This window comes from Pseudomonas kielensis (assembly GCF_014236655.1).
GTDB classification, from domain to species: Bacteria; Pseudomonadota; Gammaproteobacteria; order Pseudomonadales; family Pseudomonadaceae; genus Aquipseudomonas; species Aquipseudomonas kielensis.
On the sequence record NZ_JACMYG010000021.1, the window covers coordinates 56,650 to 104,469 of the forward strand.

At 61.4% G+C, this 47,820-nt stretch carries 43 protein-coding genes and 1 pseudogene (1 of these 44 only partly in view); 22 read left to right on the top strand and 22 right to left on the bottom strand.

What is annotated here, in order from left to right:
- The 4 genes from H7995_RS18855 to H7995_RS18870 form a co-directional block, all read left to right on the top strand.
- Positions 1-986, top strand: the 3' portion of a protein-coding gene (locus tag H7995_RS18855) for an ABC transporter substrate-binding protein (RefSeq protein ID WP_185818726.1). 118 nt of this gene lie to the left of the window's left edge; only the last 986 of its 1,104 coding nucleotides appear in the window; its start codon lies beyond the left edge, outside the window; it ends in the stop codon at positions 984-986.
- A gap of 193 nt (positions 987-1,179) precedes the next feature.
- The gene (locus tag H7995_RS18860; RefSeq protein ID WP_166590730.1) at positions 1,180-2,088 is read left to right on the top strand and encodes an ABC transporter permease; all 909 of its coding nucleotides are present in this window, start codon (positions 1,180-1,182) and stop codon (positions 2,086-2,088) included.
- Positions 2,085-2,933 (top strand): ABC transporter permease, encoded by an 849-nt coding sequence (locus tag H7995_RS18865; RefSeq protein ID WP_166590729.1) that lies wholly within the window; start codon positions 2,085-2,087, stop codon positions 2,931-2,933. The genes H7995_RS18860 and H7995_RS18865 overlap by 4 nt, the downstream gene beginning before the upstream one ends.
- 18 nt (positions 2,934-2,951) lie before the next feature.
- On the top strand, positions 2,952-4,007 hold the full coding sequence (locus tag H7995_RS18870; protein WP_185818727.1) for an ABC transporter ATP-binding protein: 1,056 nt from the start codon (positions 2,952-2,954) through the stop codon (positions 4,005-4,007).
- A 61-nt stretch (positions 4,008-4,068) separates the two neighbouring features.
- Here H7995_RS18870 and H7995_RS18875 read toward each other — a convergent pair whose 3' ends face one another.
- Positions 4,069-4,998 (bottom strand): AraC family transcriptional regulator, encoded by a 930-nt coding sequence (locus tag H7995_RS18875; RefSeq protein ID WP_166590727.1) that lies wholly within the window; start codon positions 4,996-4,998, stop codon positions 4,069-4,071.
- Positions 4,999-5,334: 336 nt separating this feature from the next.
- On the opposite strand from H7995_RS18875, the gene H7995_RS18880 reads away from it, so the two are divergent.
- Entirely contained in the window at positions 5,335-5,700 is a 366-nt protein-coding gene (locus tag H7995_RS18880; protein WP_166590726.1) for a putative quinol monooxygenase, read from the top strand.
- 9 nt (positions 5,701-5,709) lie between these two features.
- Entirely contained in the window at positions 5,710-5,973 is a 264-nt protein-coding gene (locus tag H7995_RS18885; protein WP_166590725.1) for a hypothetical protein, read from the top strand.
- 9 nt (positions 5,974-5,982) lie between these two features.
- Here H7995_RS18885 and H7995_RS18890 read toward each other — a convergent pair whose 3' ends face one another.
- The 6 genes from H7995_RS18890 to H7995_RS18915 all read right to left on the bottom strand — a co-directional run bounded on the left by H7995_RS18890 (position 5,983) and on the right by H7995_RS18915 (position 13,520).
- The gene (locus H7995_RS18890) at positions 5,983-6,615 is read right to left on the bottom strand and encodes a flavin reductase family protein (RefSeq protein WP_166590724.1); all 633 of its coding nucleotides are present in this window, start codon (positions 6,613-6,615) and stop codon (positions 5,983-5,985) included.
- Between the two features lie 123 nt (positions 6,616-6,738).
- Positions 6,739-6,954: a hypothetical protein gene (locus H7995_RS18895; RefSeq protein ID WP_166590723.1), complete on the bottom strand. Its 216-nt coding sequence runs from the start codon at positions 6,952-6,954 to the stop codon at positions 6,739-6,741.
- Between the two features lie 315 nt (positions 6,955-7,269).
- Positions 7,270-8,589 carry an MFS transporter gene (locus H7995_RS18900; protein ID WP_166590722.1) on the bottom strand — a complete coding sequence of 440 codons (1,320 nt, stop codon included), beginning with the start codon at positions 8,587-8,589 and terminating at the stop codon, positions 7,270-7,272.
- 172 nt (positions 8,590-8,761) lie between these two features.
- The gene (locus tag H7995_RS18905; protein WP_166590721.1) at positions 8,762-10,090 is read right to left on the bottom strand and encodes a sigma-54-dependent transcriptional regulator; all 1,329 of its coding nucleotides are present in this window, start codon (positions 10,088-10,090) and stop codon (positions 8,762-8,764) included.
- Positions 10,090-11,850 carry an ATP-binding protein gene (locus H7995_RS18910; protein WP_166590720.1) on the bottom strand — a complete coding sequence of 587 codons (1,761 nt, stop codon included), beginning with the start codon at positions 11,848-11,850 and terminating at the stop codon, positions 10,090-10,092. The genes H7995_RS18905 and H7995_RS18910 overlap by 1 nt, the downstream gene beginning before the upstream one ends.
- Positions 11,851-11,996: 146 nt before the next feature.
- On the bottom strand, positions 11,997-13,520 hold the full coding sequence (locus H7995_RS18915) for a fumarate hydratase (protein WP_166590719.1): 1,524 nt from the start codon (positions 13,518-13,520) through the stop codon (positions 11,997-11,999).
- A gap of 312 nt (positions 13,521-13,832) precedes the next feature.
- Between H7995_RS18915 and H7995_RS18920 the strand changes: the two genes are divergently transcribed.
- The 3 genes from H7995_RS18920 to H7995_RS18930 are packed head-to-tail and all read left to right on the top strand — an operon-like array spanning position 13,833 to position 16,641.
- The gene (locus H7995_RS18920; RefSeq protein WP_166590718.1) at positions 13,833-14,939 is read left to right on the top strand and encodes a GGDEF domain-containing protein; all 1,107 of its coding nucleotides are present in this window, start codon (positions 13,833-13,835) and stop codon (positions 14,937-14,939) included.
- Entirely contained in the window at positions 14,932-15,867 is a 936-nt protein-coding gene (locus H7995_RS18925) for an iron-sulfur-binding ferredoxin reductase (RefSeq protein ID WP_182342036.1), read from the top strand. Before H7995_RS18920 ends, H7995_RS18925 begins: the two co-directional genes overlap by 8 nt.
- 27 nt (positions 15,868-15,894) lie before the next feature.
- Positions 15,895-16,641, top strand: a complete 747-nt coding sequence (locus H7995_RS18930) for an enoyl-CoA hydratase-related protein (protein WP_166590716.1) — start codon at positions 15,895-15,897, stop codon at positions 16,639-16,641.
- A gap of 180 nt (positions 16,642-16,821) precedes the next feature.
- Here the strand turns inward: H7995_RS18930 and pyk are convergent, their stop codons facing one another.
- Entirely contained in the window at positions 16,822-18,273 is a 1,452-nt protein-coding gene (gene pyk / locus H7995_RS18935) for a pyruvate kinase (protein ID WP_185818728.1), read from the bottom strand.
- A 156-nt stretch (positions 18,274-18,429) separates the two neighbouring features.
- On the opposite strand from pyk, the gene H7995_RS18940 reads away from it, so the two are divergent.
- From H7995_RS18940 to H7995_RS18950, 3 genes are all read left to right on the top strand, one after another.
- Positions 18,430-18,801: a tetratricopeptide repeat protein gene (locus tag H7995_RS18940; RefSeq protein ID WP_185818729.1), complete on the top strand. Its 372-nt coding sequence runs from the start codon at positions 18,430-18,432 to the stop codon at positions 18,799-18,801.
- 231 nt (positions 18,802-19,032) lie between these two features.
- Positions 19,033-19,392: a PilZ domain-containing protein gene (locus H7995_RS18945; protein WP_166590714.1), complete on the top strand. Its 360-nt coding sequence runs from the start codon at positions 19,033-19,035 to the stop codon at positions 19,390-19,392.
- Between the two features lie 193 nt (positions 19,393-19,585).
- A complete protein-coding gene (locus tag H7995_RS18950) occupies positions 19,586-20,167 on the top strand; it encodes a hypothetical protein (RefSeq protein WP_166590713.1) in 582 nt (193 codons plus the stop codon).
- A gap of 290 nt (positions 20,168-20,457) precedes the next feature.
- Here H7995_RS18950 and H7995_RS18955 read toward each other — a convergent pair whose 3' ends face one another.
- Genes H7995_RS18955 through H7995_RS18980 form a run of 6 tightly spaced genes read right to left on the bottom strand, consistent with a single transcriptional unit; the run spans position 20,458 to position 27,185 of the window.
- Positions 20,458-21,789 (bottom strand): DUF58 domain-containing protein, encoded by a 1,332-nt coding sequence (locus tag H7995_RS18955; RefSeq protein WP_166590712.1) that lies wholly within the window; start codon positions 21,787-21,789, stop codon positions 20,458-20,460.
- Positions 21,790-21,805: 16 nt separating this feature from the next.
- Positions 21,806-22,807, bottom strand: coding sequence for an AAA family ATPase (locus tag H7995_RS18960; RefSeq protein ID WP_182342025.1), 1,002 nt, complete (start codon positions 22,805-22,807; stop codon positions 21,806-21,808).
- Positions 22,804-23,964 (bottom strand): DUF4350 domain-containing protein, encoded by a 1,161-nt coding sequence (locus H7995_RS18965; protein WP_166591742.1) that lies wholly within the window; start codon positions 23,962-23,964, stop codon positions 22,804-22,806. Before H7995_RS18965 ends, H7995_RS18960 begins: the two co-directional genes overlap by 4 nt.
- Positions 23,961-25,496 carry a DUF4129 domain-containing protein gene (locus tag H7995_RS18970; RefSeq protein WP_166591743.1) on the bottom strand — a complete coding sequence of 512 codons (1,536 nt, stop codon included), beginning with the start codon at positions 25,494-25,496 and terminating at the stop codon, positions 23,961-23,963. The genes H7995_RS18965 and H7995_RS18970 overlap by 4 nt, the downstream gene beginning before the upstream one ends.
- Positions 25,483-26,463 carry a stage II sporulation protein M gene (locus tag H7995_RS18975; RefSeq protein ID WP_166591744.1) on the bottom strand — a complete coding sequence of 327 codons (981 nt, stop codon included), beginning with the start codon at positions 26,461-26,463 and terminating at the stop codon, positions 25,483-25,485. Before H7995_RS18975 ends, H7995_RS18970 begins: the two co-directional genes overlap by 14 nt.
- Complete coding sequence (locus tag H7995_RS18980) at positions 26,460-27,185, bottom strand: RDD family protein (protein ID WP_182342019.1); 726 nt, start codon at positions 27,183-27,185, stop codon at positions 26,460-26,462. The genes H7995_RS18975 and H7995_RS18980 overlap by 4 nt, the downstream gene beginning before the upstream one ends.
- 183 nt (positions 27,186-27,368) lie before the next feature.
- On the opposite strand from H7995_RS18980, the gene sbcB reads away from it, so the two are divergent.
- Positions 27,369-28,796 carry an exodeoxyribonuclease I gene (gene sbcB / locus H7995_RS18985; protein WP_185818730.1) on the top strand — a complete coding sequence of 476 codons (1,428 nt, stop codon included), beginning with the start codon at positions 27,369-27,371 and terminating at the stop codon, positions 28,794-28,796.
- Between the two features lie 99 nt (positions 28,797-28,895).
- On the opposite strand, the gene mvaT is transcribed toward sbcB, so the two are convergent.
- The gene (gene mvaT, locus H7995_RS18990; RefSeq protein ID WP_083356977.1) at positions 28,896-29,270 is read right to left on the bottom strand and encodes a histone-like nucleoid-structuring protein MvaT; all 375 of its coding nucleotides are present in this window, start codon (positions 29,268-29,270) and stop codon (positions 28,896-28,898) included.
- Between the two features lie 347 nt (positions 29,271-29,617).
- Between mvaT and purU the strand changes: the two genes are divergently transcribed.
- Together purU and H7995_RS19000 are read left to right on the top strand one after the other, a co-directional pair.
- Positions 29,618-30,466 carry a formyltetrahydrofolate deformylase gene (gene purU / locus H7995_RS18995; RefSeq protein ID WP_095165714.1) on the top strand — a complete coding sequence of 283 codons (849 nt, stop codon included), beginning with the start codon at positions 29,618-29,620 and terminating at the stop codon, positions 30,464-30,466.
- Positions 30,467-30,538: 72 nt separating this feature from the next.
- Entirely contained in the window at positions 30,539-30,712 is a 174-nt protein-coding gene (locus H7995_RS19000; RefSeq protein WP_166591747.1) for a hypothetical protein, read from the top strand.
- Positions 30,713-30,730: 18 nt separating this feature from the next.
- On the opposite strand, the gene H7995_RS28875 is transcribed toward H7995_RS19000, so the two are convergent.
- Complete coding sequence (locus H7995_RS28875) at positions 30,731-31,495, bottom strand: methyl-accepting chemotaxis protein (protein WP_371927886.1); 765 nt, start codon at positions 31,493-31,495, stop codon at positions 30,731-30,733.
- Between the two features lie 93 nt (positions 31,496-31,588).
- A pseudogene (locus H7995_RS28880) lies at positions 31,589-32,620 on the bottom strand (HAMP domain-containing protein); the annotation flags it as partial.
- A 188-nt stretch (positions 32,621-32,808) separates the two neighbouring features.
- Between H7995_RS28880 and H7995_RS19010 the strand changes: the two are divergent.
- Positions 32,809-34,296 carry a helicase HerA-like domain-containing protein gene (locus tag H7995_RS19010; protein ID WP_182342016.1) on the top strand — a complete coding sequence of 496 codons (1,488 nt, stop codon included), beginning with the start codon at positions 32,809-32,811 and terminating at the stop codon, positions 34,294-34,296.
- A 55-nt stretch (positions 34,297-34,351) separates the two neighbouring features.
- Here H7995_RS19010 and H7995_RS19015 read toward each other — a convergent pair whose 3' ends face one another.
- Positions 34,352-34,807, bottom strand: coding sequence for a DUF721 domain-containing protein (locus H7995_RS19015; RefSeq protein ID WP_095165711.1), 456 nt, complete (start codon positions 34,805-34,807; stop codon positions 34,352-34,354).
- Between the two features lie 307 nt (positions 34,808-35,114).
- Here H7995_RS19015 and secA point away from each other — a divergent pair, with 307 nt between their 5' ends.
- From secA to H7995_RS19035, 4 genes are all read left to right on the top strand, one after another.
- Positions 35,115-37,850 (top strand): preprotein translocase subunit SecA, encoded by a 2,736-nt coding sequence (secA, locus tag H7995_RS19020; protein WP_095165709.1) that lies wholly within the window; start codon positions 35,115-35,117, stop codon positions 37,848-37,850.
- A gap of 138 nt (positions 37,851-37,988) precedes the next feature.
- Positions 37,989-39,206, top strand: a complete 1,218-nt coding sequence (gene argJ, locus H7995_RS19025) for a bifunctional glutamate N-acetyltransferase/amino-acid acetyltransferase ArgJ (protein WP_166591750.1) — start codon at positions 37,989-37,991, stop codon at positions 39,204-39,206.
- A 100-nt stretch (positions 39,207-39,306) separates the two neighbouring features.
- The gene (locus H7995_RS19030) at positions 39,307-39,939 is read left to right on the top strand and encodes a glutathione S-transferase family protein (protein ID WP_166591751.1); all 633 of its coding nucleotides are present in this window, start codon (positions 39,307-39,309) and stop codon (positions 39,937-39,939) included.
- On the top strand, positions 39,936-40,880 hold the full coding sequence (locus H7995_RS19035; protein WP_166591752.1) for a Nudix family hydrolase: 945 nt from the start codon (positions 39,936-39,938) through the stop codon (positions 40,878-40,880). The genes H7995_RS19030 and H7995_RS19035 overlap by 4 nt, the downstream gene beginning before the upstream one ends.
- 146 nt (positions 40,881-41,026) lie before the next feature.
- On the opposite strand, the gene H7995_RS19040 is transcribed toward H7995_RS19035, so the two are convergent.
- Genes H7995_RS19040 through H7995_RS19050 form a run of 3 tightly spaced genes read right to left on the bottom strand, consistent with a single transcriptional unit; the run spans position 41,027 to position 44,610 of the window.
- Entirely contained in the window at positions 41,027-41,608 is a 582-nt protein-coding gene (locus H7995_RS19040) for a cob(I)yrinic acid a,c-diamide adenosyltransferase (RefSeq protein WP_166591753.1), read from the bottom strand.
- Positions 41,609-41,610: 2 nt separating this feature from the next.
- On the bottom strand, positions 41,611-43,647 hold the full coding sequence (locus H7995_RS19045; RefSeq protein WP_166591754.1) for a sensor histidine kinase: 2,037 nt from the start codon (positions 43,645-43,647) through the stop codon (positions 41,611-41,613).
- Between the two features lie 45 nt (positions 43,648-43,692).
- Positions 43,693-44,610: a putative 2-dehydropantoate 2-reductase gene (locus tag H7995_RS19050; protein ID WP_166591755.1), complete on the bottom strand. Its 918-nt coding sequence runs from the start codon at positions 44,608-44,610 to the stop codon at positions 43,693-43,695.
- Between the two features lie 144 nt (positions 44,611-44,754).
- Here H7995_RS19050 and H7995_RS19055 point away from each other — a divergent pair, with 144 nt between their 5' ends.
- Positions 44,755-45,240, top strand: a complete 486-nt coding sequence (locus tag H7995_RS19055) for a YajQ family cyclic di-GMP-binding protein (RefSeq protein ID WP_166591756.1) — start codon at positions 44,755-44,757, stop codon at positions 45,238-45,240.
- Positions 45,241-45,375: 135 nt separating this feature from the next.
- Positions 45,376-46,212, top strand: coding sequence for a mechanosensitive ion channel family protein (locus H7995_RS19060; RefSeq protein ID WP_166591757.1), 837 nt, complete (start codon positions 45,376-45,378; stop codon positions 46,210-46,212).
- Positions 46,213-46,459: 247 nt separating this feature from the next.
- Here H7995_RS19060 and H7995_RS19065 read toward each other — a convergent pair whose 3' ends face one another.
- Positions 46,460-47,758, bottom strand: a complete 1,299-nt coding sequence (locus H7995_RS19065; RefSeq protein WP_166591758.1) for an OprD family porin — start codon at positions 47,756-47,758, stop codon at positions 46,460-46,462.
- Positions 47,759-47,820 lie beyond the last annotated feature (62 nt).

The window sequence follows — 47,820 nt, forward strand, 5'->3', positions numbered from 1 at the left end:
AAGGCAAGACCCTGCGTCTGCTGACCTGGTCCGATGACACGGGCCTGGCGGCACTGCGCAACATCGCCGCGACCTTCGAGGCCAAGACCGGCGCCAAGGTCATCGCCGACCGCACCGGCAGCACCTCGGAAATGGTCGCCAAGCTCAAGGCCGCAGGTGATCGCCCGCAGTACGACATCATCACCCTGGCCGGGGTCGGTGCCGAAGGCCTGGCCGCCGCCGGCCTGCTGGAAAAGCCCGACCTCAACCGCATTCCCAACCTGCTCGACGTACCGGAAAAATACCGCACCGGTGCCAACGGCCACGGCATTGGTTACCTGCTGTGGTGCAACAGCCTGGTCTACAGCACCCGCACCCTGAGTGAAGCGCCAACCAGCTATGCCGCGTTATGGGATGCAGAGCTGGCGCCGAGTATCTTCCTGCCGCCGCCGAACTGGACCGAGGCCATGGACCTGATCATCATCGCCGCGAAACTGGCCGGCGGTGACGAACACAACATCGAGCCGGGCTTCAAGAAGCTTGCCGAGCTCAAGGACCGGGTCGTGACCCTGGGGGAGAACCCCAACCAGATCGCTGAGCTGTTCCGCACCGGGTCCCTGGACATGGGCGGGCTGTACGCACCGGCGTTTTTCCCCAAGCAGATCCGCGATCCGGCCTACGGCCTGGGCGCTACTTTTGGCATGAAGGAAGGTTTCTACACCGACCTGATGCTGTCGGTGATGCCGAAGAACCGTCCCGGCGACACCGACCTGGCCTACGCCTTCATCGACCACTCTTTGGACCCGCTGGTCCAGGGCAAGATGGCCGAAGACATCTTCAACGGCCCGGTCAACGCCAAGGCCATCATCTCCGCCGAGGCCCGCAAGAGCCCGTATATCCTGACGCCGGAGCAGATTGCCGAGAAGGCGATCATGCACGACAACGCCTTCCTGGCGAGCGTGCACGACCAATGGATTCGTCGTTACACGGAAATCTTTTCTTCCTGATCGAGTGACCACCACAGGACCTTCAGCCACTGAGGATTCCCGGTGGGAGCGAGCCTGCTCGCGATAGTGCAGTGTCAGTCGACACCATTGGCGACTGCCCTGCAGTCATCGCGAGCAAGCTTGCTCCCACAGGGGCCAAAGTGCCCTTGAGGTCTGTATTTGTCAGTTGCTTTCCATTGACGAGATCATTGCTATGGAACACCAACCCCTGACCCACCCGGTCGGCGCTGCTGTCGTGCGCCGCAACCGGGGTGTTTCGCCGACGGCGCGTGCCTGGTTTTTCCTCACGCCTTCGATGCTGTTCCTCGGTGTGCTGATAGCGGCCAGCCTGCTGGTGCTGCGCATGAGCGTGGGCACCAAAGGTGCGGAGTGGAGCGGCTTCAGCCTGGCCAGTTACGCCCAGTTGCTGGAACCCTATTACCTCAAGTCCTTGCTGCTGACGCTGCGCCTGGCGCTGATCAGCGCAGTGATCGCCGTGGTGCTGGCGATCCCGGTGGCCTACACCATGTCGCGCCTGACGTCGCCCTTGCTGCGACGGGTGTTCCTGGCGGCGGTGCTGTTGCCGTTGCTGGTCAACCTGCTGCTGCAGAGCTATGGCTGGCTGGTGATTCTCGGCCCGGGGGGGATGCTCAACCAGGCGTTGATGGGCCTGGGCCTGATCAAGCGGCCGATCATGCTGCTGTACAACCAGAACGGCGTATTGATGGGCCTGGTGCAAACCGCGTTCCCCCTGGCCGTACTGCCGATTGCCAGTGCCATGCGTGGGGTCGCCCGCAGCTATGAAGAAGCCGCCGCGACCCTCGGCGCCAGCCGCCTGCAGGTGTTTCGCCAGGTGGTGCTGCCCATGAGCCTGCCCGGCATCATCACCGGTGCGACCCTGGTGTTTGCCTACAACGCCAGCAGCTTCGTGGTGCCTTTGCTGCTCGGTGGCCGCCGCGTGCCGATGCTGGCGGTGATGGTGCACGACCAGATCGCCCCACTGATGAACTGGCCCGCCGCATCCGCTGCCGGCGTGGTGCTGATTGTCACCACGCTGGCGATCATGACCCTGTCTGAATACGTCACCGGCCGTCGCCGGCGCATGCTGGAGGCTTCGTTATGAGTCGTTTGTTCAAGCCACGTCTGGCGCTGTTGCCGGGCGACACCGGCAAGCTGGCGGGCGTGTTGTCGGGTTTCATCCTGCTGCTGGCGGTGCTGCCGATCCTGACCATGATCGTCATGTCGTTCAGTGGTGCGTCGAACCTCGACTTCCCGCCCAGCAGCTACAGCCTGCAATGGTACAAGGCCGCCTGGCACACCTTTGTCTCGCCGGATGCCAGCGATGTGCTGAGTCTGGGCAAGGCCATGAGCACCAGCTTGATGGTGGCGTGCCTGACCATGGTGTTCGCCACGCTGATCGCAGTGCCGGCGGCCTATGCCCTGACCCGTTGCGAGTTCCGCGGCAAGGCGGTGGCCCTGCAACTGATGTCGCTGCCGCTGGTGTTCCCGATGGTGGTGCTGGGCCTGGCCTTGCTGCTGGTGTTCGACAGCCTGCCGTTCCAGATGACCACCTCGCGGCTGGTGATTGCCCACGTGATCCTGGCCTTGCCCTTTGTGGTGAAGAACTGCACGGCGGCGATGCTGTCGATCGGCAGTGAAGTCGAAGAGGCGGCGCAGATGCTCGGCGCCTCGCCGACCCGGGCGATCGTCGATGTGGTGGTGCCCTTGATGAAGTCGGGGATCCTGGCCGGGATGCTGCTGGCGTTCATCGTCTCGTTCAACGAGTTCACGGTGACCTACTTCCTCTACACCATCGATGTCATGACCGTGCCGATCTGGATGTACAGCCGCACGGTGTCATCGCTGGACCCCACCGTCTTTTCGTTTGCCGTGCTGATCGTGCTGATCGACTTCGTCCTGATCTGGGCGCTGGAGAAGCTGGTGGGCGAAGGCGGCGTTTCCTTCTGATTGCTTGAGGTGATTCACATGACTGGTCTGATTCTGGAAAACGTCGAGAAATACTACGGCTCGGCCTGCGCGGTCAGGGACGTCAACCTGCATTTACCCGAGGGCAAGCTGGTGTGTTTTCTCGGCCCCTCGGGCTGTGGCAAAACCACCTTGCTGCGGATGATCGCCGGCCTGGAAACCCTCAGTGGTGGCGAGATTCGCCTGGACGGCGAGGACATTGGCCACACCCCGGCGCACTTGCGCAACTTCGGCATGGTGTTTCAGTCGCTGGCGCTGTTTCCGCACATGACCGTGGGCGAGAACATCGCCTACCCGCTGAAACTGCGCGGCGTGAGCAAGGCCGAGCAGCAGGCGCGGGTGGTGGAGTTGCTGGAGCTGATCCAGTTGCAACCGATGATCGATCGCCCGGTGGCCAAGCTTTCCGGTGGCCAGCGCCAGCGGGTGGCGATTGCCCGGGCGATTGCCGCGCACCCGAAAATCCTCCTGCTCGATGAGCCGCTGTCCGCCCTGGACGCCAAGCTGCGGGAGTCGATGCAGGTGGAAATTCGCCAACTGCAACAGCGCCTGAACATCACCACCATCATGGTCACCCATGATCAGCGCGAAGCCATGACCATGGCCGACATCGTGGTGGTCCTGGGCGAGCACCGGATCCAGCAGATCGGCACGCCGATCGAGATCTACCGGCATCCGGCCAACGCGTTCGTGGCGGACTTCATCGGCTCGGGCAATATCTTCCCGGCCACCGCGCTGGGCAACGGCAGGGTCAGCTTGCCGGGCGGTGACGCGCTGTCGGTGCCGATCTGCAGCAGTATCGTGGTCGGCGAGAAGCTCAAGATGCTGGTACGTCCCGAGGACCTGCAACTGTCCCATCCCCAGGCGACGGCGGGCAATCGTCTGCTGGGCAAGGTGACGTTTGTGCGGGACATCGGCGCGACCATCGAAACCACGGTGGAGTGCTCCGGGGTCTCGCTGACGGCCTTGAGCACACCGTGCCAGGGCATTGGGCTGAGCATTGGCAATCCGGTGTCGGTGACCATCCCGTCCGAGGCTTGCCGCGTGTTGGGCGCCTGACTGACCGCTCGCTCCTCTAATGTGGGAGCGAGCTTGCTCGCGATGGGGCCATCAGGTCTGGTCAGACAGACAGGCGCAACCGCGCCAGGTCCCGCAGCGGCGGTGCGCCAAACAACCGGCTGTATTCACGGCTGAACTGCGAGGGGCTTTCATAGCCCACGCGGTATCCCGCCGCCGAGGCGTCGAGGCCTTCGGCCAGCATCAAGCGCCGCGCTTCTTGCAGGCGCAGTTGCTTCTGGTATTGCAGCGGACTCATGGCGGTCATTGCCTTGAACCGGTGGTGCAGGGTCGAGACGCTCAGGTTGACTTCGCGGGCCAGATCATCGATGCGCAGCGGCTGCTCGAAGTGGCCGTTGAGCCATTTGATCGCCTGGCTGATGCGATGGCTCTGGCTGTTGGCGATGGCAATTTCATACAGCCGGTGGCCCTGGGGACTGCGCAGCAGACGGTAGAGAATCTCCCGGCGGATCAGTGGCGCGAGCATGGCGATGTCTTTGGGGGTGTCCAGCAAGCGTGCCAGGCGCAGCACGGCGTCGAGCATCGGTTGATCCAGTTTTTCGACATACAGGCCGCGCCCGGTGGGGCGCGCGGGCACGCCGAGGGGACCGGCGTCGGCAATCAACGCGGTGATTTCTGCCGGGTCGATGTCCAGGCGCAAGGCCAGGATCGGCGCTTCGGGCGAGACATCCACCACCCGTCCGCTGAGGGGCATCGAGACCGAGACCACCAGGTAGTTGAGCGGGTCGTAATCGAACAGCTCGTCGGCCAACCGCACCTCCTTGCGCCCCTGGGCCATGATGCACAACGCCGGTTGCGCGAGCACCGGGGCAAAATTGTGGGACTGGCTATGGCGTGACAGCACCAGCGCGTCGATGGCGGTGGCGTAGCTGCCGTCCTCCTGGGTGTTACGTCGGATGATGGTCGCCAGTTCCGCGCGCTGGTGCTCCAGGCTGGCGTCCAGCGGCGTGTGGGTTGTATCCACAGGTGACATGGCGAACATCCTTGGCAAGGCTGATGGGATGGGCATAGCTTAAGTTTGTGCAAGTCGAGGGGCTAGGCCGATCCTGCGTAAAACTTGCCTGATCCTGCCGTGGTGGTCATTGCCGTCTGCAGGACCGGGGCAAAGGGCGGCGATCGTTGCTTGAAACACCCTTGTCATCTTCATCGGGTAGAGGCGCTCGGCACCGCGGTGTGCCGGCGGTCGGTGCAGGATTGTGCAAGAAGCCGGCAGGAATTGACTAACGGGTGTTGAGCCTGGCGCTTACTCTCTGGTCCTGTCGCAGCTTCTCTCAGGCTGCCGAGTGTCTACATCCAGGGAGCGATGAACATGTCCATGCAAATTCCCGTCAGCCATATGGCGTTGGTCCGCGCCCAGGCCGGCCGCTCGATGGAGTTGGGCGCGCGCTTGAGCCGCCTGATCGAGCCTACGCGCCAGGCCAGTGGCAACCTGCACTTTGCCCTGCAGCACTCGTTGTGTGACCCCCAGCTGTGGCTGGTGTCCGGCTCCTGGGTCGACCAGTCGGCCATGACCGCCTATTTCAGCAGCCCGGCCATGGCCGTTTTCGGCGAGTTGGTCCAGGAGCTGGTGGTGCACAGCCTGGACTTCCACACCTTCAGCGATGTCGGCGCCGACCAGGCTCGCGCCGGGTATCCGTCCTGCGATGCGGTGGCCATGCAGCAGTTGGCCGGCTGAAGGTTTAGAATGGCCGACTTTCCATTGGCCAGGATCCGCAACATGGCACGTAAAGAGTTTGCACAGTTCGAAGCCGTTTCTGCCGCCGTGCGCGGCGACGACGGTTACACCGCCGCCATCGCCGTCAAGGCCCTCGGTGGGTCGGGCGCCCCGCGTTTCAACAAGGTGCTGATCGACCAGACGTTCAAGACTGCCCTGGAGGCCGACCTGGCTGCCGAGCAGCAACTGGATCGACTGGCCGACGTCAGCGAGGACGGCGAGCTCATCTGGTAACGCATCCCCTCAGGCCTTGGTCGCCCCCGGGCGGTACATCTTGAACAGGGCCTCGGGCCCCAGCTGGAAGTAATCCGCCGGACCGCCGCCGCGCAGGATCGGTTCTGCCGCGGCGGTGTCGTACACCCCATCCTTGAGCAGCCACTTGGCGATATGCACGGCGACCACTTCGCCGAGGATCAGCCAGCTCGGCACCAATTGCTTGTCGGCACGCTGCAACTGAATGATCTGGGTCACCTTGCATTCGAAGGACACCGGGCTTTGCGCGACGCGCGGCACCTGGATGATTTTCGAGGCGACGGGGGTGAGTCCTGCCAGTTCAAATTCGTTGACGTCGGCCGGGACCGTGGCGCAGCTCTGGTTCATCTGCTCGGCCAGCGGGCGGGTGGCCAGGTTCCAGGCGAACTCACCGGTCTGCTCGATGTTGTTCAGGCTGTCTTTGCGCCCGACGCTGGAAAAACCAATGATCGGCGGAATGTAGTTGAACGCATTGAAAAAGCTGTAGGGCGCCAGATTCAGGCGGCCCTGGCCGTCCTGCGAGGAAATCCAGCCGATAGGCCGTGGGCCGACGATGGCGTTGAACGGATCGTGGGGCAGGCCGTGGCCGTTGGCGGGTTCGTAGTAGTGGATGTCGTCGGGCATGGGGGATTCCGTCAAGGTGAGGCGCAATAGTGCAGGGCGATTGCCTGTATTGCCAGTGTGCCGGGGTGAGCAAAAAGCACAAAGCCCGACATGAGCCGGGCTTCGTGGGGGGGCATTCACGGCTTAGCTGATGGAGGCAGAGCCGGTACGATCGTAGCCATCTTCGGCAACAGTCGCCGAGCCAGTGCGGTCGTAGCCATCTGCAGCGAAGGTAGCAGCGCCAGTGCGGTCGTAACCATCGGCGGCGACAGCCGAGCCGGTGCGGTCAAAGCCATCGGCGGCGAAGGTGTTGGCAGCCAGTACGGAGAGGGTCAAGGCGAGGATCAGTTGGATTTTCATGGTCTGTACTCCAGGTTCGTTGACGTTTTGGGCGTGCGGTATGGAGTTCATACTACTCGTACAAAACTGATGTAAAAGCTCAAAAAATAGCCTTTAGTAATCGATTAATTCGATGTGTGTGCCGTCACTGACAGATTGCAGTGCGGCTTCCCCCCAGGGAGGGCCGAATGCCATGGACGGACGAGACGTCGTTCAGGACTCAGATGACAACAGAGTGTCGTAGGGGAATTAACGGATCATTAATCGGGAGGGGAGGTACGAGGATAGGTCTGTAGGAACCGCCGCGGGCTGCGGCAGTTCCTACGGGGGTGTGGATCAGTCGGTGAGGATCCGCGAGTGTTTGCGGGTGTCTTTCATGGTGATGTACACCAGCAACGAGACGGCGATACAGGCGGTGACGTACCAGTAGTAACCGGTTTCCATGCCGATGCTCTTGAACCACAGGGCAATGTATTCCGCGGTGCCGCCGAAGATCGAGACGGTCAGGGCATACGGCAGGCCCACGCCCAGGGCGCGGATTTCGGTCGGGAACAGTTCAGCTTTGACCACCGCGTTGATCGAGGTGTAGCCGCTGACGATGATCAGCGCCGCCATGATCAGGAAGAACGCGCCCCACCAGGTCTCGATGGTGTGCAGGGTCGTCAGGATCGGCACGGTGAACAGGGTGCCCAATACGCCGAACGCGATCAGGATCGGGCGTCGGCCGATTTTATCCGACAGGCCGCCGATGATCGGTTGCAGGCACATGAACAGGAACAGGGTCGCCGCCGAGATGGTGGTCGAGTCGCTGATGCTCATGCCGACCGTGTTCACCAGGTACTTCTGCATGTAGGTGGTGTAGGTGTAGAACGCCAGGGTGCCGCCCATGGTCAGGCCGACGACGGTCAGCAGTTCCTTGGGGTGGCGCATCAAGGTGCGCATCGCGCTTTCCTTGGCCTTCTCTTTTTTGGTGAACGACTCGGTTTCTTCCATGCCACGACGCAGGTACAGCGCGACCACGGCGCACAACGCACCGATGGCGAACGGGATGCGCCAGCCCCAGGCGTACAGCTCTTCGGTGGTCAGCAGTTGCTGCAGGACGATCAAGACCGCCAGGGCGATGAGCTGGCCGGAAATCAGCGTCACATACTGGAAGCTGGAGTAGAAGCCGCGACGTTCCTTGGTTGCCATCTCGCTGAGGTAGGTGGCGGAGGTGCCGTATTCGCCACCTACCGACAAGCCTTGCAGCAAGCGCGCGAACACCAGCAGGATCGGCGCACCGATGCCGATGACTTCGTAACCTGGGCTCAGGGCGATCAGTAGCGAGCCAAAGCACATCAGGTAGACCGAGGCCATCAGGGCCTTTTTGCGTCCGACTTTGTCGGCATACAGCCCCATCAGCCAGCCACCGATCGGACGCATCAGGAAGCCTACGGCGAAGATCGCGGCGGTGTTGAGCAGTTGGGCGGTGGTGTCGCCTTTGGGGAAGAAGGTTTTGGCGAAGTACAGGGAGAATGCGGCGTAGACGTACCAGTCATACCACTCGACCATGTTGCCGACAGAACCGCTGAAAATCGATTTGATGCGGCTCGAGGTGGTTCTTTCTTTGGCCGGCGCGGCAGCCGACCCAAGTGGCAAGGAGTTGGAGTTATCCATTGAAGGATCCTTCATTTAATTGTTTTTGTGGAGCGCGATGAAACGCAGCCTGCAGGGGCTATAGCAGGAGCCGTGCCAGCTTGTGCAGGGCCGTTCTAGAGGGGTTTGCCGGGGTTAATGAGCGGAAATCCGCTCATTTGCCAGATTCGATGAGCGAAAATCCGCCGAGCATTCAGCCCAGGAACATTTCGCGGGTCAGGCCGTGGCGCTGGAGTTTTTCATTGAAGGTGCGGCGGGGTAGTTGCAGCTCTTCGAGCACGGCCTTGATGTCGCCCTTGTGCCGAGTCAGGGCGGCGCGCAGGCACTGCGCTTCAAAGGCTTCCTGTTGGGCTGCCAGCGACTGGCCGGGTTCGACGGCGTCCGGCTCATGATCATCCAGGCCCAGGACCTGACGCTCGGCAACGTTGGCCAGTTCGCGCACGTTACCCGGCCAGTCATGGCTGAGCAGGCGACTCAACCGCGGGCCACTCAAGGGCGCGACGCTGCGGCCCAGGCGTTGCGCCGCCGCACGGCTGAAGTGGGCATAGAGCAAGGGAATGTCTTCGCGCCGTTCACGCAGCGCCGGCAAGCGCAACTGGGCGACGTTGAGCCGATAGGCCAGGTCTTCGCGAAAACGCCCGGCGCGGGCTTCATCCAGCAGGTCGGGTTTGGTCGCGGCGATGATCCGCAAATCGACATCGATGCTCTGGTTGGCCCCCAGGCGCTCGAGCTTCTGTTCCTGCAGCACGCGCAGCAATTTGACTTGCTGGGCCAGCGGCATGCTTTCGATTTCATCGAGAAACAAGGTGCCGCCGTCGGCGTATTCCAGCTTGCCGATACGTTTGCCCTGGGCGCCGGTGAAGGCGCCGCTTTCGTGCCCGAACAGTTCGGCCTCGAACAGTTGCTCGGGGATCGCCGCACAGTTCAAGGCCACGAAGGGCTTGTCGGCGCGTGGACCGAAATCATGCAGGCAGCGAGCGACCAGCTCCTTGCCGCTGCCGGTTTCGCCGCGAATCAATACGTTTACCGGCAGGCCGGCCAGGTCCAGGATCTGCCGGCGCAGGGTCTGCAGGCCCGGGGACACGCCCAGCAGGCTGGCCTCCAGTTTGCTGCGGTGGTCGGCCTGCTCGTGCAGGGCGCGGTTTTCCAGGACCAGCCGGCGCTTGTCCAGGGCCCGGCGCAGGCTGTTGAGCAAGGTCTCGGGGCTGAAGGGTTTTTCCAGGAAGTCGTAGGCGCCATCGCGCATGGCATCGACCGCCATTGGCACATCGCCGTGGCCGGTCAACAGGATCACCGGCAGCTCGGCATCCCGTTGTTGCAGGGTGGCCAGCAGTTCCAGGCCGCTGATGCCCGGCATGCGCACGTCGCTGAGGATCACCCCGGGGAAGTTCACCGGCAACTGCGCCAGGCACTCCTCGGCGCGGCTGAACAGCTTGACCTGAAATCCCGAGAGGCTCAGCCATTGCTCGACGGCGTCGCGAATGCTGCGTTCGTCATCGACCACTATTACCGAGTTCAACATCAGATCTGTGCCTCCAGGTCGACGGGCAGGGTCACGGTGAAGCGTGCGCCGTCGCCGTGGTTCTCGGCCGTCAGGCGGCCGCCGAGTTCATGAATGATGGCAAAGGATACGGCCAGCCCCAGTCCCAGGCCATCACCCACCGGCTTGGTGGTGAAAAACGGGTCGAAGACATTGGGCAGGTCTTGCTCGTCAATCCCGCCGCCGCTGTCGGTGACGCTCAGGCGCCACAGCTGTTGATCGGCCTCAAGGCGGATGTGCAGCCGCTTGAGTGGCTTGTCGCGCATGGCATCCAGGGCATTGCGCAGCAGGTTGATCAGCACCTGTTCCAGGCGAATGGCGTCCCCGCGAACCCGCGCCGGGCGGACCAGGTCTACGGTGCAGTGGATCTGTTCATCGCGCAGGCGCACTTCCAGCAGGTGCATGGCCTGGTCGACCACCGCGGCCAGGTCCAGTGGCTCGCGTAATCCGCTGGGGCTCTTGCGGGCGAAGGTCTTCAGGTGGCCGGTGAGGGCCGCCATTCGGGTGAGCATGTCATCCAGCGGTCTGAGTGCCTTGTAGGCATCATCGACGCGGCCATGGTCCAGCAGCAGGCGCAAGGTTGCCAGTTGCATGCGCTGGGCGGTGAGCGGTTGGTTGATCTCGTGGGCCAGGGCCGCCGACATCTGCCCCAGGGCGGCGAGTTTGGCCGATTGCACCAGGCCGTCCTGGGCTGTGCGCAACTCGCGGGTGCGTTCCTCCACCAGGCGTTCCAGTTCCTCGCGGCTGCGCTGGCGCAGCTTGGCGATACGCCAGCGCTGGCTGAGGAACAGCAGCACAAACACCAGCGTCAGCCACACGCCGGCGGCGGCCAGTGCGGCGTTGCGCAAATCTTCGAAGGCCACCTGCGGGCGCCGCAACAGGTGCAACGTCCAGCCTTCGGTACTCAGGGGCAGTGACTCCCAGAGGTACTGGGCCGGGCCGTCGGGACCCTCGACCCGGACGAGATAACTGTTGTCGTCAAAGCGTCGAAGCCGTTCGTGGGGCAGGGGCACCAGCGTTTGTTTGTCGTATTGTCGGGTGGCCTTGAGTTCGGCGAGGTCGGTCGGCGACAGTGCTTCAAGGAGGCGATACCGCCAGCCTGGCTGGTTGGCGATGAACACAATGCCGCGAGCGTCGCTGACCAGCAGGGTGTCGGTGCCCTGGCGCCATTCGCGCTCCAGCTCTGGAAACTCCAGCTTGACCACCATGGCGCCGAGAAACTCATTGTTGTCGCCAAGCACCGCACTGGACAGAAAGTAGCCGGGAATGCCGCTGGTCACGCCCACCGCATAGAAGCGGCCGGTGCCCTGGCTGCGGGTCTGGCTGAAGTAGGGACGGAAACCGTAGTTGTGGCCGACATAGCTGCTGGGCAGGCGCCAGTTACTGGCCGCGATGGCCAGGCCGTTGCGGTCCAGCAGTTCGAGGGTGGACGACTGGGCCGCACCGTTGATTTTTTCCAGCTTCTGGTTCAGCGCGTCCTGCTGTTGCGGGCTCACCGGGCCGGTCAGCGCCGAGCGCAACTCCGGGTCCAGCGCCAGCACGGCGGGCAGGGCGCGGTAACGTTCGATCAGGGTATGCAGGGAGGTGGCGTACAAGGCCAACTGCTGGTTGGCACGCTGAGCGTCGTCCGCCAGGGTCTGGCGTTCGGCGTGGTGCATGGCGGCGGCGGTCACCAGGACTGTGCCGGCCACGATCAGCAGGACATAGAACATCAGGCGCAGAGAACGATAAATAGGCGGCATGCGATGGGCACAGGCTACGGGGTCGGGGGCGCACGATAGCATGCAGCGCGGCGTTGGCGGAGTGTCCGCGCAGTGCGCAGGTGCCATAAAAAAAGCCGCGCTGTTGTGGTAAACAGCGCGGCTTTTATTGGCTGGGGTGTGGGTGCTTACTGCACTTCTACCGCCAGGCTGTCACTGATCTTCTTCTGCCAGATGGCAGGACCGGTGATGTGTACCGACTCGCCCTGGCTGTCGACCGCAACGGTGACGGGCATGTCCTTGACGTCGAACTCGTAGATCGCTTCCATGCCCAGTTCGGCGAAAGCCACCACGCGGGATTTCTTGATGGCTTGCGCCACCAGGTAAGCCGCGCCGCCGACGGCCATCAGGTAGACGGCCTTGTGGTCCTTGATCGCTTCGATGGCGGTCGGACCGCGCTCGGATTTGCCGATCATGCCCAACAGGCCGGTCTGCTCGAGGATCTGGCGGGTGAACTTGTCCATCCGCGTCGCGGTGGTCGGGCCTGCCGGGCCAACGACTTCTTCGCGCACCGGATCAACCGGGCCGACGTAGTAGATGAAGCGACCCTTGAGGTCGACCGGCAGGGTTTCGCCCTTGTTCAGCATCTCGACCATGCGCTTGTGCGCTGCGTCGCGACCGGTGAGCATCTTGCCGTTGAGCAGCACGGTTTCGCCCGGCTTCCAGCTCTGCACTTCTTCCGGGGTCAGGGTGTCGAGGTTGACGCGACGGGCCGACGGGCCGGCTTCCCAGACGATTTCCGGGTAGGCGTCCAGCGGTGGCGCTTCCAGCGAGGCCGGGCCTGTACCGTCGAGCACGAAGTGCGCGTGACGGGTGGCGGCGCAGTTGGGGATCATGCACACCGGCAAGGAGGCGGCGTGGGTCGGGTAGTCCATGATCTTCACGTCGAGCACGGTGGTCAGGCCACCTAGGCCCTGGGCGCCGATGCCCAGTTGGTTGACCTTCTCGAACAGCTCCAGGCGCATTTCTTCAATACGGTTCTGCGGACCGCGAGCCTTGAGCTCGTGGATGTCGATGGACTCCATCAACACTTCCTTGGCCATCACAGCGGCTTTCTCGGCGGTGCCGCCGATGCCGATGCCGAGCATGCCCGGTGGGCACCAGCCAGCGCCCATGGTCGGAACGGTCTTGAGCACCCAGTCGACGATCGAGTCGGACGGGTTGAGCATGGCCATTTTCGACTTGTTCTCGGAACCGCCGCCCTTGGCTGCCACGTCGACTTCCACGGTGTTACCCGGGACGATCGAGTAGTGGATCACGGCCGGGGTGTTGTCCTTGGTGTTTTTGCGAGCACCGGCCGGGTCGGCGAGGATGGACGCACGCAGGACGTTTTCCGGCAGGTTGTAGGCGCGACGCACGCCCTCGTTGATCATGTCGTCCAGGCCCATGGTCGCGCCATCCCAGCGCACGTCCATGCCCACGCGGACAAACACGGTGACGATACCGGTGTCCTGGCAGATCGGCCGGTGGCCGGTGGCGCACATGCGCGAGTTGATCAGGATCTGCGCGATCGAATCGCGGGCCGCTGGCGATTCTTCGCGCAGGTAGGCCTCGTGCATCGCCTGGATGAAGTCCACGGGGTGGTAGTACGAAATGAACTGCAGGGCGTCAGCAACGCTCTGAATCAGGTCGTCTTGCTTGATCACGGTCATGAGTCGCGCTCCTCTAAAAGACGGGAACATTTAATAAAGGTGTTTGCAGTGGGGTGCATCGGTCGGCTGCAAACACCTTTCAGGGCACGCCGGGGTTGCTGGCGCGACGCTAAAAAGGCGCGGCAGTATAGCGCGCCTCGCCGCCGGGTACACCCGCCGGCAGTCAAACCAAGGTCGCATAACAATGAGACGCGACCCGGGGCAGCTCCACAAAAATTGAATGGTCATTTTCGAGCAGCAACACTAAAGTGATCCAAGGCCTTTAGGGTAGGACACTCTTATCAGCCCCCCCTTTGCACGGTGAGTCAACGATTGACCCATAACGCGATCCAGAATCTATTGCTCAAGCGCTTTATTCTGGCGACAGGCACCTATGCGCTGGCGATATTGCTGCTGTGGCTGGCGATTCTCAGCGGGCACTTCCAGGGCTCGGTGCGCAGTGCGCTGATCGCCACCGTACTGGTGATGTTCAGTCAGTCGCTGTTGTTCATGATCTTCTTCAGCGGGCGCAACCTGCGGTTTCCCGACCCCAGCCTGACCGAGGTCCAGGTGCTGCTGGGCATTGGCTGGCAAACCTGGCTGATTGCTCATCTGGACGGCGCCCGAGGCGCCTTCCTGATTTTTTACGTACTGATTCTGATGTTCGGCCTGTTCCACCTGCCGCGGCGGGCGTTTGTGCGCTGTGCGGCCCTGGTGTTTTTCAGCTTTGCCAGCCTCAACCTGTGGGAAGGCTACCATTTCGAACTGGCCGACCCGACGCTGGCGGCATTGCAGGTCTGCGTGCTGTTTATTGTGCTGGTCTGGCTGGCGTTGTATGCCAGCTATGTGCAAGCTTCGCGTCTGCGCATGCGCCAGCGCCGGTTTGCCCTGCAGGCACATCAGGATACGTTGCGCGGGATGATGCGCCAGCTCGAAGACCTGGTGGCCACCGATGAGTTGACCGGCTTGTTCAACCGTCGGCATTTCCTGCGCCTGGCCAGCCGTGAACTGCAAAACATGGACGCCTCGGTGGAGCATGGCCTGGCGCTGATCGACCTGGACCACTTCAAACGAATCAACGACCTGCATGGCCATGCCGCCGGCGACCAGGTCCTGCAGGCATTTGCCGGCGTTGCCACGGCCTGCCTGCGCGAGGGCGATGTATTGGCCCGGTATGGCGGAGAGGAATTTGTGTTGTTGTTACCTGATTGCAACCCCGAGCGCCTGACCTCCTGTTGTGAGCGGTTGCGCCTGGCGTTCACCGAAGTGCAGTTGATCGGCCTGAATGTGCCGGACCTGAGCCTGTCTGCGGGCATGACCCTGCTGGCCGTCGGCGATGAGCTCGACGACGCCTTGCAACGTGCCGACCAGGCGCTGTACCGGGCCAAGCGTGATGGCCGTAATCGCTGTGCGGCGGCCTGGGAAAACGTCGATGCCTGAACTGACTGTCGGTGAGCGTCAATGGACGGTAGCGGCGGGCAGCAACCTGCTTGATGCCTTGAATCAGCAGGGTTTGCAGGTGCCCTATAGCTGCCGGGCGGGCAGCTGCCACGCGTGCCTGGTGCAGTGCCTGCGCGGGGAGGTCGGCGACCGTCGCCCGGACGCCTTGAGCGCCGGGCAGCGCCAGCAGGGCTGGCGGCTGGCCTGTCAGTGCGAGGTGCTGGATGACCTGCAGGTGGCGGTGTTCGATCCGCTGCGTGACGGCGCCCCCGCCGTGGTCGAGGCGCTGGACTGGTTGAGTCCCTGTGTCCTGCGCCTGCGTTTGTCGGCCGAGCGGCCATTGCGCTATCAGGCCGGGCAACACCTGGTGCTGTGGGCCGGCCACGTGGCGCGCCCGTACTCCCTGGCCAGCTTGCCGCAGGAGGACCGATTCCTCGAATTTCACCTCGATTGCCGACTGCCCGGGGCCTTCAGCGATGCTGCCCGGGCGCTGAAGATCGGTGATTCGATCCGCCTCGGTGAACTGCGCGGCGGGGCATTGCATTACGACCCTGACTGGCAAACTCGCCCGCTGTGGCTGCTGGCGGCTGGCACGGGGCTGGCGCCGCTGTTCGGGGTACTGCGTGAGGCCCTGCGCCAGGATCATCAAGGGCCTATCCGGGTGATTCACCTGGCCCATGACGGGCCAGAACATTACCTGGCCAAACCCCTGGCGGCACTGGCGGCCAACCGCGCCAACCTGAGCGTCGAGCTGTGGACGGCGGCCGAGCTGTCAGCGGCTTTGGCGCAATTGCGCCTTGTTTCCCGGCAAACCCTGGCCTTACTCTGCGGGGGCCCTGAGAGTGTCGACGCCTTTGCCCGGCGCTTGTACCTGGCGGGGCTGCCGCGTAATCAACTGCTGGCCGATGTGTTCCTGCCGCGCGGTTGAGCTGACTATCTTTTCATGAGATTGACCATGACCGATGCCATTTTGCTGGAACGCGAAGGCGGGCTGCTGACATTGCGCCTGAACCGCCCGGACAAGAAAAACGCCCTGACCCGCGCCATGTACAGCCAATTGGGCACAGCCTTGCAACAGGCGGATAGCGACCCTGAGATCAAGGCAGTCCTGATCACCGGCAGCCTCCAGTGCTTTACCGCCGGCAACGATATCGCCGACTTTCTCCAGGAACCGCCGAGCGATCTCGACAGCCCGGTGTTCCAGTTCATGCGCAGCCTGCTGGAGTGTCGCAAACCGGTGGTCGCCGCCGTTGCCGGGGCGGCGGTAGGTATCGGCACCACGCTGCTGCTGCATTGCGACCTGGTGTACGTCAGTGCTGACGCCAAGTTACGCATGCCCTTTGTCAACCTGGGGCTGTGCCCGGAGTTCGGTTCCAGCCTGATCCTGCCGCGCTTGCTCGGTCAGGCCAAGGCGGCGGAGCTGTTGCTGTTGGGCGAAGCGTTTACTGGCGAACAGGCCGCCGCCTGGGGCATTGCCAGCCAGGCGTTGCCGAGCGCCGAGGCGACCTTCGCCAAGGCGCGGGAGATGGCGCTGCGCTTCGATCAACTGCCGCCGGAAGCGGTGCGCATCAGCAAACAACTGATGAAAGCCCCGGACCGCGAACTGCTGCGCAGGGTGGTCGAGGAGGAGGGCAAGCTGTTCGTCCAGCGGCTGCGCTCGCCGGAAGCGTTGGCGGCGTTGTCGGGGTTTCTCAAGCGCTGATGAATCGGCGGCGCGCGCGGACCTCTTCGCGAGCAGGCTCTCTCCCACAAAGCTTGTGTTGATCTGGAGTTACGGTGGGCGTCTGCTCGCGATGGGGTCAGACACCCCGCTCACTGGATCGGAAAGCAAAAAGCCCCGCCATTCACATGGCGGGGCTTTTGTTTTTCAGCGCTCGGTCAATCAGACCATCTTGTCGCCAACGTGCAGGATTTTCATGCCGTTGGTGCCGCCGATGGTGTGGTAGCTGTCGCCCTTGGTCAGGATGACCCAGTCGCCTTTCTCGACCACGCCGCGAGCCAGCAGCTCGTCGATGGCCGCCTGGCTGACTTGCTCAGGTGGCAGGGATGCCGGGTCGAACGGGACGGTATACACGCCACGGAACATCGCCGCGCGGGCCTGGGTTTCACGGTGCGGGGAGAACGCGTAGATCGGCACCGAGGAACGGATGCGCGACATGATCAACGGCGTGTAGCCACTTTCGGTGAGGGCGATGATCGCCTTGACGCCCGGGAAGTGGTTGGCGGTGTACATGGCAGCCAGGGCGATGCTCTGGTCGCAGCTTTCGAAGACCTTGCCGATGCGGTGGCTGGAGGTCTTGCTGGTCGGGTGCTTTTCGGCGCCGACGCAGATACGCGCCATTGCCTGCACGGCTTCCAGTGGGTACAGGCCGGCAGCACTTTCCGCCGAGAGCATCACGGCATCGGTGTAGTCGAGCACGGCGTTGGCCACGTCGGACACTTCGGCGCGGGTTGGCATCGGGTTCTGGATCATCGACTCCATCATCTGGGTCGCAACGATCACGGCCTTGTTGTGGCGGCGTGCGTGCAGGATGATCTTCTTCTGGATGCCTACCAACTCGGCGTCGCCGATTTCCACGCCGAGGTCACCACGGGCAACCATCACGGCGTCGGACGCCTTGATCAGGCCGTCGAGGGTTTCGTCGTCGGCCACGGCTTCGGCGCGCTCGATCTTGGCCACCAGCCAGGCGGTGCCGCCGGCTTCGTCGCGCAATTGACGGGCGTATTCCATGTCGGCCGCGTCACGCGGGAAGGACACGGCAAGGTAGTCGACTTGCATTTCTGCGGCGAGCTTGATGTCGGCCTTGTCTTTTTCAGTCAGGGCCGGAGCGGTCAGGCCGCCACCGCGACGGTTAATGCCTTTGTGGTCCGACAGCGGGCCGCCGATGGTCACGGTGCAGTGCAGTTCGGTGGCGGTGGCGGTGTCGACACGCATCACCACGCGGCCGTCATCGAGCAGCAGTTCGTCGCCGACGCCGCAGTCTTTCACCAGGTCCGGGTAGTCGATGCCGACCACTTGCTGGTTGCCTTCGGTCAGCGGATGGCTGGTGGAGAAGGTGAACTGATCACCGATCTTCAGCTCGATCTTTTTGTTGGCGAATTTGGCGATACGGATTTTCGGGCCTTGCAGGTCACCCAGCAGGGCGACGAAGCGGCCGTGCTTGGCCGCGAGGTCACGGACCAGCTTGGCGCGAGCCTTGTGCTCGTCTGGGGTGCCGTGGGAGAAGTTCAGGCGGGCGACGTCCAGGCCAGCGAGAATCAGCTGTTCGAGAACTTCCGGCGAGTTACTGGCCGGGCCAAGGGTAGCGACGATTTTGGTACGACGGACGGACATGCAAAGACTCCTGAGTTCAAGCGCTGAGTGAGGCTACTATGCTCAGAAGTTGTAGTCATTGTTCGTTTGCACTACTTATTGGATTCTTTATTGAACGCGCCGCACTGAAGATTTTTGCCGCCGGGTCGATACAAAGCCCAAGACAGGAGAACCCTCATGCGATTCGTGCTTTTAGCTGCCCTGGCCCTGAGTGTCGTGGGCTGTACCCGTTGGTCGATGGACCATCACTTGAACACCGCCTACCGTGCCTACGACGCCGGCAACTGCGAGCGGGTGATGCTGGAGCTGTCCCAGGTCGATCGCAAAAGTCGGTCGCGGCGCTACATCCAGCCAGAAGTGTCGATGTTGCGTGGCCAGTGCCTGGAGCGGCAGAAGCTCTATGTCGACGCCGCCCAGACCTACCAGTTCATCATGGCCCAGTACCCGAACAACGAGTACGCCTATCGGGCCCGTGCGCGGCTGGAAACCTTGCAGTCGCTGGGCTGGTACCCGCCGCACAGCGCCAGAAGCATTCCGGCTGCTTTGTAATGTCGAGTCTCATTTAACCACTGGCCGTGCTTCAGCCTTGAGCTAATCTCCCTGGGAGACGTCTCGGCGGGTCGACGCTGAACGTCGTTGATACCTGAGAGCGGCAGAAGTAGCGCGAGCGCAAGGCAAGGACGTTCGCACCGCAATCGGGGACAGCGAGCCCGCACTGCCGGCTCGTTGCGAAGCAGTAGTGCGACCCTGCTCAAGGGCCTTGGCAAAGCGATATTCAGCATGTTCACAGAACGCCGGATCGAGCGGCACCAGTTGCCGTATTTTCTCAAAGTCTTCAACCGTATCACTGACAAACCCATTGGCTACATCGGCAATGTCTCGGAAGACGGTTTGATGCTCATCAGCAACTTGCCGATGATGGTGGGCGCGGTTTTTGACCTGCGCCTGAAAATTCCCGCCAGCGATTACGTCTCTCAAATCATCGACCTGCGCGCCTGCTGCCAGTGGTGCCATGAAGATGCCACGCCCCATCATTACGATGCCGGATTCATTCTGCTCGATGCTCCGCCGGAATACGCGCAGTTGGTAGAAGCGTTGAAGCGGTATTTCAGCTTTCAGAGTTTGTCGGCTTCCGCATAATAAAAAGTAACGCAGCCTACCTATCTGGCTGTTCTTGAGTGACCGCTATGGGTTTTTAGTTTGCTAATAATGGTGCTTGTGCTTATTTCGTTTGGTTTTAAAAAACTGTCAGTTCTGACAGTGGTTGGTGCGGGCTACTTCAGTTATTTTCTTGATTGCAAATTCAATGATTTGTTAGTCGAGGGGAAAGGTGATGGCACGTTCAGTTCAAATTAAAGTGAAAGTAAAACCATGCGGAAAAAAGTGCTGTAAAGAGGGTGCTAAAGAGGAGGAAGACAAGCTGAAGGTGACTCATAGAGAAATTACGCAGTTTGTTCTTGGGGGGGAAGTCGTCGATGGTTCTTTTCGAGAACAAATTGTAGGTATTCAATCTACTGAAGATTTTTGGGCGGGTGTGCCAATAGATATTTTCAATCACCAGCATTTGCGCGTTGGTGAGCTGAGGGGTCAAATAAAGTATCAGTACAGATTTTATGAGGGGCGAGTTTATTTTAGGTCGACGGAGTATCACTTGACCAGTCGACCATCAAATAGGGTATGGAGGAGGGCAAATATTGACTTCAAGCTTTACAGTCGTACTGAAGTGCGAAAGAACTCACCTGACGCAATGGTCATGGATAACAACTGGCATCTGCTTTTTATGAATGCCGATGTTGATTATGTACCTGGAATCGGTGTGTATGTAAATTTCCGAGTTGAGTATGATGGAACAAATAATGGCGTCGGTGAACAAGATAGTTGGGGGCAGCAGGTGCGGCTCGTAAACCGAGGCTGATCTTGGTTAGCTTCCCGCTTGGTCAGTTCTGAGGCTGGCGTGGGTTGGCCTCATTACTGCAATCGATGCAGATTGCATGATTGTCAATGTTGGCTTGTCACGGTGGTTGCCGGGAGTTGGTTTTCGCTGTGGCGAATCTCGCTCATGGGACGTAGCGAGTCATCAAGGGTGTATCGATTTATCCGGGTTTATGATGTTTCTCCGAACCTTTGTCGAACGTGAGTTTTATGTTGTTCGTAGGGGTGGTAAATACTAACTGGTGATTTCCTTTGGTTGGCATCTGTAGGGAGTTACAGCGCTCCAGATTTTTTCCAGTTTAAGTACTTGGATGTCAGGCTTGCTCCAAGTTTTTCAGGTTGGGTGTCAACTACGGGTATGCCTTGTAGCTTGAGTTTTGCATGGGTTGTCATGCGAGTGTGTAGATAGTCCGAAACTGCGCAATAGTCGAGTGCTTCCTGTAGTGTGTTGACAGGGCGTGCCAATAATTTCTCCAGGATGTTCTCTCTTAAGCTTGTGACCAACACAAGATGCTGTTTTCTTAGGTGATTTATGGCGAGTGTCAGGTCTTCGTTGTCCTCGTTCCGCAAATTGGTCAGGATAATGACTAGTGTTTGCCGTTTTTCTTTCTTCAATAACTCGAAAGCAGCGGCCTGATAGTCGGCGCTACGATTGCAACTCTCCAGGTCATAACTCGCATTTAACAAGGATTTGAGTTGCCCAAGGCCTTTGACAGGGGGGAGATATCGCGGTTGATGACTGGCGAAAGTCATCAGACCAACAGCATCGCCCTGACGCAGGGCTATATAGCTGAGCAACAGGCAGGCGTTGAGGGCGTGGTCGAAGTGCGACAGCTCGCCGTCCTGGCTGCGCATGTGTTGCCCGCAGTCGAGCATGAAGATGATCTGCTGGTCGCGTTCGTCCTGATACTCGCGGGCAATCGGTGTGCGTTGCCGGGCGGTGGCTTTCCAGTCGATCTGGCGCAGGCTGTCGCCCTCGCGAAACTCCCTTAGCTGGTGGAACTCAAGGCCCTGACCACGTCGCTGGCGCTGGCGCACCCCCAGTTGGCTGATCCAGCTGTCGACCGCCAGCAACTGCGCGCCGTACAGGTGAGCGAAATCCGGGTACACCCGGGTGCTGTCGTTGACCTTCAGGTAGCGCCGCGCGGACCACAAACCGAGGGGGCCGGGCAGGTTGATTTCACACTGCTGAAAACTGAAGTGCCCTCGGCGCAAGGGTCGCAGACGGTAGCTGAATTGACTGGTCTGACCCGGCTGCAACTCCAGCGAATGAGGCAGTTGTTCGAAGCTCAGGCCATCGGGAACGTGGTCGAACAGCTCGACGGTCAGAGGTTGTCGGTAGTCGTGTTGTACGCTGACCTGCACCTCAGCCCAGCGTCCTAGCGCCAGGCTGCCGGACAGTCGACGTTCGATGCTCGGCGAAGGACGACGCAGCAGATGCGCGGCATCAAGCAACGCCAGGACCAGGAGCGCCAGCAGCAGCGCCCAATTGATTGCCTGCAGGCTTGGCCCCGGATCAATGCCCAAGGCGCGGAGCGCTCCCTGCACAATACTCAGGCCGAGCAGCGTGGCCAGCCAGATCAGCAACAGGCGCGTGGGCTTCATGATTCAGGGCTCCTGCTCACAGTCTGGGCGCCGGAACCTGGTCGAGCATCTGCCTGAGTACCTGGTCGACGTCGAGGCCCTCGATATCCAACTCCGGGGCAAGCCGCACCCGATGACGCAGGACTGCCAAAGCACAGGCCTTGAGGTCATCGGGGATGACGAATTCGCCGCCACGCAACAGCGCCCGGGCCCGCGCCACCCGCACCAGGGCAATGGAGGCTCGCGGACCGGCGCCGAGGGTCAGGCCGGGCCAGGTGCGCGTGGTGCGGGCCAGTCGCACGGCGTAGTCGAGCACCTGCTCATCCAGCGGCAGTTCGCTGGCGATCCGCTGCAGGGCGAGGACGTCCTTGGCTTGCAGCAGTGTGCGCAATGGCTGCACGTCGAGCATGTCGGCGCGGGTCGAGCGGCTGACCTGGCGCACCATGTCCAGCTCTTGCTGCATATCCGGGTAATCCATGCGCACTTTGAGCATGAAACGATCGAGCTCGGCTTCCGGCAGCGGGTAAGTGCCTTCCTGTTCGATCGGGTTCTGGGTGGCCAGGACCATGAACGGTTGGGCGATGGGCAAGGCCCGGCCTTCCAGGGTCACCTGACGCTCCTGCATGGCTTCGAGTAAGGCGGCCTGGGTCTTGGCCGGTGCCCGGTTGATTTCATCGGCCAGCAGCAGGTGGGTGAACAACGGGCCCTTGCGCAGCTTGAACTGCTCGGTCTGCAGGTCGTAGACCGCATGCCCGGTGACATCACTGGGCATCAGGTCGGGCGTGAACTGAATACGTGCGAACTCGCCGCCGAAGCAGCGGGCGAGGGCGCGCACCAGCAAGGTCTTGCCCAGGCCCGGTACGCCTTCGAGCAGCACATGGCCGCCGGCAATCAAGGCACTCAGCACATCGTCGATAACGCTGCCCTGGCCAATCACGACCTTGTTCAGCTCAAGGCGCACGGCTTGCGCCAGTTGACTGGCCCGGCGCCGTTGCTGGGCGGCATGGGACGGGCTCGGAGGTACGGAAGGTTCGCTCATAAGGCATTCCTGAGGTTCTGCAGGTGGGCCACCTGGCTGCTGAACTCGCTGCTCGACAGCCTTCGTTTACGGGGCGGGCCGAGGGCCTGGGCAATGCTCTCGGGCGAGTGCCCGGTCAAGCGGGCGAGCACTTGCCACTGTTCGGACGTGTCGAGTTGATCGAGGCCTGGATGACGTTGTCTGGCACGTCGCAGCACATTGTGCTGCAAGCCCTCTAACAGGCTCTGTTGCCCGGCGCGACGGACGAGAAAATCGGCACTGGCGCGCAGATGTTCCTGTAACTGGCGGCGGGCCTTGGGTGCTGCGGGCTGCACCGGACCGTGGCGCCAGCCGGCGTGCCATAGCCCTAAACCGATCAACGCGAGCAGCGCCACCAAGGCCTGGGGGAAATAACGCCACAGCAAGCTCAGCAGGTTGTCGTGGTCAATGTCGAATAACAGCGTGACGTCGGTGTCGGCGAACAAGTACCACAGCAGCCAGGCGTTGTCGTATTGGCCGATCGCGCTGTTCTTCCACAATTCGGCATCGGTCACCACGGTGATCGAACCCTCACCCCAGGGCAACTGCATCAGGTGTGTGGCCTTGGCGCTGTTGGCCCAGGCCTGTGCCAGGTCTTGCGGGTCTTCGAGGTGGAACTGCGGGTCGAAGCCGGCATAGGCCGGTGCCTCTTCGTTTTCCAGATAAAGTTTGGTCAGGTTCGGATAGCGGTCCTTCGCTGCTTCGGCAGGCACATACTTGAGGTCTTTGCTCATGAACTGCTGCACGTGCACCTGGTCCAGCAGCAGGTCCTGACTGTTGCCGGTCTGCTCATTCCACAAGGCCTGGGCGACAAACAGCAGGCGCCCGCCATCTCGCGCCCAGTCCAGCACCTGGTCGATCTGGGCCGGGGTCATGTTGGCGCGTTCGCCCAGCAGCAACAGGCTGTGCTGGCGTGGTTGCAGGGTGGGCAGGCTGTCCAGGCTATTGACGTGATGCACGCTCAAACCTTGCTTGCGCAGAAAGCGTTCGGCTGCCAGGTAGGGATTGTTCTGGGCTTCGGGGGAGGGACCGTGGTCGATGTTTTCTTGATAGGGCGTGGCGTGCAGGTACAGGTACGTTGCCACTGCACAGAGCAATGCGCCGATCAGTACGCCGAGAGCTGCCAGACGTCGACTCATTGCTGGGCTCGCGGGTCAAATAATGCGCGCCAGCCCTGGCAGAGTTGCTGTTGCAGCGCCGCAGGCGGCACACGATGACCATAGGCGATGTTCTGCCAGTGCAGCGTCAGGCTTTGGCTGTAGTTCTGCAACTCCGGGTCCTGCAACTGCTGGACCCGCGCCAGGACCTCGGCTTCGGTGTCGGCACTTTTCAGGGGGAGACCGAAGTCGTGCAGCAGGCGACTGAGCAAAGCCCGATAGAGCAGTCCGAGAGCTTCGCGGGGATGCTCCAGCCACAACGATTCGACCTGGCTGGCGATGTCTTGCGCAAGTGACTCGGGATCGAGATCGAGACCAAACAATTGGGTGGGTGAGGGCGAAGTACCCGGAGCGTGAAGAGGCTTGCGGCGGCTGACGAAGGTCTGCAGCCAGTCGCGGTAGTGCCAGACCAGCAAGGCAATCGATCCCGCGAGCGCGGTCCATAGCAGCACCTCGATGACTTGGGCCAGCCCTTTGAAGCGCTGACTGTCGAACAATTCCAAGAGTGCCTTGAGCCATGCCGGGGGCTGAGCGTCTTCGACTGGATCAGTGGCTTCTTCGCCGAAGCGATAGCGGGTAATCGTCTGCGAATTCTTGAAAGGTGGCGCCTGAAGCAATGCGTTGATGTCACGGCTGGCGGCCTGGCTGGTCAGGGGCTGCTGGAGCAGGCGCGGGGCGCTTGGGGCGTCAGGCTCGTCGGCATACACCGCCTGCGGCATCGGCAGCCACAGCAGGCCGAGCACCAGCAGCGCGACGCCCAAGCCGCTGAGGCGCTGGCGCAGGCGGCGAAATTGCAGTTCGATGTCCCAGGCTTCCAGTACGGTCCGGCGGTTCAGGTACAGGCTGAATCCGCAGGCGACGTAGACCGGTCCCCAGATGATCAGGACCAGCGCATAGAGGCCGTTGATCAGGTGCTCGAGCCACAGCCAGTCCTGTTCGCTGGCGTCGATCAGCGTTTGCCAGTCCCAATCCAGTTCGATTTGCATGGGCAGGAACAGGTAGAACAGGGCCATGCAGCCCAACCACAGGCTGGATTCCAGCAGTGCGCCTAGGAGGGTCAACCAACGCGCGGCCTCGCCATCGCGTTGTTGCAGGACCGCCAGACGTTGCTGGCGTGCCTGCCCGGCGAGACCTTCGAGCTGAACCACCGGCAGGCAGAAACTCCGGCTCAGGCTCAGGCGGCGCCAGGTCAGGCTGGCGAGCAGTTGCGGTTTGAGTAGTCGCGGCCATTGGCGCAATGCCTGTTTCAGGCTGGGCGCCTGGCCGAACAAGGCTTCGGAGAGAAGGTACAACGGCAGGCGTTCGAACGCAGGTTTCAACCACCAGAAGATCAGTAGGGCGATGCCTGGGGAGTTCCAGAACAGGCCGGTCAGCAGGGCGAATACCGGCAACGTGATCAGTGCCCAGCTGACCATCAACAGTCGTCGGTGACGCTGGCTGAGCAATACGCCCAGGTCCATGGCCTCCCAACTCGTGCGCGGACGGATGACGACACTGGCCTCATTCAGGCGCATGGCGTGTCCGTCCGGCAGTCATCAGATAGAGCACTACCAGTGCCCACAGGGTGGCCCCCACCAGATATTTGGCGAGAGGGGGCGTGGCGTTGCGCGATGACCAGTAGGCTTCGATGAAGGCGGCGATCAACAGCAACAGCATCACGCCGCACATCAACAGGACGCTTTTGCGCGCAGCCAGGCGCAAGGCTTCGCCGCGTTTGAGGCGACCGGGAGCGATCAACGACCACCCCAGTTGCAGGCCGGCCGCGCCGGCAATGGCAATGGCGCTGAGTTCGAAGGCGCCATGGCCGATGACGAACGACCAGAAGTTTTCGCCGAAGCCGATGCGGGTCAGATGGCCGGCGATGCCTCCAATCAGCAGGCCGTTGAACACCAGGAAAAACACGCTGCCAAGCCCGAGTAGCAGGCCGCTGGCGAAGGTCTGAAAGGCAATACCGATGTTGTGCATGATGTAGTAGCCGAACATCATCCAGTCATCACTCGCTGCACGTTCCATATCGCGGCCCAGGTGCCCGGCGGCGGGGTCGTACATGCTTTGCATTTCGCCCACCTGCTCGACCGGTAACAGGCTGTAGATCAGGTCGGGAAACAGGTAGACCAACAGCGCAATGCCCAGCAGTGAGCCGAAGAACAACAGTCCCGCCACCAGTACGAACGGCCATGACTCACGCACCAAACGTGGGAAGTCGGCGAGGACAAACGCCAGCAGTTGGGGCCGCACGCTGCTGCGATGGCGGTAGAGCAACTGGTGTCCACGCAGTGCAAGTTGCTGCAAGGGGTCGATCAGGCAAGTGCTGTAACCGCGCTCCTGTGCCAAGGCCAGGTGCTGGCACAGGCGCCGATAGTCCCTGGGGAATGAGCGGGCGTGCTCGGCGCTGGCCTTGCCGCGCTCCAGCAGATCGAGACCTTGGCGATACGCGTCCCACTGCGGCTGATGGAGGCTCTCGAACTGGCTCTGTTTCATACCGGTCCTCGCAAGCCCAGGGCAATACCGTTGAGTTCGGCAACCGCGCGCGGTGGGCTGACCTTCAGCGGCTCAGCCAGCAATGCGGCGAGTTCCTGCACCCGCTCAGCGGAAAGCTGGGACTGGCGTTCGGCGAAATCCGATACGGCGCGTTGTTCAGCCAGGCTCAGGTTGAAAGGTGCCCGGAGGGGCATTGCAGCCGGTAGCGGCGGGCGCGTTACGGCTTGTTCGCGATAGATCACCAGGGTGCCGGCGGCAATGTCGCCCAGGCGTTTGAAGGCCGGGTGCTGCAGGCAACTGATGGCGCCGAGGCTGTAGCCGAAGGGCAGCATATCGACGAAGCGCAGCAGATTGCGGATCAGCGAAGCCGACCAGCCAATGGGGGTGCCGTCGTCCTGCACGACCCGCAGTCCCATCCACTGTTTGCCCGGCGAGCGGCCCTGATTGAGGACCTCGAACAACACCATGTACCACCAACTGAGAACAAACAGCAGCAGCGAGCCAAGGCCCACGCCGACCTTGCCAAAAAACGCCAGGGTCACGAACAGCAGCCCCAGGACCAGGGCGCGCAGTCCCAAGTCGATGGCAAATGCCAGGGCACGCGGCAACAACCCCGCCGGACGCAATGGCAGGTCGATGCCTTCGGGCGTTTCGACCTGGTAGCGGGTATCCAGTGGCGGGGGCAGCGGTGCGTTCCTTGGCGGTGCTGAAGTCTGAGTCATTGGCTGCCTGGTGAGGGGCCTGATGGTCACGTACGTAGGGCCGATGCTAGCAGCCTTCGTTCCGGGGAACGACATATCTATGTAGCACCCGGTAACAACCATCGGTACTTGAATAACAGCATGACTGGTCGGCACCCGGTGTGAGCGCCTAGACTTCGCCAGTCTCAAGTTCAGGAACAGCCCGTGACTTCCATTTTCTGGTACGACTACGAAACCACCGGTATCAGCCCGCGTTGCGACCGACCGCTGCAAATGGCCGGCATTCGCACTGACCTCGACCTCAACGAGATCGAGGCCCCGGTCAATCTCTACTGTCGACCCAGTGACGACATCCTGCCGCATCCGGCCGCCTGCGTGATCACCGGGATCACCCCGACGCGCCTGGCCGAAAAGGGCCTGTGCGAAGCGGATTTCATGACCCGGGTGCATGCGCAACTGGCCGCGCCCGGGACCTGCGGCGCCGGTTACAACACCTTGCGTTTCGACGATGAAATGACGCGCTACAGCCTGTATCGCAATTTTTTCGACCCCTATGCCCGTGAGTGGCAGGGCGGCAACAGCCGCTGGGACCTGATCGATGTGGTGCGTGCAGCCTATGCGTTACGCCCGGACGGTATCGTCTGGCCGCAGGAGGAGGGGCGTGTCACGCTCAAGCTTGAACGCCTGACGGCCGCCAACGCCCTGGACCATGGCCAGGCCCACGAAGCCTTGTCCGATGTGCGCGCCACCATTGCCCTGGCGCGGCTGATTCGCGATCGGCAGCCCAAGCTTTATGACTGGCTGTTCAAGTTGCGCAGCAAACAGAAAGTCATGGACCAGATTCGCCTGTTGCAACCGATGGTGCATATTTCCGGGCGCTTTTCTGCCGACCGCAGTTATGTGGGAGTCGTCCTGCCGCTGGCCTGGCACCCACGCAATCGTAATGCACTGATTGTCTGCGACCTGCACCTGGATCCCGAGGGCTTGCTGGCAGATGACGTCGAAACCCTGCGTCAGCGCCTGTACAGCCGCCGTGGGGATTTGCCCGAAGGGACGCTGCCGGTGCCGCTCAAACTGATTCATATCAACCGCTGCCCGGTAGTGGCGCCGTTATCGGTATTGCGCGCTGAGGATCAGCAACGACTGCAATTGGACATGGCGCTGTATCAGGCGCGGGCGCTGCGGCTAAGTGACGCACAGGAACTTTGGCGAGATAAAGTCCAGGCCATTTATGCCCAGGAGGACTTCACCCCCAGCGATGATCCGGAACAACAGTTGTACGACGGTTTCATTGGCGACCGCGACCGACGTTTATGCGAGCAAGTGAGAGCGGCCGATCCACAGCAATTAGCGCAAGAACAATGGCCGTTCGATGATGAACGTTTACCGGAATTATTATTTCGATATCGCGCACGTAACTTCCCTGAAACCTTGAGTGAACAGGAGCAAGAGCGCTGGAAATTATTCTGTCAGCAGCGTTTGAGCGATGCTCGGTGGGGGGCGCCCAATACCGTGCAGGCATTTGATGAAGCCTGCGAGCAATGGTCGCAGAATGCCACGGGCGGAACGCTTGAGGTTCTGCAGGAATGGCGCGAGTACGTGGCGCTATTGCGCAAGCGTTTGAATATTTGAAATGCCCTGATGAAATGTATTGAATAACACCCATAAAAAAACGCCAGCGAAAGCTGGCGTTTTTTTGTTCGCAAGTGAACCTGCGAGACGGGTTGCGGCTTAGCCCAGCAGGGTTGCCCAGCTTTCAACCACGTCGCCGCCCCACTTGGCTTTCCACTCTTTCAGAGTCTTGTGGTTGCCACCTTTGGTTTCGATGACTTCGCCGTTGTGCGGGTTCTTGTATTGTTTAACCTTGCGAGCACGCTTGGTGCCGGTAGTTTTCACTGCGCCGCGTGGGGCTTTAACTTTGGATTCCGGATCCAGCAGGGCGATGATATCGCGCAGGGATTTGGAGTATTCGCCCATCAGGGTGCGCAGTTTGCCTTCGAATTCCAGCTCGGTTTGCAGTTTGTCGTCTTGGGACAGGTTCTTCAAACGGGCTTGCAGCTCTTTGATAGCTTCTTCGGTGGCGCGGTATTCGTTGATCAGGGACATGAGGACTACCTTATGTTAGGCACAGGATGCAGGGGACAGTGGCGCAATAATAGTCAGGGTGTTTCATCAAGTAAACATATAAGCGGAGTTTTATTTGATTTGATTAGAGTCAATGAGGAGGAGAATACACTCACAGTTAAAACATCAGCGCTAATCATCACAGTTATTCACAAAACCGTTCTTGCGTATTTTCACAAGGCGTCCTGCGTCAGCCTGCAGGGTCGCTAATCGGTCGATGTTGGTCCAGTTGCGCAGGCAGCAGGCAGGGTCATTGCTGATCAATACTGCAGTTTTGCTGCGCAATCGCTAGAATGGCGGCCTTTGCGAAGTTCTGGAGTTTCCCCCCTATGCGCACTTTTCGGCTAGTGATCGCTTGCCCGGACGGCGTCGGCATCGTTGCTAAGGTCAGTAACTTTCTGGCGTCACACAATGGCTGGATCACTGAAGCGAGCCATCACTCGGACAATCTCAGTGGCTGGTTCTTCATGCGTCACGAAATTCGGGCCGACTCCCTGCCGTTCGGTCTGGAGGCCTTTCGTGAGGCATTTGCCCCGATCGCCGAAGAGTTCTCAATGAACTGGCGTATCACCGACACCGCGCAGAAAAAACGCGTGGTGCTGATGGCCAGCCGTGAGTCCCACTGCCTGGCCGACCTGCTGCACCGCTGGCACAGCGATGAGCTGGACTGCGAGATTTCCTGCGTGATCTCCAACCACAACGACCTGCGCAGCATGGTCGAGTGGCACGGCATTCCTTACTACCATGTGCCGGTGGACCCGCAGAACAAAGAGCCGGCGTTTGCCGAAGTGTCGCGCCTGGTCAAGCAGCACGATGCAGAAGTCGTGGTGCTGGCGCGCTACATGCAGATCCTGCCGCCTGAGCTGTGCAGCGAGTACGCACACAAGGTGATCAACATCCACCACAGCTTCCTGCCGTCGTTCGTGGGGGCCAAGCCTTACCACCAGGCCTCGATGCGCGGTGTGAAGCTGATCGGCGCCACGTGCCACTACGTCACCGAAGAGCTGGACGCAGGTCCGATCATCGAGCAGGACGTGGTGCGCGTCAGCCACAGCGACAGCATCGAAGACATGGTGCGTTTCGGCCGTGACGTCGAGAAGATGGTGTTGGCCCGCGGCCTGCGCTATCACCTGGAAGACCGCGTGCTGGTGCATGGCAACAAGACCGTGGTGTTCTGATTCGTCGCCGACAGGCAAAAGGGCCTCAAGCGTTGTACGCTTGAGGCCCTTTTTTGTTGCCGGGTGCGGACCATGAGCGATCCACTGGACAAGGCCACTTCCACAGCCCCTGCCACCCTGGGCGAAGGCTGCCTGAGCCGTTACGACCCCGATGACTTGAGCAGCGAGGACGGCACCGAGTTTCCCGGTGCAGCCGAGTTATGGCAGCAGTTGCAGGCCCCGCCGGAGCCTGAAGGCAAGCCCTGACAGCTCCTGCACGCGCATTCAGATACGGAAACTGCCCACCAGTTGCTTGAGGCGCGCCGCCTGTTGTTCCAGGTCGGAGCAGGCCCGCAAGGTCGACTGCAGGTTTTCCACGCCTTCCTGATTCAGGGTGTTGATCTCGGTGATGTCGACGTTGATCGACTCCACCACGGCAGTCTGTTCCTCGGTGGCGGTGGCCACCGACTGGTTCATGCCGTCAATTTCGCCGATGCGCAGGGTCACGCTGCTCAGCCGCTCACCGGCCAGGTTGGCGATCTCCACGCTGTCCTGGCTATGGCGCTGGCTGTCACCCATGGTGCTGACCGACTCGCGGGCGCCGACTTGCAGCTCCTCGATCATGGTCTGCACCTGTTGTGCCGACTCCTGGGTGCGGTGCGCCAGGTTGCGCACTTCATCGGCCACTACCGCAAAACCGCGTCCGGCCTCACCGGCCCGCGCAGCCTCGATAGCCGCGTTGAGTGCCAGCAGGTTGGTTTGCTGGGAGATGCTGGTGATCACTTCGAGAATCTGCCCGATGTTCACGGTCTTGCTGTTGAGCGACTCGATGTTGCTGCTGGAAGCGCTGAGCATGCTCGACAGTTGATTCATCGCGGCGATGCTGCGATCCACCACTTGCTGGCCATCTTCGGCCAGGCTGCGGGCATCGCTGGCCTGGTGCGAGGCTTGTGCGGCGTTGCGGGCGATTTCCTGGGTGGCGGCTCCCAACTGGTTGATGGCGGCCGCGACGCTGTTGGTGCGGCTCGATTGTTCGTCACTGTTGAGCATCGACGAGTTCGAGGCGCTGACCACCCGCAAGGCGACTTCGTTGACTTGCTCGGTGGCTGAGGAAACTTCGCGGATCGAACCGTGGATGCGCTCGACGAAACGGTTGAAGGCGACGCCCAGGGTGCCGAACTCATCGTGGTTCTGGATTGTCAGGCGTCGGGTCAGGTCGCCTTCACCGTCGGCAATGTCCTGCATGGCGCGGGTCATGACGTGCAACGGCTGGATCAACAAGCGGATCAGCATGCCGAGCAGGGCAATAATCACGGTGACGGCAATCACCGTGGCGACGATCGCCGAGGTGCGGAACTCGCTGAGCATCGCGAAGGCCGTGTCTTTGTCCACCGACAGACCGATGTACCAGTTGACCGAGGGCAGGCCCTTGATCTGGCTGAAGGTGAAAATGCGCGTCTTGCCATCCACCTCGACTTCGCTGAAGTCGCTCCCGATGCGCGGGGTGTTGCGCGGATACGCTTCGCTGAGGGACTTCATCACCAGGGATTTATCCGGGTGCACCAGGATCTTGCCGTCGGCGTTGACCAGGAAGGCATAACCCATGCCGTCGAAATCCACGGCCTTGAGGTTGTCGATCAGGGTCTGCAGGCTCAGGTCGCCGCCCACCACCCCGACATTGCTACCGGCTTTTTTCGAGGCGCTGGCAATGGAAATAATGGTTTGGCCGGTGGCCGCATCGATATAGGGTTCGGTCAGCGTGGCGGTGGCGCTGTTCTGCGCGCCGGTGTACCAGGGCCGACCGCGCGGGTCGAAGCCGTCGGGCATTTTCACATCTGGACGGATGGTGAAGCTGCCACCGGCATTGCCCAGGTAAGAGGCCATGAAGGTTGACGTCAGGGCTTTTTGTTCCAGCAGCTCGGCGACGTGCGCATCATCGGCATTGATGGCGATGTTCTGCGCCAGGTTATCGATCAGAAGGATGCGACCGGACAGCCAGGTCTGAATGGTGCTCGCAGTGACATTCCCCATTTCATTGAGGTAGCTGTCGAGGTCCTGGCGAATTGCATTGCGCTGCAGATAGTCGTTGTACAGCGTAAATGTGGCGAACGCGGCAATGACGATAAGGGCGGCGGCAAGCAGGATTTTGTGGCTGAAGCGCAGATTGTTGTTCATGGCTTGTGGTGTCCGCTAATGTCTTGTGTGGGGCGTGTTGCGACAAAAAAGCGCGCACGATAGGCGCTGTTGCACATAAGCTGATATTTCCGTCGTTCCTTAGGGAATTATCTGACCTGATATTCAGTCTGGTCTCTCGCTTATCTCTATCGGCTGTGTAGGACCAAAGCTTAATCATGGGTGACAAAATGCCTGATTCATTGAAACTCGTTATTGGTGCCGACCTTCAAGGGCAGCCGATTGCCCAGGCCATGCGCCTGGCCAACCGCCACGGATTGGTGGCGGGTGCCACCGGCACCGGGAAGACCGTCACCCTGCAACGTCTGGCCGAAGCCTTCAGTGACGCCGGGGTCGCGGTGTTTGCCGCCGACATCAAGGGCGACCTGTGCGGGCTCGGGGCCGCGGGCAATCCCCAGGGCAAAGTGGCTGAGCGGATTGCCGGCATGCCATGGCTCAACTACCAGCCGGCGGCCTATCCGGTAACGTTGTGGGATATCCACGGGCAGTCTGGTCATCCGTTGCGTACGACCTTGAGTGAAATGGGGCCGTTGTTGCTCGGCAGCTTGTTGGAGCTGACCGACAGCCAGCAGTCGGCGCTGTACGCCGCCTTCAAGGTGGCCGATCGCGAGGGGTTGCTGCTGCTGGACCTCAAGGACCTCAAGGCCCTGCTCAACCACCTGAAGGACAACCCTGAGCTGCTCGGCGATGACGCCGCCCTGATGACCACCGGTTCCAGCCAGGCGCTGTTGCGGCGCCTGGCCACCCTGGAACAGCAGGGGGCCGAGGCGCTGTTCGGCGAGCCGGCGTTGCAGCTGCAAGACATTCTCGCCCCGGCCAGCGATGGTCGCGGGCGCATCCACCTGCTGGATGCCAGCCGCCTGGTACACGAGGCGCCGAAGGTCTACGCGACTTTCCTGCTGTGGTTGCTGGCCGAACTGTTCGAGCAACTGCCGGAGCGCGGCGATGCCGAGAAACCGCTGCTGGCGTTGTTTTTCGACGAGGCCCACTTGCTCTTCGCCGGCACGCCCAAAGCCCTGCAGGAGCGTCTGGAACAGGTGGTGCGGTTGATCCGCTCCAAGGGCGTGGGGGTGTATTTCGTCACCCAGTCGCCGGGCGACCTGCCCGATGACGTGCTGGCCCAGCTGGGCTTGCGCATCCAGCACGGGCTGCGGGCATTTACCGCCAAGGAGCAGAAATCCCTGAAAGCGGTGGCAGACGGTTTCCGGCCCAACCCGGCGTTCAGCGCACTGCAAGTGCTGACCGACCTGGGGATTGGCGAGGCACTGGTGGGGACTCTGCAAGAGAAGGGCACGCCGGAGATGGTCCAGCGGGTCCTGGTGGCGCCGCCGCAATCGCGTATCGGGCCATTGAGCGAAGCTGAACGTGCCGCGCTGATTGCCAGCTCACCGTTGGTCGGGCGTTACGACAAACCGATCGACCGCGAGTCGGCCTATGAAGTGCTGATGGGGCGCAAGGGCCTGGCGCCGGAGGCCGAGGCTGTGCCGGATAAGCCGGCGGCAGAGGGGCCGAGCTTCACCGAGCAGGCCGGCGAGTTTCTCGGCACCGCTGCCGGGCAGGCGCTGAAGTCAGCAATGCGCCAGGCGGCTAACCAGTTGGGCCGGCAGTTGGTGCGTGGGTTGATGGGGTCGTTGCTGGGCGGCAGCAAGCGCCGCTGAAGGTGGGGGAGCGGGCGCTATCGTGAGCCTGTTCCCGCCTGCATTCTTCGACCGCTCAGGCCTTGGGCTTGGCGTGTGCCGCCAGGCGCTCCAGGGCTGCCCGCAGATTGGGGTCGGTAATCCCGTCGGCCGTGGCCTGGATGGTGGCCGCCGCGTCACTGGACAGGTCCATGGTGTGGCCGGCCGCGCCTTGCTGCACGGTGGGCGGTTGAACCTTGAACAGAATCCGCGTCAGGCTGGCGAATTCGTCGAAGGCCTGCAGTTGACGTTGCAGGCGTTTTTGCTGGTAGCGCAAGCGGGTGGCCCAGTGTCCGTCGGTGACGATCAACAGCAGGCTGCCTTCGCGCCAGGACGCCACGTGGCAATGTTCCCGGGCGGCCGGCTGTAATTGGCTTTCGAGCAAGCGCTGCAGATGACCCAGGCGTTGTGCGTGGCCGAATATGGCTTTTAACGGTTTGGCTTCGCGTAGCAGAACGGCGGGTGCTCTGGCCGTAAGAGGGCGAAATGCCATGATCAGACACCTGAAGTAACAGAGCCGCCATGGTAGCAGAAAGCGTGGGATACACCCGCCCCATTGCTTTGTTACCGCTTTACCCACTAAATCAATGAGTAACTTCTGCTGCAAATGGCTTGAAGTTCAGTAAAAAGCCCTTATTTTAAGTGAGCCCCGTCACAGCGCTGTGCCAGCATCGTGGAATAACGCCACTTTCCTCACCATCGTTTCCGGGTAGAATGCTCGTTCGCATGCGGCCATGAGGGCTGCTCGGGCGACTCACGGGGCCGCCCTCCATCCCTTTAGTGTGGAAGATCCTGCCGATATGTTTGCGCCTTTGTTAAAGAAACTTTTTGGAAGCAAGAATGAGCGTGAAGTCAAACGCATGCTCAAGACGGTGCAACTCGTCAATGCCTTCGAAGAGCGAATGGTGGCCCTTTCGGACGATCAATTGCGTGCCAAGACAGACGAGTTCAAGGCCCGCTTCGCCAAAGGGGAGACCCTCGACAAACTGCTGCCCGAGGCCTTTGCGGTAGCCCGCGAAGCCGGTAAGCGTGTCATGGGCATGCGCCACTTCGACGTCCAATTGATCGGCGGCATGACCCTGCACGAAGGCATGATTGCCGAGATGCGTACCGGTGAGGGCAAGACCCTGGTGGCGACACTGGGCGTTTACCTCAACGCACTGTCCGGCAAAGGCGTGCACGTGGTCACGGTGAACGACTACCTGGCCCGCCGCGATGCCAACTGGATGCGTCCGCTCTATGAGTTCCTCGGCCTGACGGTCGGCGTGGTCACGCCGTTCCAGCCGCCGGAAGAGAAGCGCGCGGCCTATGCCTGCGACATCACCTACGGCACCAACAACGAATTCGGTTTCGACTACCTGCGCGATAACATGGCGTTCAGCATGGAAGAAAAATTCCAGCGCGAACTCAATTTTGCCGTGATCGACGAAGTCGACTCGATCCTCATCGACGAAGCCCGTACCCCACTGATCATTTCCGGTCAGGCCGAAGACAGCTCCAAGCTCTATATCGAGATCAACAAACTGATCCCGCAACTGGAGCTGCATGTCGAGGAAGTGGAAGGCGTCGTCACCAAGGCCGGTCACTACAGCGTCGACGAGAAGACCCGCCAGGTCGAACTCAACGAAGCCGGTCACCAGTACATCGAAGAAGTGCTGACCCGCATCGGCCTGCTGGCTGAAGGCGAGAGCCTGTACTCGGCGCACAACCTGGGCCTGTTGACCCACGTGTATGCCGGCCTGCGCGCGCACAAGCTGTTCCACCGCAACATCGAATACATCGTGCAGGACGGCCAGGTAGTCCTGGTCGACGAACACACCGGCCGTACCATGCCGGGCCGTCGTTTGTCCGAAGGCCTGCACCAGGCCATCGAGGCCAAGGAAAACCTGAACATCCAGGCCGAGAGCCAGACCCTGGCATCGACCACCTTCCAGAACTACTTCCGTCTGTACAACAAACTGTCCGGCATGACCGGTACGGCCGACACCGAAGCGTTCGAATTCCACCAGATCTATGGCCTGCAGGTCATGGTCATCCCGCCGAACAAGCCGCTGGCGCGTAAAGACTACAACGACCTGGTGTTCCTCACCGCGGACGAGAAGTACGCCGCCATCGTCACCGACATCAAGGAAAGCATGGCAGCGGGGCGCCCGGTTCTGGTGGGTACCGCGACCATCGAAACCTCCGAGCACATGTCGCGCCTGCTGGACAAGGAAGGCATCGAACACAAGGTTCTGAACGCCAAGTTCCACGAAAAGGAAGCCGAGATCATTGCCCAGGCCGGTCGCCCAGGCGCGCTGACCATCGCCACCAACATGGCCGGTCGTGGTACCGACATCCTGTTGGGCGGTAACTGGGAAGTGGAAGTGGCTTCCCTGGAGAACCCGACGCCGGAGCAGATCGCCCAGATCAAGGCCGACTGGCAGAAGCGTCACCAGCAAGTGCTCGAGTCGGGCGGCTTGCAGGTGATCGCTTCGGAGCGTCACGAATCGCGCCGTATCGACAACCAACTGCGTGGTCGTGCCGGTCGCCAGGGTGACGCCGGTTCCAGCCGCTTCTACCTGTCGCTGGAAGACAGCCTGATGCGTATTTTCGCCTCTGACCGGGTGAAAAACTTCATGAAGGCCCTGGGCATGCAGCCTGGTGAGGCGATCGAGCACCGCATGGTGACCAACGCCATCGAAAAGGCCCAGCGCAAGGTGGAAGGTCGTAACTTCGACATCCGTAAGCAATTGCTGGAGTTCGACGACGTCAACAACGAACAGCGTAAAGTGATCTATCACATGCGTAACACGTTACTGGCCGCCGACAACATCGGCGAGACCATCGCCGACTTCCGCCAGGACGTGCTCAACGCCACCGTTTCGGCGCACATTCCTCCGCAATCGCTGCCTGAACAGTGGGACGTTGCCGGTCTGGAAGCCGAGCTGGAAAGCGGTTTCGGGGTGAAGCTGCCGATCCAGCAATGGCTCGACGAAGACGATCACCTGTACGAAGAAACCCTGCGCGAGAAGCTGATGCAAGAGCTGATCGCCGCGTACAACGAAAAAGAAGACCAGGCGGGCGCCGAAGCCCTGCGCACCTTCGAGAAGCAAATCGTGTTGCGCGTGCTGGACGACCTGTGGAAAGACCACCTGTCGACCATGGACCACCTGCGCCACGGTATCCACTTGCGTGGCTACGCCCAGAAGAACCCGAAGCAGGAATACAAGCGCGAGTCGTTCACGCTGTTCTCCGAGCTGCTGGATTCGATCAAGCGCGACTCGATCCGGGTTCTGTCCCACGTTCAGGTACGTCGCGAAGATCCGATCGAAGAAGAGCAACGCCTGCGTCAGGAAGCCGAGGCGCTGGCCGCTCGCATGCAGTTCCTGCACGACGAAGCACCTGGCCTGGAGCAACCGGAGCTGTTGGGTGAAGAGGTCGATGTGGCCCTCGCCACCGCGCCGGTACGCAACGAGCAGAAGCTGGGCCGCAACGAGCTGTGCTACTGCGGTTCGGGCAAGAAATTCAAGCATTGCCACGGGCAGATCCAGTAAAACCCGTCGTCAACGCTGAAATACCCACGCCGCGACCGGCATCAGCCGTCGCGGCGTTTTACCATTCGAAGCACCGACGCCGCGCGTCAGAAAGCGTGGCGCCCCGGGTGCAGACATTATCTAGTGAGGAGCGCATTCATGGCTGTTGGTCTTGGTCCTTTGCCCACGTTGCACCCGGTTGCCGGTTTTGAACTCGGTATCGCTTCGGCTGGCATCAAGCGCCCTGGGCGCAAGGATGTCGTGGTCATGCGCTGTGCCGAAGGCTCGACCGTCGCCGGTGTGTTCACCTTGAACGCTTTCTGCGCCGCGCCGGTGATCCTGGCCAAGCAACGAGTCCAGGGCGCAGTGCGTTACCTGCTGACCAACACCGGCAACGCCAACGCCGGCACCGGTGAGCCGGGCCTGGCTGCCGCCGAGCGGACCTGCGCCAAGCTGGCCGAACTGACCGGTGTCGACGCGAGCCAGGTGCTGCCGTACTCCACGGGGGTGATCGGCGAACCGTTGCCCGTGGAGAAGATCGAAGGCGCGCTGCAGGCCGCCCTCGATGACCTGTCGGAAAACAACTGGGAAGCCGCGGCCACCGGGATCATGACCACTGACACCCTGCCCAAGGGCGCCAGCCGGCAATTCCAGCACGACGGCGTGACCATCACCGTCACTGGCATCAGCAAAGGCGCCGGGATGATTCGCCCGAACATGGCGACCATGCTGGGCTACATCGCCACCGACGCCAAAGTGTCCCGCGAAGTGCTGCAGAACCTGATGCTGGACGGTGCCAACAAGTCGTTCAACCGCATCACCATCGATGGCGATACCTCGACCAACGATTGCTGCATGCTGATCGCCACCGGCCAGGCGGCACTGCCAGAAATTACCGAGGCCAGCGGCCCGTTGTTCGCGGCGCTCAAGCAGGCGGTGTTCGAGGTGTGCATGGACGTGGCACAGGCCATCGTGCGTGACGGCGAAGGGGCGACCAAGTTCGTCACCGTCGAAGTCAATGGCGGCGGCAACCACCAGGAGTGCCTGGACGTGGGCTACACCGTGGCACACTCGCCGCTGATCAAGACCGCGCTGTTCGCCTCCGACCCGAACTGGGGCCGGATCCTGGCCGCTGTCGGCCGTGCCGGCGTGCCGAACCTGGACGTGAGCAAGATCGACGTGTTCCTTGGCGAAGTGTGCATCGCCAGCCGTGGCGCCCGCGCGGCCAGCTACACCGAGGCCCAGGGTTCGGCGGTGATGCAGCGTGAGGAAATCACCATTCGCATCGAGCTGGGCCGTGGTGACTGCAGCGAAACCATCTGGACCACCGACCTGTCCCACGAATACGTGAAGATCAACGCCGAATACCGCACCTGACGCACTCCTGGCAGGCCTTGCTTCTCCTGCAGGAGCAAGGCTTGCCCGCGATGCAGGCCGCAGGCCTGCCGCTTGTCCCCTCAGCCAAAGGTCCCCGAATATGAGCTACCACCTGATCATCGGCGACAAACTGTACTCCTCCTGGTCCCTGCGCGGTGCCCTGGCACTGGATCTCGCTGGCGCGACCTACACCGAAGAACTGATCAAACTCAACCAGCCCGATACCCGCGAGAGGCTGCTCAAGCATTCGCCGACGGCCAAGGTGCCACTGCTCAAGACCGAGCACGGGACCATTGCCGACTCGTTGGCGATTGCCGAGTACCTGGTCGAGCGTTTCCCTGATGCCGGGCTCTGGCCCAAGGACATCGCCGCCCGTGCCCAGGCGCGTTCGGCGTGCGCACAGATGCACAGCGGTTTTTTTGCAATCCGCGGCAACATGCCGTTTGACCTGAGCCGTGACGCGCCGCTGACGCCGATGCCGGCCGAGGTGCAGGCCGAGATCCAGCGGATGCTGGCGCTGTGGGCCGAGTGCCGCGCCGCCGCTGCAGAAGCCGGGCCGTTCCTGTTCGGCACAGTCAGCCTGGCCGATGCGTTTTTTGCCCCGATTGCCGTGCGCCTGCGCACCTATCAAGTCGAGTTACCGCCGGTCGACGCGGCCTATGTCGAGACGATTTACCAATGGCCAGCCTTCAAGGCCTGGCAGCAAGCTGGTCTGGAGGAAGTAGCGCGGTGAAACGAGTCCATGTAGCCGCAGCGGTGATCCGCGATGCCAGCGGCAAGATCCTGATCGCGCGCCGCGCCGATACCCAACACCAGGGCGGCCTCTGGGAGTTTCCCGGGGGTAAGGTCGAGGAGGGTGAAGCCGTGCAGGCTGCGCTCGCCCGCGAACTGCAGGAAGAGCTGGGCATCGGCGTCACGGCCGCGCGGCCGTTGATCAAGGTCCAGCATGATTATCCGGACAAACAGGTGCTGCTGGATGTCTGGGAAGTGTCGGCCTTCAACGGCGAGCCCCACGGTGCCGAAGGCCAGCCATTGGCCTGGGTGACCGCACGGGAGCTGGGCGACTACGAGTTTCCCGCGGCCAACCAGCCGATCGTCGCGGCGGCGCGCTTGCCGGCTGAGTACCTGATTACCCCAGAGGACCTGGAAACCCCGGCCCTGCTGCGTGGAATCCAGAAAGCCATCGCCGGCGGGATCAAGCTGATCCAGCTGCGGGCACCCAACGGTTATGACCCCAAGTACCGCGATCTGGCGGTGGATGCGGTGGGCTTGTGTGCCGGCAAGGCGCAATTGATGCTCAAGGGGCCGTTCGAGTGGTTGGGGGATTTCCCTTCGGCCGGTTGGCACATCACGGCGGCGCAGCTGCGCAAGTATGCCAGTGCAGGTCGTCCGTTACCGGCTTCGCGCTGGTTGGCGGCGTCCTGTCACAACGCTGAGGAACTGAGCCTGGCCGAGCAGATGGGCGTGGACTTTGTCACCCTGTCGCCAGTGCAGCCGACCCAGACTCATCCTGACGCTGCGCCATTGGGCTGGGAGCAGGCTTCGCAGTTGATCACCGGTTTCAGCAAGCCGGTGTTCCTGTTGGGCGGGGTTGGTCCTGAAGAACGGCAGAAGGCCTGGGACGCAGGGGCCCAGGGTGTCGCGGGGATTCGGGCGTTCTGGCCTGGGGCCTGATGGGTTGTTGCATTTGCCGGCCCCATCGCGAGCAGGCTCGCTCCCACAGGTTTTTGGATATATGCAGGATCTACAGATACTCCAAACCATTGTGGGAGCGGGCTTGCCCGCGATGACGGCCTTGAATGCGCGGCTGATCTTCGAGGCTAAGCCTCAGGTTTGGCCGCCGCCTGCCAAAGAATTTCGTCGATCCCCTGACGCTTGGCAATCAAGCGCGCCGCTACGAACAACAGATCCGACAAACGATTGATGTAGGCCAGGCCCACCCCGGCCAAGGGCTCGATTGCGTTCAGCTGCTGGCAACGGCGTTCGGCGCTGCGGGCCAGGCTACGGCAGACGTGCGCCTGGGCGATCAGTGCCGAGCCGCCTGGCAAAATGAAATTCTCCAGTGGTCCCAGTTCCTCGTTCCAGGTATCGATGGCCGATTCCAGGCGTTCGACTTCCGCCCCATTCAGCGCTTGGTACACCGGCATTGCCAGCTCACCGCCGAGGTCGAACAGGCGATGCTGGCATGGCTCCAGCACGTCGCTGATTTGCCTCAGGCCCGGATAGTTGTGGCTCTGTTCAGCCAGTGCTGCCAGCAGCAGGCCGAGTTGGCTGTTGAGGGTGTCGACTTCGCCGATGGCCTCGACCCGCGGATGGTCCTTGGGCACGCGACGACCGTCGCCCAGCCCGGTTTCACCGGCGTCGCCGGTGCGGGTGTAAATCTTCGACAGGCGAAAGCCCATGCTTAGCGCTCCAGTTGTTTGAGTTCGTGAGAGGCGAGGGGGGAGCCGGCCAGGGGCAGGCGCAAGGTAAAACAGGTGCCTTGACCCAGGGTCGACTGCACTTCCATCTGGCCCTTGTGGTTGTTGGTGATGATGAAATATGACACCGAAAGCCCCAGGCCCGTGCCCTGGCCGATTTCCTTGGTGGTGAAGAAGGGTTCGAAGGTGCGTTTGCGCACGTTCTCGCTCATGCCGATGCCGTTGTCCTCGACCTGAATCTCGGCCCAGGGCGGGTTCAGGCGGGTGCGCAGGATGATGCGCCCGGGTTCGCTGTCGTCTTCGCGCAGGTGAATCGCCTGGGCTGCGTTTTTCAGCAGGTTGAGCAGCACTTGTTCCAGTTCGTTGGCGGTGCCGGGCACCGGCCCCAGTTGCGGGTCGAACTGTCGAATGATGGCCTGGCCCTTGAAGTCGAAGCCAATGGCTAGGTCGAAGTCGTTGCCGGCAATCTCCACGGCTTGGTCGATCAGGGCCGGCAGGTCGCAAGGGGCCATCTGTCGGTTGCTTCGGCGGCTGAAGCTGAGCATGTGGGTGACGATCTTCGCGGCGCGGGCTCCGGCCTGCTGGATGCCATCCAGCAGTTGCGGGACTTCTCGGCTGCGCAGGTATTGATTGACGTTGTCCAGTTCGACGCCAAGCTGCTCAGCCGTCTCGAGGTTTTTCGGCAGCTCGTTCGACAGCCGCCGACGGATGTTCTGCACGTTGTGCAGGATGGCGCCCAGGGGGTTGTTGATTTCGTGGGCCATGCCCGCCGCCAGGCCGCCGACCGAGAGCATCTTCTCCGATTGCACCATCATTTCTTCCAGGGACAGGCGCTGGGTGATGTCGTCGATCCGAATCACCACGCCGCGCCCGGCGCCACCCATCAACGGGTAGAAGGTCAGGGCATAGTGCCTGGCTTCATCGTCCTTGACCCAGGTGACCCGCTCGATCTTGACCACGCTGTGCTGCTCGACGGTTTCCTTGAGCTGTGGCAGGAACGGCTTGAGCGGTTCAAAGGCGAGGAAGATCGGCTGGTTCAACGCTTCGTCCAGGCGGGTCCCGGAAAGCGCGCTGGCCTCCTGGTTCCACTGGGTCACGTAGAGCTGCTCGTCGAGGGCGATCAACGCCGAGGGCATGGAGTCGATGATGCTGTTGAGGTAGTTCTGGAACCCGGTGAGCTTCTTCTCGATCTTGCTGCGTACCTGGACCTCCAGTTCCAGCTTGCGGTTGGTGTGCCGGGTCTCCTCGGCCAGGCCCTGGGCCTGGTCGTAGGCGGCCTGGGAGTCGTCCCGGGCGCGCTTGAGTTGTTGTTCGCGGGCTTCGATACGCGAGAGCATGGTGTTGAAGGCTTCGGCGAGGCTGCCGATTTCATCGAGGTTGCCGCGGGAGGCACGCAGGGCGTAGTTCTCTTCGCGGGTGACCTGGCGGGACAGCTCCTCGAGTTGATGGATCGGCTGGGTAATCAGGCGTTTGATCTGCTGGGCAATCAGCAGCCACAGCAGCACGCTGAAAATCAGGATGCCCAGGCTGGCGGTGAGCGTGCCCGTGTAGAACGCCATCGGTAATTCGCTACTGGCTACCAGCAGCAAATGACCGGGCTCCTGGCCCGGACGCAGCAGGGTGATCACTTGATTGCTGCGAAACTCGGTGGCTTGCCAGTCTTCGACATGGCGATAGCGCTTGGGCAGCTCAAGGGGGTCGCCCCGTTGCATCTGGGCCAGCAGTCGACCCTCGGCGTCGTACAGCGCGGCGGCACGCAGGGGCGTATAGCTGTTGAGTTCGTGGAGCAGTTTTTCCCCGTCTGCCGGCGAGTTCAGGGCCTGGCTGGCAATCGATGGGTTGGCGACCAGCCGGCCGATGGTCTGCAGGGCCTGTGGTGCCATGCTTTCCTGGGAGATCCAATAGGCGGCGCTGATAAAGGTCAGGTTGGCCACCAGCAGGACGGTGATCAACAGCACCAACAGGGCCGCCAGCAGTTTCTGGCCGACCGGTAGGTTTTCAAGGCGCTGGCGCAAGGGCATCGGGGTCGTCGCTGAAGAAGAACAGGAGGCCAGCGTAGCCGCTGCTCAGTCGCTGGGCAATCCGCGTGTTCGCAGGTGGGCCATCAGGCGCTGCTGCAACTGATTAAGGTGTGGCAGCACCAGTTGATGGCGTGCGGCGACCTCGCAGGCGTGGCCCAGCAGGTAGCTGATTTCGGTACGGCGCTGGTTGGCCACGTCCTGGTACATGGACGAGTAGTTGGCGGCGGTGGCCAGGATCACCCGCTCGACCTCCTGCTGCAGGTCTTGCGCCGCTGCGGGCTGGCCACAGTGTTCGAGCAACAGAGCCAGTTCACTGCACAGGGTGGCGACTTCGCATTGGTGCTGCTGCAGGCCACCATTGCGGCAATCGTGGAGCACCGTCAGCGGATTGATCGCACAATTGAGCGCCAGTTTGCGCCACAGCCGGGTCAGGATGTCCACGCTCCAGGCATGGGGGATGCCGGCGGCTTCAAGGTCGTCGAGCCAGATCGGTGCCACCGGATGGCTGCTATCGCCGAGCCAGGTGTAGCCATGGCCGGCGAACACGACCCGCCAGTCGCCATCGCGAAACGCGCCTTCGGTGCTGGAGGCAAAAATGCAGCGCGCCTGGGGCACCCGTGCGGCGACGGCGTCCTGGCTGCCGAGACCGTTCTGCAGCAGGATCAACTCGGCAGCAGGGGCCAGGCGATGGGCCAGTTGCGCGACGGCGGCCTCGGCGTCGTACGCCTTGCAGGCCACCAGCAGACGCTCGATTGGCGCGTCATTGGCGAGGGTTTCGGCCGGCACCGGATAACACTGGGCCTGGCCTTGTTCCACCAGGGTCAGGCCGCCGGCCGCCTGATAAGCCTGTAGGCGTGCCGTATCGCGCACGATCAACCGTACCGGCAGGCCGGCGCGCGCCAGGCGGGTGGCCCACAAGGTGCCGAGGCTGCCTGCGCCGAGGATATGCCAGGTGGTCGACATCAGTTTTGTGCTCTGATTGGCAGGTGCATGTGCGGCTCGCAGATTCGAATGGGCAAGACCCGTTATAATCAGCGCGGATTTTAACCGCAAGCCAGGCGTACACCTGAGTTATTGTGCGCGCCCATTTTTAATTGGAGAGATTACATGCCGTCGTTCGACGTGGTATCCGAACTGGACAAACACGAAGTCACCAACGCGGTCGAAAACGCCGTCAAGGAACTCGACCGTCGTTATGACCTGAAAGGCAAAGGCAGCTTCGAGTTCAAGGAAAAGGACCTGACCGTCAACCTGACCGCCGAGGCCGACTTCCAGCTTGAGGCGATGATCGAGATCCTCAAGCTGGCGCTGGTCAAGCGCAAGATCGACGTACAGTGCCTTGAGGTCAAGGACGCCTTCGCCTCCGGCAAGCTGGTGAAGCAGGAAGCGGTCCTCAAGGAAGGCATCGACAAAGAGCTGGCGAAGAAGATCGTGGCTCATGTCAAGGACGCCAAGCTCAAGGTCCAGGCCGCCATCCAGGGCGAGCAGGTACGCATCACCGGCAAGAAGCGTGATGACCTGCAAGACGCGATCGCCGCGTTGCGCGCCAAGGAATTCGGCATGCCGCTGCAGTTCAACAACTTTCGCGACTGATCAGTCATCAGGGAACCTCTCGGCGTAATTGACGTCCGAGGCCCAAGCAATAGCAGAAATGATTGAGCCCTGGCGGTTCGATCTTTCTGCTGCTTGGTTTTTAAGTGCCGGGTAGCCGGGAATCAGGAGAAAAAGATGGATTTGAACGCTGAAGTGGACAACCTGGTCAAGGCTTCCCAGGCCTGGATCCCGATGATCATGGAGTACGGCAGCCGGGTGCTGCTGGCGGTCCTCACCCTGGCCATTGGCTGGTGGTTGATCAACAAGCTGACCACCAAGGTTGGCAAACTGCTGGCGCTGCGCAATGCCGACCTGGCCTTGCAGGGGTTTATCAGCAGCCTGGCGAACATCGTTCTCAAGGTGCTGCTGGTCGTCAGTGTCGCGTCGATGATCGGCGTCGAGACCACCTCCTTTGTCGCCGCGATCGGTGCCGCGGGCCTGGCCATTGGCCTGGCGTTGCAAGGCAGCCTGGCGAACTTCGCCGGTGGGGTGCTGATCCTGCTGTTCCGTCCGTTCCGTATCGGTGACTTCATTGAAGCCCAGGGCACGGCGGGTACTGTCGACAGCATCCAGATTTTCCATACGATCATCCGTACTGGCGACAACAAGACCGTCATTGTGCCGAACGGCGTGCTGTCCAACGGCATCATCACCAACACCAACCGTCAGTTGACCCGCAAAGTGGTATTCGATGTGGGCGTGGACTACGAAGCGGACCTGCAGAAGGCCCGTGCCGTGCTGCTGGAACTGGCCAAGGATGCGCGGGTCCTGACCGATCCTGCGCCGGTGGCGGTGGTTTCGGTCCTGGGTGATAGCGCGATCACACTATCGCTGCGTGTTTGGGTGAAGACCGCAGACTACTGGGACGTGATGTTCCACTTTAATGAACACTCCCGTGATCGCTTGAAAGAGGCGGGTATTGATATTCCGTTTCCACAGCGCGTGATTCGTGTAGTTCAAGAAATGGCGTAACGTAAAAGCGCTACCGCTTGGCTTACTGGCCAGGCAGTGACTTAGAACCCAAGGGGCGATAAACCCCTTGGGTTTTTTTATATCGGTAGCTTTCAAATAGAGTGGCTGCTTACTATTAGCTTGCTACTTAATTGTTTCTGAAGAGTGTGTGCGCCTGTCATCAAGTTGCAATAAAAAAGCCCCTCACCTTTTCGGGGGAGGGGCTTTTATTTGAGCCAGGCTCAAGACGCTAGGCAATAACCACTGATTACAAAATGTTCAGAGGGTATTCAGCGATGATACGCACGTCGTTGTTGTCGGCGGTGTAATCAGCGTTGTAAGCGTTGTTTGCACGGTAGATTGCGCTACGCAGACGCAGGGACAGATCCTTGGCCGGACCTTCCTGGAACACATACTTCGTTTCGAAGTTGAATTCGTGTTCCTTGCCTTCCGAACCGCTAGTGGTATCGATGTTGTTACCGTAGACATAACGGGACATGAAGCTCAGGCCTGGCACGCCGTAGGTGGCCATGTTCAGGTCATAACGAGCCTGGTACGACTTCTCGTCCTTGCCGATGAAGTCGGAGATCTGGATGGAGTTGGCTACGAAGATCGTGCCGTTACCATCAACGCCGTACAGGTAGTTGGTGTCACCGGAGGACTGCTGGTAGCCCAGGGTGAATTTGTGTGCGCCCAGGCTGTAAGCGGCTGCCAAGCTCCACAGTTTGTTGTCCAGTGGGCCGTACAGCGCTGCGCCCTGGTCTTTGGTCTTGTAGGCGTTCAGGTCGAAGTTCAGCGACTGATCGTCATTGATCGGCAGGGTGTAGTTGGCGTTGATGTATTGCTTCTTGAAGTAGTCGTCTACGTCGGAAGCAGCAAAGCCGGCTACGAAGTTATCGGTGAACTGGTAGGTAGCACCACCGATGTTGGCGCTGGTCAGGCCAGGCGAGTGCGGACCGTTGATGCTGTCCTTGCCCATGCCAGTCTGCGAGCTCAGCGCAGTCAAGCGACCCAGGTTGACTTCCAGGCCCTTGATTTCCTTGCTGGTGATGATGGTGCCTTCAGCAACTTCTGGCAGCAGGCGGCTGTCGTCAGTCGAGAAAACCGGGCTGGCAACGAATTGACGGCCGTATTTCAGAGTGGTGTCGGAGAGACGGAATTTGACTGCCGCGCCGCCTTTCGATTGGGTGTCTTCCGGGTTGCCATCGCTGTCGCGAGCGAACAGACCGTTACCAGCGCGACCTGCGCCGCCATCCAGCTTGGCAGTACCGCCAACAAAGGCGTCCAGACCTACGCCGATGGTGCCTTGAGTGAAGCCGGACTCGTAGGTGATCAGTTCGCTGATACCGGTGTCCTGACGATAGCCGCTCTTGTAGCCGCCACCTGGCTTGGCAATGTTGCCAGCGCCGTTACGGAAGTCACGGTTCATGTACTCGATACGAGTCTTGGCTTTCAGACTTTGGTCTTCAACAAAGCCTTTGGCTTCGTCCTGGGAGGACGCGATTGCGAACTGCGAGGTGCCTGCTGAAACAGCCAGTGCGATCATGCTCCACTTCATCACGCGCATCGTGATTTGCTCCTTTGGTTTTTTTGAAGAGTTCTGCCGTCCCACCTGTTTTTTTATCTGGG

What these genes read in the sequence shown, in the direction of transcription:
- purU (WP_095165714.1), top strand. Translation starts at nt 29,618, where the DNA reads ATGCGCACTTTTCGGCTAGTGATCGCTTGCCCGGACGGCGTCGGCATC.
- H7995_RS19065 (WP_166591758.1), bottom strand. Translation starts at nt 47,758, where the DNA reads ATGCGCGTGATGAAGTGGAGCATGATCGCACTGGCTGTTTCAGCAGGC.
- pyk (WP_185818728.1), bottom strand. Translation starts at nt 18,273, where the DNA reads ATGTCCGTCCGTCGTACCAAAATCGTCGCTACCCTTGGCCCGGCCAGT.
- H7995_RS18945 (WP_166590714.1), top strand. Translation starts at nt 19,033, where the DNA reads ATGTTCACAGAACGCCGGATCGAGCGGCACCAGTTGCCGTATTTTCTC.
- H7995_RS18930 (WP_166590716.1), top strand. Translation starts at nt 15,895, where the DNA reads ATGACCGATGCCATTTTGCTGGAACGCGAAGGCGGGCTGCTGACATTG.
- H7995_RS28875 (WP_371927886.1), bottom strand. Translation starts at nt 31,495, where the DNA reads ATGCTCAACAGTGACGAACAATCGAGCCGCACCAACAGCGTCGCGGCC.
- H7995_RS18915 (WP_166590719.1), bottom strand. Translation starts at nt 13,520, where the DNA reads ATGACCGTGATCAAGCAAGACGACCTGATTCAGAGCGTTGCTGACGCC.
- H7995_RS18925 (WP_182342036.1), top strand. Translation starts at nt 14,932, where the DNA reads ATGCCTGAACTGACTGTCGGTGAGCGTCAATGGACGGTAGCGGCGGGC.
- H7995_RS19015 (WP_095165711.1), bottom strand. Translation starts at nt 34,807, where the DNA reads ATGGCATTTCGCCCTCTTACGGCCAGAGCACCCGCCGTTCTGCTACGC.
- H7995_RS18880 (WP_166590726.1), top strand. Translation starts at nt 5,335, where the DNA reads ATGTCCATGCAAATTCCCGTCAGCCATATGGCGTTGGTCCGCGCCCAG.
- H7995_RS18865 (WP_166590729.1), top strand. Translation starts at nt 2,085, where the DNA reads ATGAGTCGTTTGTTCAAGCCACGTCTGGCGCTGTTGCCGGGCGACACC.
- H7995_RS18905 (WP_166590721.1), bottom strand. Translation starts at nt 10,090, where the DNA reads ATGTTGAACTCGGTAATAGTGGTCGATGACGAACGCAGCATTCGCGAC.
- H7995_RS18890 (WP_166590724.1), bottom strand. Translation starts at nt 6,615, where the DNA reads ATGCCCGACGACATCCACTACTACGAACCCGCCAACGGCCACGGCCTG.
- H7995_RS18955 (WP_166590712.1), bottom strand. Translation starts at nt 21,789, where the DNA reads ATGAAGCCCACGCGCCTGTTGCTGATCTGGCTGGCCACGCTGCTCGGC.
- argJ (WP_166591750.1), top strand. Translation starts at nt 37,989, where the DNA reads ATGGCTGTTGGTCTTGGTCCTTTGCCCACGTTGCACCCGGTTGCCGGT.
- H7995_RS19060 (WP_166591757.1), top strand. Translation starts at nt 45,376, where the DNA reads ATGGATTTGAACGCTGAAGTGGACAACCTGGTCAAGGCTTCCCAGGCC.
- H7995_RS19030 (WP_166591751.1), top strand. Translation starts at nt 39,307, where the DNA reads ATGAGCTACCACCTGATCATCGGCGACAAACTGTACTCCTCCTGGTCC.
- H7995_RS18980 (WP_182342019.1), bottom strand. Translation starts at nt 27,185, where the DNA reads ATGACTCAGACTTCAGCACCGCCAAGGAACGCACCGCTGCCCCCGCCA.
- H7995_RS19000 (WP_166591747.1), top strand. Translation starts at nt 30,539, where the DNA reads ATGAGCGATCCACTGGACAAGGCCACTTCCACAGCCCCTGCCACCCTG.
- H7995_RS18965 (WP_166591742.1), bottom strand. Translation starts at nt 23,964, where the DNA reads ATGAGTCGACGTCTGGCAGCTCTCGGCGTACTGATCGGCGCATTGCTC.
- secA (WP_095165709.1), top strand. Translation starts at nt 35,115, where the DNA reads ATGTTTGCGCCTTTGTTAAAGAAACTTTTTGGAAGCAAGAATGAGCGT.
- H7995_RS18900 (WP_166590722.1), bottom strand. Translation starts at nt 8,589, where the DNA reads ATGGATAACTCCAACTCCTTGCCACTTGGGTCGGCTGCCGCGCCGGCC.
- mvaT (WP_083356977.1), bottom strand. Translation starts at nt 29,270, where the DNA reads ATGTCCCTGATCAACGAATACCGCGCCACCGAAGAAGCTATCAAAGAG.
- H7995_RS19055 (WP_166591756.1), top strand. Translation starts at nt 44,755, where the DNA reads ATGCCGTCGTTCGACGTGGTATCCGAACTGGACAAACACGAAGTCACC.
- H7995_RS18895 (WP_166590723.1), bottom strand. Translation starts at nt 6,954, where the DNA reads ATGAAAATCCAACTGATCCTCGCCTTGACCCTCTCCGTACTGGCTGCC.
- H7995_RS18875 (WP_166590727.1), bottom strand. Translation starts at nt 4,998, where the DNA reads ATGTCACCTGTGGATACAACCCACACGCCGCTGGACGCCAGCCTGGAG.
- H7995_RS18975 (WP_166591744.1), bottom strand. Translation starts at nt 26,463, where the DNA reads ATGAAACAGAGCCAGTTCGAGAGCCTCCATCAGCCGCAGTGGGACGCG.
- H7995_RS18940 (WP_185818729.1), top strand. Translation starts at nt 18,430, where the DNA reads ATGCGATTCGTGCTTTTAGCTGCCCTGGCCCTGAGTGTCGTGGGCTGT.
- H7995_RS19050 (WP_166591755.1), bottom strand. Translation starts at nt 44,610, where the DNA reads ATGTCGACCACCTGGCATATCCTCGGCGCAGGCAGCCTCGGCACCTTG.
- H7995_RS18960 (WP_182342025.1), bottom strand. Translation starts at nt 22,807, where the DNA reads ATGAGCGAACCTTCCGTACCTCCGAGCCCGTCCCATGCCGCCCAGCAA.
- H7995_RS19045 (WP_166591754.1), bottom strand. Translation starts at nt 43,647, where the DNA reads ATGCCCTTGCGCCAGCGCCTTGAAAACCTACCGGTCGGCCAGAAACTG.
- H7995_RS18860 (WP_166590730.1), top strand. Translation starts at nt 1,180, where the DNA reads ATGGAACACCAACCCCTGACCCACCCGGTCGGCGCTGCTGTCGTGCGC.
- H7995_RS18910 (WP_166590720.1), bottom strand. Translation starts at nt 11,850, where the DNA reads ATGCCGCCTATTTATCGTTCTCTGCGCCTGATGTTCTATGTCCTGCTG.
- H7995_RS18885 (WP_166590725.1), top strand. Translation starts at nt 5,710, where the DNA reads ATGGCCGACTTTCCATTGGCCAGGATCCGCAACATGGCACGTAAAGAG.
- H7995_RS18950 (WP_166590713.1), top strand. Translation starts at nt 19,586, where the DNA reads ATGGCACGTTCAGTTCAAATTAAAGTGAAAGTAAAACCATGCGGAAAA.
- H7995_RS18870 (WP_185818727.1), top strand. Translation starts at nt 2,952, where the DNA reads ATGACTGGTCTGATTCTGGAAAACGTCGAGAAATACTACGGCTCGGCC.
- H7995_RS18970 (WP_166591743.1), bottom strand. Translation starts at nt 25,496, where the DNA reads ATGCGCCTGAATGAGGCCAGTGTCGTCATCCGTCCGCGCACGAGTTGG.
- H7995_RS19040 (WP_166591753.1), bottom strand. Translation starts at nt 41,608, where the DNA reads ATGGGCTTTCGCCTGTCGAAGATTTACACCCGCACCGGCGACGCCGGT.
- H7995_RS19010 (WP_182342016.1), top strand. Translation starts at nt 32,809, where the DNA reads ATGCCTGATTCATTGAAACTCGTTATTGGTGCCGACCTTCAAGGGCAG.